Origin of the sequence: Alteromonas sp. W364 (assembly GCF_031846205.1) — a bacterium.
In the GTDB taxonomy this organism is placed as follows: Bacteria; Pseudomonadota; Gammaproteobacteria; order Enterobacterales; family Alteromonadaceae; genus Glaciecola; species Glaciecola blandensis.
On sequence record NZ_JAVRID010000002.1, the window covers coordinates 346,029 to 403,699 of the forward strand.

52 protein-coding genes and 1 other RNA gene (2 of these 53 cut by a window edge) are annotated in these 57,671 nt (G+C 43.3%); 33 read left to right on the forward strand and 20 right to left on the reverse strand.

Features of this window, described 5'->3' with window-relative positions:
* The 15 genes from murF to RM556_RS04390 form a co-directional block, all read left to right on the forward strand.
* Positions 1-324: the final stretch of a UDP-N-acetylmuramoyl-tripeptide--D-alanyl-D-alanine ligase gene (gene murF, locus RM556_RS04320; RefSeq protein ID WP_311362019.1), read on the forward strand. Its footprint begins 1,086 nt before the window's first position; the window shows 324 of its 1,410 coding nt (coding positions 1,087-1,410); the start codon falls outside the window, past its left edge; it ends in the stop codon at positions 322-324.
* A complete protein-coding gene (gene mraY, locus RM556_RS04325) occupies positions 318-1,406 on the forward strand; it encodes a phospho-N-acetylmuramoyl-pentapeptide-transferase (RefSeq protein WP_311362020.1) in 1,089 nt (362 codons plus the stop codon). The genes murF and mraY overlap by 7 nt, the downstream gene beginning before the upstream one ends.
* Positions 1,407-2,807 (forward strand): UDP-N-acetylmuramoyl-L-alanine--D-glutamate ligase, encoded by a 1,401-nt coding sequence (gene murD, locus RM556_RS04330; RefSeq protein WP_311373935.1) that lies wholly within the window; start codon positions 1,407-1,409, stop codon positions 2,805-2,807. It begins immediately after the preceding gene.
* Positions 2,800-4,095, forward strand: a complete 1,296-nt coding sequence (gene ftsW / locus RM556_RS04335) for a cell division protein FtsW (RefSeq protein WP_311362022.1) — start codon at positions 2,800-2,802, stop codon at positions 4,093-4,095. Before murD ends, ftsW begins: the two co-directional genes overlap by 8 nt.
* Positions 4,088-5,197 (forward strand): undecaprenyldiphospho-muramoylpentapeptide beta-N-acetylglucosaminyltransferase, encoded by a 1,110-nt coding sequence (gene murG, locus RM556_RS04340; RefSeq protein WP_311362023.1) that lies wholly within the window; start codon positions 4,088-4,090, stop codon positions 5,195-5,197. The genes ftsW and murG overlap by 8 nt, the downstream gene beginning before the upstream one ends.
* A 46-nt stretch (positions 5,198-5,243) precedes the next feature.
* Positions 5,244-6,686 (forward strand): UDP-N-acetylmuramate--L-alanine ligase, encoded by a 1,443-nt coding sequence (murC, locus tag RM556_RS04345; RefSeq protein WP_311374081.1) that lies wholly within the window; start codon positions 5,244-5,246, stop codon positions 6,684-6,686.
* The gene (locus RM556_RS04350; protein ID WP_311362024.1) at positions 6,683-7,666 is read left to right on the forward strand and encodes a D-alanine--D-alanine ligase; all 984 of its coding nucleotides are present in this window, start codon (positions 6,683-6,685) and stop codon (positions 7,664-7,666) included. The genes murC and RM556_RS04350 overlap by 4 nt, the downstream gene beginning before the upstream one ends.
* 112 nt (positions 7,667-7,778) lie before the next feature.
* Positions 7,779-8,522 (forward strand): cell division protein FtsQ/DivIB, encoded by a 744-nt coding sequence (locus RM556_RS04355; protein WP_311374082.1) that lies wholly within the window; start codon positions 7,779-7,781, stop codon positions 8,520-8,522.
* A 17-nt stretch (positions 8,523-8,539) separates the two neighbouring features.
* Positions 8,540-9,769 carry a cell division protein FtsA gene (gene ftsA, locus RM556_RS04360; protein ID WP_311362025.1) on the forward strand — a complete coding sequence of 410 codons (1,230 nt, stop codon included), beginning with the start codon at positions 8,540-8,542 and terminating at the stop codon, positions 9,767-9,769.
* 80 nt (positions 9,770-9,849) lie between these two features.
* The gene (gene ftsZ / locus RM556_RS04365) at positions 9,850-11,007 is read left to right on the forward strand and encodes a cell division protein FtsZ (protein WP_311373936.1); all 1,158 of its coding nucleotides are present in this window, start codon (positions 9,850-9,852) and stop codon (positions 11,005-11,007) included.
* Between the two features lie 152 nt (positions 11,008-11,159).
* Positions 11,160-12,074, forward strand: a complete 915-nt coding sequence (gene lpxC / locus RM556_RS04370; protein ID WP_311362027.1) for a UDP-3-O-acyl-N-acetylglucosamine deacetylase — start codon at positions 11,160-11,162, stop codon at positions 12,072-12,074.
* A gap of 250 nt (positions 12,075-12,324) precedes the next feature.
* Positions 12,325-13,197 (forward strand): M23 family metallopeptidase, encoded by an 873-nt coding sequence (locus RM556_RS04375; RefSeq protein ID WP_311373937.1) that lies wholly within the window; start codon positions 12,325-12,327, stop codon positions 13,195-13,197.
* A 199-nt stretch (positions 13,198-13,396) separates the two neighbouring features.
* A complete protein-coding gene (secA, locus tag RM556_RS04380; protein ID WP_311373938.1) occupies positions 13,397-16,093 on the forward strand; it encodes a preprotein translocase subunit SecA in 2,697 nt (898 codons plus the stop codon).
* A gap of 43 nt (positions 16,094-16,136) precedes the next feature.
* Complete coding sequence (gene mutT, locus RM556_RS04385) at positions 16,137-16,532, forward strand: 8-oxo-dGTP diphosphatase MutT (protein WP_311373939.1); 396 nt, start codon at positions 16,137-16,139, stop codon at positions 16,530-16,532.
* A gap of 38 nt (positions 16,533-16,570) precedes the next feature.
* Entirely contained in the window at positions 16,571-16,987 is a 417-nt protein-coding gene (locus RM556_RS04390; RefSeq protein WP_311373940.1) for a DUF3592 domain-containing protein, read from the forward strand.
* Here the strand turns inward: RM556_RS04390 and RM556_RS04395 are convergent.
* Entirely contained in the window at positions 16,940-20,032 is a 3,093-nt protein-coding gene (locus tag RM556_RS04395) for an efflux RND transporter permease subunit (protein WP_311373941.1), read from the reverse strand. The genes RM556_RS04390 and RM556_RS04395 overlap by 48 nt on opposite strands.
* An 11-nt stretch (positions 20,033-20,043) precedes the next feature.
* Positions 20,044-21,204 (reverse strand): efflux RND transporter periplasmic adaptor subunit, encoded by a 1,161-nt coding sequence (locus RM556_RS04400; RefSeq protein ID WP_311373942.1) that lies wholly within the window; start codon positions 21,202-21,204, stop codon positions 20,044-20,046.
* A 186-nt stretch (positions 21,205-21,390) separates the two neighbouring features.
* Between RM556_RS04400 and RM556_RS04405 the strand changes: the two genes are divergently transcribed.
* Positions 21,391-21,975, forward strand: a complete 585-nt coding sequence (locus RM556_RS04405) for a TetR/AcrR family transcriptional regulator (RefSeq protein WP_311362034.1) — start codon at positions 21,391-21,393, stop codon at positions 21,973-21,975.
* Between the two features lies 1 nt (position 21,976).
* Here RM556_RS04405 and RM556_RS04410 read toward each other — a convergent pair whose 3' ends face one another.
* From RM556_RS04410 to nadC, 8 genes are all read right to left on the reverse strand, one after another.
* Positions 21,977-22,885 carry an aspartoacylase gene (locus tag RM556_RS04410; RefSeq protein WP_311362035.1) on the reverse strand — a complete coding sequence of 303 codons (909 nt, stop codon included), beginning with the start codon at positions 22,883-22,885 and terminating at the stop codon, positions 21,977-21,979.
* Positions 22,886-22,903: 18 nt separating this feature from the next.
* Positions 22,904-23,137 (reverse strand): DNA gyrase inhibitor YacG, encoded by a 234-nt coding sequence (gene yacG / locus RM556_RS04415; RefSeq protein WP_311362036.1) that lies wholly within the window; start codon positions 23,135-23,137, stop codon positions 22,904-22,906.
* 72 nt (positions 23,138-23,209) lie between these two features.
* A complete protein-coding gene (zapD, locus tag RM556_RS04420; RefSeq protein WP_311362037.1) occupies positions 23,210-23,962 on the reverse strand; it encodes a cell division protein ZapD in 753 nt (250 codons plus the stop codon).
* A gap of 155 nt (positions 23,963-24,117) precedes the next feature.
* The gene (gene coaE / locus RM556_RS04425) at positions 24,118-24,717 is read right to left on the reverse strand and encodes a dephospho-CoA kinase (RefSeq protein ID WP_311362038.1); all 600 of its coding nucleotides are present in this window, start codon (positions 24,715-24,717) and stop codon (positions 24,118-24,120) included.
* A gap of 111 nt (positions 24,718-24,828) precedes the next feature.
* A complete protein-coding gene (locus tag RM556_RS04430; protein WP_311362039.1) occupies positions 24,829-25,707 on the reverse strand; it encodes an A24 family peptidase in 879 nt (292 codons plus the stop codon).
* Between the two features lie 182 nt (positions 25,708-25,889).
* Positions 25,890-27,098, reverse strand: coding sequence for a type II secretion system F family protein (locus tag RM556_RS04435; RefSeq protein ID WP_311362040.1), 1,209 nt, complete (start codon positions 27,096-27,098; stop codon positions 25,890-25,892).
* Positions 27,099-27,176: 78 nt separating this feature from the next.
* Positions 27,177-27,611, reverse strand: a complete 435-nt coding sequence (locus RM556_RS04440) for a prepilin-type N-terminal cleavage/methylation domain-containing protein (protein ID WP_311362041.1) — start codon at positions 27,609-27,611, stop codon at positions 27,177-27,179.
* Positions 27,612-27,818: 207 nt separating this feature from the next.
* Positions 27,819-28,676 (reverse strand): carboxylating nicotinate-nucleotide diphosphorylase, encoded by an 858-nt coding sequence (nadC, locus tag RM556_RS04445; RefSeq protein ID WP_311373943.1) that lies wholly within the window; start codon positions 28,674-28,676, stop codon positions 27,819-27,821.
* Positions 28,677-28,883: 207 nt separating this feature from the next.
* Between nadC and ampE the strand changes: the two genes are divergently transcribed.
* From ampE to RM556_RS04490, 9 genes are all read left to right on the forward strand, one after another.
* A complete protein-coding gene (ampE, locus tag RM556_RS04450) occupies positions 28,884-29,771 on the forward strand; it encodes a beta-lactamase regulator AmpE (protein WP_311362043.1) in 888 nt (295 codons plus the stop codon).
* Between the two features lie 295 nt (positions 29,772-30,066).
* Positions 30,067-30,825: a GntR family transcriptional regulator gene (locus RM556_RS04455; RefSeq protein WP_311362106.1), complete on the forward strand. Its 759-nt coding sequence runs from the start codon at positions 30,067-30,069 to the stop codon at positions 30,823-30,825.
* Positions 30,826-30,963: 138 nt separating this feature from the next.
* Positions 30,964-33,636, forward strand: a complete 2,673-nt coding sequence (gene aceE / locus RM556_RS04460) for a pyruvate dehydrogenase (acetyl-transferring), homodimeric type (RefSeq protein WP_311373944.1) — start codon at positions 30,964-30,966, stop codon at positions 33,634-33,636.
* 14 nt (positions 33,637-33,650) lie between these two features.
* Complete coding sequence (gene aceF / locus RM556_RS04465; RefSeq protein WP_311373945.1) at positions 33,651-35,654, forward strand: dihydrolipoyllysine-residue acetyltransferase; 2,004 nt, start codon at positions 33,651-33,653, stop codon at positions 35,652-35,654.
* 120 nt (positions 35,655-35,774) lie between these two features.
* Positions 35,775-37,193: a dihydrolipoyl dehydrogenase gene (gene lpdA / locus RM556_RS04470; RefSeq protein WP_311362046.1), complete on the forward strand. Its 1,419-nt coding sequence runs from the start codon at positions 35,775-35,777 to the stop codon at positions 37,191-37,193.
* Between the two features lie 300 nt (positions 37,194-37,493).
* Positions 37,494-37,736 (forward strand): DUF1289 domain-containing protein, encoded by a 243-nt coding sequence (locus RM556_RS04475; protein WP_409220053.1) that lies wholly within the window; start codon positions 37,494-37,496, stop codon positions 37,734-37,736.
* A gap of 96 nt (positions 37,737-37,832) precedes the next feature.
* Positions 37,833-38,660: an HDOD domain-containing protein gene (locus RM556_RS04480; RefSeq protein WP_311373946.1), complete on the forward strand. Its 828-nt coding sequence runs from the start codon at positions 37,833-37,835 to the stop codon at positions 38,658-38,660.
* 90 nt (positions 38,661-38,750) lie between these two features.
* Positions 38,751-39,563: a DUF481 domain-containing protein gene (locus tag RM556_RS04485; RefSeq protein ID WP_311373947.1), complete on the forward strand. Its 813-nt coding sequence runs from the start codon at positions 38,751-38,753 to the stop codon at positions 39,561-39,563.
* Between the two features lie 104 nt (positions 39,564-39,667).
* Positions 39,668-40,420: a DUF481 domain-containing protein gene (locus tag RM556_RS04490; RefSeq protein WP_311362050.1), complete on the forward strand. Its 753-nt coding sequence runs from the start codon at positions 39,668-39,670 to the stop codon at positions 40,418-40,420.
* A 69-nt stretch (positions 40,421-40,489) separates the two neighbouring features.
* Here the strand turns inward: RM556_RS04490 and RM556_RS04495 are convergent, their stop codons facing one another.
* Positions 40,490-41,233 carry a tryptophan 2,3-dioxygenase family protein gene (locus RM556_RS04495; RefSeq protein ID WP_311373948.1) on the reverse strand — a complete coding sequence of 248 codons (744 nt, stop codon included), beginning with the start codon at positions 41,231-41,233 and terminating at the stop codon, positions 40,490-40,492.
* A 137-nt stretch (positions 41,234-41,370) separates the two neighbouring features.
* On the opposite strand from RM556_RS04495, the gene RM556_RS04500 reads away from it, so the two are divergent.
* On the forward strand, positions 41,371-41,823 hold the full coding sequence (locus RM556_RS04500; RefSeq protein WP_311362052.1) for an Lrp/AsnC family transcriptional regulator: 453 nt from the start codon (positions 41,371-41,373) through the stop codon (positions 41,821-41,823).
* 91 nt (positions 41,824-41,914) lie between these two features.
* Here the strand turns inward: RM556_RS04500 and serA are convergent, their stop codons facing one another.
* From serA to ssrS, 6 genes are all read right to left on the reverse strand, one after another.
* Positions 41,915-43,144, reverse strand: a complete 1,230-nt coding sequence (serA, locus tag RM556_RS04505) for a phosphoglycerate dehydrogenase (RefSeq protein WP_311362053.1) — start codon at positions 43,142-43,144, stop codon at positions 41,915-41,917.
* Between the two features lie 222 nt (positions 43,145-43,366).
* Positions 43,367-44,020 carry a ribose-5-phosphate isomerase RpiA gene (gene rpiA, locus RM556_RS04510; protein WP_311373949.1) on the reverse strand — a complete coding sequence of 218 codons (654 nt, stop codon included), beginning with the start codon at positions 44,018-44,020 and terminating at the stop codon, positions 43,367-43,369.
* Between the two features lie 137 nt (positions 44,021-44,157).
* Positions 44,158-44,754 carry a 5-formyltetrahydrofolate cyclo-ligase gene (locus RM556_RS04515; protein WP_311362055.1) on the reverse strand — a complete coding sequence of 199 codons (597 nt, stop codon included), beginning with the start codon at positions 44,752-44,754 and terminating at the stop codon, positions 44,158-44,160.
* Between the two features lie 24 nt (positions 44,755-44,778).
* Entirely contained in the window at positions 44,779-45,720 is a 942-nt protein-coding gene (locus RM556_RS04520) for a nucleoside hydrolase (RefSeq protein WP_311362056.1), read from the reverse strand.
* A gap of 31 nt (positions 45,721-45,751) precedes the next feature.
* Entirely contained in the window at positions 45,752-46,648 is an 897-nt protein-coding gene (locus RM556_RS04525) for a ribokinase (RefSeq protein WP_311362057.1), read from the reverse strand.
* Between the two features lie 40 nt (positions 46,649-46,688).
* Positions 46,689-46,872, reverse strand: a non-coding RNA gene (ssrS, locus tag RM556_RS04530) — 6S RNA.
* A gap of 356 nt (positions 46,873-47,228) precedes the next feature.
* Here ssrS and RM556_RS04535 point away from each other — a divergent pair.
* From RM556_RS04535 to RM556_RS04555, 5 genes are all read left to right on the forward strand, one after another.
* A complete protein-coding gene (locus RM556_RS04535; RefSeq protein ID WP_311373950.1) occupies positions 47,229-48,200 on the forward strand; it encodes a PEP-CTERM sorting domain-containing protein in 972 nt (323 codons plus the stop codon).
* Positions 48,201-48,397: 197 nt separating this feature from the next.
* Positions 48,398-48,967, forward strand: coding sequence for a UPF0149 family protein (locus tag RM556_RS04540; protein ID WP_311362059.1), 570 nt, complete (start codon positions 48,398-48,400; stop codon positions 48,965-48,967).
* A 23-nt stretch (positions 48,968-48,990) separates the two neighbouring features.
* On the forward strand, positions 48,991-50,313 hold the full coding sequence (gene pepP / locus RM556_RS04545) for a Xaa-Pro aminopeptidase (protein ID WP_311373951.1): 1,323 nt from the start codon (positions 48,991-48,993) through the stop codon (positions 50,311-50,313).
* A gap of 14 nt (positions 50,314-50,327) precedes the next feature.
* Positions 50,328-51,641 (forward strand): FAD-dependent oxidoreductase, encoded by a 1,314-nt coding sequence (locus tag RM556_RS04550; RefSeq protein WP_311373952.1) that lies wholly within the window; start codon positions 50,328-50,330, stop codon positions 51,639-51,641.
* Positions 51,642-51,659: 18 nt separating this feature from the next.
* Complete coding sequence (locus tag RM556_RS04555) at positions 51,660-52,856, forward strand: FAD-dependent monooxygenase (protein ID WP_311373953.1); 1,197 nt, start codon at positions 51,660-51,662, stop codon at positions 52,854-52,856.
* 21 nt (positions 52,857-52,877) lie between these two features.
* Here RM556_RS04555 and RM556_RS04560 read toward each other — a convergent pair whose 3' ends face one another.
* Together RM556_RS04560 and RM556_RS04565 are read right to left on the reverse strand one after the other, a co-directional pair.
* Positions 52,878-53,777: a DMT family transporter gene (locus RM556_RS04560; protein ID WP_311362063.1), complete on the reverse strand. Its 900-nt coding sequence runs from the start codon at positions 53,775-53,777 to the stop codon at positions 52,878-52,880.
* Between the two features lie 5 nt (positions 53,778-53,782).
* Positions 53,783-55,375, reverse strand: coding sequence for an amidohydrolase family protein (locus tag RM556_RS04565; RefSeq protein ID WP_311373954.1), 1,593 nt, complete (start codon positions 55,373-55,375; stop codon positions 53,783-53,785).
* 247 nt (positions 55,376-55,622) lie between these two features.
* Between RM556_RS04565 and RM556_RS04570 the strand changes: the two genes are divergently transcribed.
* Together RM556_RS04570 and RM556_RS04575 are read left to right on the forward strand one after the other, a co-directional pair.
* Complete coding sequence (locus RM556_RS04570; protein WP_311373955.1) at positions 55,623-56,738, forward strand: alkaline phosphatase D family protein; 1,116 nt, start codon at positions 55,623-55,625, stop codon at positions 56,736-56,738.
* Between the two features lie 59 nt (positions 56,739-56,797).
* A complete protein-coding gene (locus RM556_RS04575) occupies positions 56,798-57,298 on the forward strand; it encodes a hypothetical protein (protein WP_311362066.1) in 501 nt (166 codons plus the stop codon).
* On the opposite strand, the gene RM556_RS04580 is transcribed toward RM556_RS04575, so the two are convergent.
* Positions 57,274-57,671: the 3' portion of a LysR family transcriptional regulator gene (locus RM556_RS04580; protein WP_311373956.1), read on the reverse strand. 448 nt of this gene lie beyond the right edge of the window; only the last 398 of its 846 coding nucleotides appear in the window; the start codon falls outside the window, past its right edge; it ends in the stop codon at positions 57,274-57,276. The two genes, RM556_RS04575 and RM556_RS04580, sit on opposite strands and share 25 nt — an antisense overlap.

A 57,671-nucleotide genomic window follows, 5' to 3' on the forward strand; every position in this document is an offset into this window, starting at 1 on the left:
GGGGATATGGCTGAGCTCGGAGACAAAGCCCGTTACTATCATGAACAAGTGGGAGAGTATGCTAAATCAAAGGGGATTACATCGATTTATTCTCTTGGTGTATTGAGCCAGTGCGCAAGCTCAGTCTATGACGAAAATGGCTTCCACTTCGATGACAAAGAAGCGTTAGTGAACATGCTTAATGAAAATTTATTCTACGAGCAACGTGATATCAGTATTTTAGTGAAGGGCTCAAGAAGTTCAAAAATGGAATTAGTCGTGAAAGCAATCGAGGAAAGCCCTGTGGGAAAGTTCGAAAGGCGTAGGGAGCGCATAGCATGTTAATTTGGCTAGCCGATTGGCTAATGCAATTTGATGCTAGTTTTGGTGTATTCAAATATCTCACCCTGCGCGCAATTCTCAGCACCTTAACCGCGCTATTGATCGCAATTCTGATTGGACCAAAGATGATTCGATGGCTCCAGAATATGCAGATTGGTCAAACGGTACGTGATGATGGTCCGCAAAGTCACCTTTCCAAAGCGGGTACACCTACCATGGGTGGCTTACTGATTTTGGCAGCAATAGTGACAAGCGTTATTCTATGGGCTGACTTAAGCAATAAGTATGTGTTGGTAACACTAGTTGTCATCGTTTCCTATGGTTTAGTTGGCTTTGTTGATGACTATCGAAAAGTTGTGCGTAAAGACCCGAAAGGTTTGATTGCGCGCTGGAAATACTTCTGGCAATCCGCTATTGCTATCTGTGTTGCCTTCTTTTTGTACTATACGGCTAATCCAGATATCCCAGCAGAGACATCATTGTTGGTGCCTTTTTTCAAAGATGTCATGCCACAGCTAGGTGTGTTTTACATCATTATTTCTTATTTTGCTTTGGTCGGTACAAGTAATGCAGTGAATTTAACCGATGGGTTGGATGGCTTGGCGATTGTGCCTGTTATTTTAGTCGCGGGGGCATTTGCTATCTTTGCTTACGTTACCGGCAATATTAATTTCTCTGCTTATTTGAATATTCCCTTTATCCCCATGACCAGTGAACTGGTGATTGTATCAACAGCCATTGTTGGTGCAGGTTTGGGTTTCCTATGGTTTAACACGTATCCAGCACAAGTTTTTATGGGTGATGTTGGCTCCTTATCTCTTGGTGCAACCTTAGGATTGTTGGCAATTTTAGTTAGGCAAGAAATTGTATTTATTATCATGGGCGGCGTTTTTGTGGTTGAGGCCTTGTCGGTGATACTGCAGGTGGGATCGTTCAAAATGCGTGGCAAACGTATTTTCAGAATGGCACCTATCCATCATCATTATGAATTGAAGGGATGGCCTGAACCAAGGGTGATAGTGCGCTTCTGGATCGTTTCATTAATTCTTGTCCTGATCGGACTGGCAACATTGAAGTTACGTTAAATGAATCCTCATCTTGCACATCAGTCTATCGCTGTTGTGGGCTATGGCATCACCGGACGCGCTTGCGTCCGTTTTTTGCTTTCTAAAACAGCAAATGTCACGGTGATTGATAAACGTGAAGATCTTGCCAATCAAATCTTGGCAGATATGCCGGATAGCGCTGGAAGCATTTCAATTCTTGGCTTCCGCGATGATATGGATTTATCTTCGTTTGATTGGGTGATCCTTAGCCCCGGTGTCAGTCCACATCAGATCTGTTTCGAACGCTACAAAAGCAAGCAAGGTCGACTGATTGGTGATATTGAGCTGTTTGCCTTATTTAACAAAACGCCATTAATCGGCATAACCGGTTCAAATGGAAAGACCACTGTTACCGATATGCTCGGTGAATGTTTACGCGCAGCTGGTTTGCATATTGAGTTAGCAGGGAATTATGGTAAATGTGCCCTCGATTTGCTACTTGATTACCCAAAAGAGAATGGCGATACACTCGACTTCATCGTTCTTGAGCTCTCTAGTTTTCAGTTGGAAGTCTGTCAAAGTTTGCGTTTAGAAGTGGCGACCATCTTAAATATTACCGAAGATCATATTGATCGTCATGGTAGTTTCGAAAACTACAAAGTAGCAAAACAAACGATCTTTGATATGACAGAAGCTATCGTGGTCAATCTTGGTGAAGATACCAGTATGCCTGCGAATCAAAAAAAGATTAGTGCTTCAGTGAGTCTTGATAATCCAGTGGCTAATTTTTACCTAGACCAAGAGACCGGTGCTGTCTTGCACCATTCCAATAGTGAGCAAGCGGCACAGGCTTTGTTGAACGTGAATAATATGAAGTTGGTGGGTGCTCACAACTACATTAACGCAATGACGGTGTTGGCAATTTGTCATCATCTCCACATTGATCTCTGCAAACCTATCGAAGCATTAAAAACATACGGAGGCCTTGCCCATCGTTTTGAGCTAGTCTCTCAAAATAGTAAAATCACGTGGATAAATGACTCCAAGGCTACCAACGTTGGCGCTTGTCTAGCGGCCTTGAAATGCTTTGAGAATACGCATGATGAACTTATTTTGGTGGCAGGTGGCGATGCCAAAGGGACTGATTTACATCCCTTGAAAGAAGCACTAAATAATCGAGTCAATCAGCTGATTGTATTTGGTAAAGACGCCAAACAGTTTATTCTTTTGTGCCCGTCAGCGATTGTAGTTAACACGCTAGAAGCTGCGGTATCTATAGCGGCAAGCCATGCCAGTCAGTCATCTGCAGAAAAGGTTACGGTGCTTTTGTCTCCCGCTTGTGCAAGCTTGGATATGTTTGCGAATTATCAGCAGCGTGGTGACGTTTTCAGAAAGGCGGTATTGGAGCAAGAAGCACAGAGGAATGTGGCAAATGGCTAATGCAGAATTTAAACAAGATAATCGCCTGTCAGCGTTGTTCGCCGCCAAGCATGATGAAACGACACAGATACGTCCCTACGATCTTACATTAGTACTGATTGCACTCACGCTTTTTGCTATTGGTTTTGTCATCGTGACTTCAGCATCAATGCCTATTGCGGAACGCCTGCACGATAATCCTTTTTATTTCGCGATTCGACATGCTATCTACATTGGCTTAGCAGTGATTGCCGCAATGATCGTACTGAACTTGCCTATGAATTTCTGGCGGGTTGCAAATCCTTACTTACTCCTGTTTGCCATTGGCCTGCTGATTGCGGTGCTGATTATTGGGCGCACCGTTAACGGCAGTACACGTTGGATTGTCATTGGACCAATTACTATCCAGGCTGCCGAACCTGCAAAATTATTTTTCTTCTGTTACTTGGCCGGTTATTTAGTGCGGCGCTATGAGGAAATAACGGAAAATTTCAAAGGTTTTATCAAGCCCTTGGCGGTGTTCTTTTTGCTTGCGCTTTTATTGTTAAATCAGCCTGACCTTGGCACGGTGATTGTGATGTTTGCTACCACAATTGGTCTGTTGTTTTTGGGCGGTGCAAAGTTATGGCAGTTTTTTGGTTTGGTATTCACTGGCGTGCTAGCGGTTGTGGCGCTTATCTTGTTTGAACCTTATCGAGTAAAGCGTGTTACGGCTTTTCTTGATCCATGGGCAGACCCGTTTGGATCTGGGTATCAGCTCACGCAATCTTTGATGGCTTACGGGCGCGGTTCGTGGTTTGGCCAAGGTTTGGGAAATAGTCTACAAAAACTCGAGTTTCTCCCAGAAGCACATACCGATTTTATCATGGCAATACTGGCTGAAGAAATGGGTTATGTTGGCGTGTTAGTGGTGCTAGCACTGATTTTAAGCTTGGTTGCCATTGCTTTAAAGATTGGCAACAAAGCGATGTCTCAAGATCGGCCTTTCGATGCGTTCTTAGCGTATGGTATTGGTATTTGGTTTAGTTTCCAAACCGCAGTGAACGTGGGGGCGAGCTCTGGAATATTGCCAACTAAAGGCTTAACACTGCCTTTGGTCAGCTATGGTGGTTCTTCACTGATAGTGATGTCTATAGCGGTTGCCATCTTATTGAGAATTGATTTTGAACTTCGTGTTGATGGTGTTCAAGCACTAAAGCGAGGAAACAAAGCAAAAGGCAGTAGTAAAGCCACACAACAAAAAGCGACCTTAAGTGATGGCAGTAAAACCAGAAAAACCCGAAGAACCAAGGTCGTCGACGATGAATAGGCCCTTACTCGTTATCATGGCCGGCGGTACAGGAGGACACGTCTTTCCGGGTTTAGCGCTTGCTCATGAAATGCAATCTCAAGGTTGGCAAGTTGCTTGGTTCGGCACAGCCGAGAAAATTGAAGCAACTCTGGTTCCTCAGCATGGCTTTCCAATTCATTTTATCGATGTAAAGGGCGTTCGTGGTAAAGGCTTAATAACCAAGTTAAGCGCGCCTTTCATGCTTTTATCTGCGGTGCTCCAAGCGCGTTCACATCTGCGTAAACTTCAACCCAGAGCCGTATTGGGCATGGGTGGCTTTGCCAGTGGTCCCGGTGGTATTGCCGCCTGGACACTAGGAATACCAGTGTTGGTGCACGAACAAAATGCGGTATTTGGCATGACCAACAGATGGTTAGCAAAAATTGCTAAGCGGGTGTTTTGTGGGTTTGATTTTAAATCAAAAGCACCCAACAACAGCGTGTTTGTTGGCAATCCGGTTCGCGCTGAATTTTTCGATATTAACAAGCAAAATGCAACGTCGCCGTTTCGTATTCTGATAGTGGGTGGCAGTCTAGGTGCCTTAGCTTTGAACCAAATTGTACCTGCAGTACTCGGCAATTTGGCGAATCGATATCCATTGCAAGTTATTCATCAAGCTGGCAAAGGCAAAGCTGAGCCAGTACGTATTGCTTATGATTCAATTCAACATAGCGCAGGCAATGAGAGCGAATTAACCGCATCTAGTTTTGAGGTGCAGGAATTCATTGATGATATTCCAAGCGCTTTTGCGAGTGCGGATATTATCATTTGCCGAGCGGGCGCATTAACCGTTGCAGAGGTTGCAGCGTCTGCTTCGTGTGCCATTTTTGTCCCTTTACCAATTGCTGTCGATGATCATCAAACTTACAATGCGAGATCTCTTAGTGACAATGACGCGGCCATTTTAATTCAACAGAAATCGCTCTCTACAAAACTTGAAGATAGCCTAGAGAATTTGCTATCGGATCCGAGCAAAATTGAAACGATAGGTCGCAACGCCAGACAGTTAAGTATACAAGATGCCACCCAACGGGTTGCGCAAGCTTGTATACAAGAAGGATTAAGGAAGAATAGTGAGTAATCGAGATAAGGCCTCGGCTAATAAAGCAAGTTTACGCCCGCATAAAATGAGGCGCGTACAGCGATTGCATTTTATTGGTATTGGTGGCGCTGGAATGGGCGGTATTGCCGAGGTCGTCTTAAATTTAGGGTATGAGGTGAGCGGTTCTGATGTGAAAAGCAGTGCGATGACCGGTCGCTTGGAATCCCTTGGGGCAAAAGTGTATTTAGGTCACGATGCCTCAAATATTCAGGATGTTGATGCGGTTGTCGTTTCAAGTGCAATTAACCCTGAGAACCCAGAGATAGCGCTAGCCACCGAAGAGCGTATTCCAATCATCAGAAGAGCTGAAATGCTCGCAGAATTAATGCGTTTTCGCTATGGCATTGCCGTCGCAGGAACGCACGGTAAAACAACAACAACTAGCTTGATTGCCACTATCTTTTCGCAAGCGAAACTAGACCCTACTTATGTTATCGGTGGCTTACTCAATAGCGCTGGCACCAATGCAAAACTGGGAGATAGTAAGTATTTGATTGCGGAAGCTGATGAAAGCGATGCGTCATTTTTACATTTGCAACCCACAGTGTCGGTAGTCACTAACATTGAAGCTGACCACCTAGAAGCGTATCAAGGCGATTTTTCAAAAATGAAATCGGCCTATATTGAATTTTTACATAATTTACCTTTCTACGGTTTGGCTATTGTTTGCGGAGATGATCCGGTCATCAATGAACTGCTTCCTAAACTCGGTCGCAAATACATTACCTACGGACAGCAAGCGCACAATGATTACCAAGCTGTGGATGTGCGCTTCGAACTCAATTACAGCTACTTCACCTTGAAACGCAAAGGACTTTGCGATTTGCCCGTTAAGCTGAGCTTGCCAGGTATTCACAATGTTTTGAATGCCAGCGCGGCGATTGCCACAGCCTGTGATGAAGGAATAAGTGATGCAGATATTCTGCTCGCCCTCGAGAGTTTCCAAGGTATTGGGCGACGCTTTCAAGTCTTGGGCGAATACCAGAATGACTATGGTGAAGCCATTTTGGTAGATGATTACGGGCATCACCCAACAGAGGTTGCGATGACAATTTCAGCAGCTCGAAACAATTGGCCAGATAAGCGTCTTGTCATGATTTATCAACCGCATCGTTACTCTCGAACGCGAGACTTGTATGAAGACTTTGTCGAAGTCTTATCACAAGTTGATACTTTATTATTGCTCGATATCTACGCAGCAAGTGAAGCGCCTATTGAAGGTATTGATAGTAAGTCACTTTGCCGTTCGATTCGTCAACGAGGCAACTTGGAACCTATCTATGTGAGTTCACAAGATAACTTGATGAAGATACTTGCTGATGTACTGAGTGACGGTGACGTAGTTTTTGCGCAAGGCGCGGGTAATATTGGCGATATTGCACAACGGCTTGCAAGCACTGGCTTAGACAAGATAAATTTACTTGCTTCGATGAAAGAAATACAGAGTGGTGAGGTAAGCGGCCAATGACGAACGCAAATCTAGGGTTTGACAATAAAACCATCCAGCCAAGTGATTTTGGTAAAGTTGCAGTCCTGTTTGGTGGCCATTCGGCGGAACGTGCAGTGAGTATGGCTTCAGGCTCATGTGTGTTAAGCGCTTTGCAAGAGGCGGGCGTGGATGCACACAAGTTTGACCCAGTCGAGTACCCCATTGGCGAGTTACTTACGCAGGGTTTTGATCGTGCATTCATTATTTTGCATGGCCGTGGTGGAGAAGATGGCAGTATGCAAGGTGCATTGCAGACTTTAGGTATGCCTTACACCGGCACCGGTGTCTTAGGTTCAGCCTTAGCCATGGATAAAGTTTACTCCAAGCAAGTTTGGTCGGCCTTGGGTTTACCCACGGCAAAATACCGCGTGGTGAGAAAGTCGGATATTGCTGGGGGCGCTGGTGTTGCAAGCTTAGATTACGATGAGATTCTCGCCTATTTAGGTGGCGTTGCTATGGTCAAGCCTGCACGCGAAGGTTCTAGCATTGGCATGGCTAAAGTGTCTGACCAAAACGAATTGTGCGCTGCGATTGCTGAAGCGTTGAAATACGACGACGATGTATTGGTAGAAAGCTATATCGATGGACCAGAATATACGGTTAGTATTCTTAATGGTCAGGCTCTTCCTTCCATTAGGATGTCTACACCCCACGTATTTTATGATTATGATGCAAAATATCGAGACTCAACAACCGAATACTACTGCCCAAGTGGCTTAGACGACAGCACAGAAAAAGCCTTGGGTGAATTGGCCCTTTCTGCCTTTTCCGCGCTGTCAGGAATTGGCTGGGGCAGAGTGGACGTCATGCGCACTTCGGATGGGAGTTTTATGCTACTGGAGTCAAATACAGTCCCGGGTATGACAGAAACCAGCTTGGTGCCGAAAGCAGCAAAACAAGCTGGGATGAGTTTCCAAGAACTCGTATTACGAATTCTAATGTCGAGTTTGGAGCGGTAACTTGGCAGAAAAACGGTCGCTTCAACGTACATCAAAACGGCAAGAGTTGCTTGCCGCTGATCCCGCGACCAGTAAACAAAATGAACTCGCTGCCTCGGATGCGCCAGATGAATTGGAAAGAGAGTCTGACGCTAACCGATTGAGTGGCTTTATCTTTTTCCTTTTAGTGATTGGTGGTTTAGTTTTTGGCGCGATAAAAGTGCAAGCATGGCTGCAAGATGAGCAGCAATTACCGGTTCAGCGGATTATCTTCAGTGGTGAGAGGAAAGTGCTAGAGGATGCTCAAATGGAAGCGTCGATTCGTGCGTCGCAAAAAGGCAGTTTCTTTGCTCTCGATGTTAACGAAGTTCACCTCTTGCTGGAAGATATGCCGTGGGTGTATCGGGCATCGGTGAGGAAGCGTTGGCCAAGTAGTTTGCATATTTACTTGATTGAGCAAGTCCCCGTCGCTTCTTGGAATGATGATTTGTTGCTGAATACCCAAGGTGAAGTGTTTGATGGTGGCAAAGTGTCGGCGGGTTTACCAAAGCTTTTTGGCCCTGGTGGAAGCGAAAAAACGGCGCTTGCGGGATTCAATGCCATGCAGTCATTGTTAAGTGAAACTGGTCTGTCGATTGATGAACTATTTTTGAGTGAACGCTTTGCTTGGAGAGTCAAATTAAACAACGGAATCAAGCTAAATATAGGTCGCCAACAGTTTATCGATAGGTTACAGAGTTTTATTGATATTTTTCCCTTATTAAAGGCACAAAATAAGGCGATTAATTACATTGATTTAAGGTATGATATAGGCCTTGCTGTAGGTTGGCAAAAAAATGATGAAAAAGTACAAGAAATTACTGATAATAATGATTAAAATGAGTGAAGAAAAACATGTCTAAGACAATGGATAGAGACTTAATTGTTGGTTTAGACATAGGCACCAGTGTGATTAAAGCCATTGTTGGCGAATTGCTAGATGATGACAGTATTAGTATCATCGGTGTAGGCACACATAAATCCCGTGGTATGGATAAGGGTGGTGTGAACGATTTGAACCTAGTGGTTCAGTCTGTTCGACAAGCGGTTAATGAGATGGAATTGATGGCCGACTGCAGCGTATCTTCAGTATTTATGTCAATTTCAGGGCGTCACGTACAGTGCCAGAATGAAAGTGGCATGGTGCCCATCAATAATCAAGAAGTCACCCAAGATGATGTCGACAACGTCATCCATGCCGCTCGCTCTGTGCCTATGGCTGCAGAACGTAAATTATTACATGTTTTGCCACAAGAATTTGTTATCGATGTACAAGAGGGAATTAAAAACCCCATTGGTATGTCTGGCGTAAGAATGGAAGCAGCCGCACACATCATTACGTGTGCCGACGATATGGCAAAGAACTTAGTGAAATGCGTCGAGAGTTGTGACTTGAGCGTCGACCAAACTATTTTCTCAGCATTGGCCTCAAGTTATGCCGTGTTGACAGATGACGAAAGAGAGCTAGGTGTTTGCGTCGTCGATATTGGCGGCGGCACAATGGATATCGTGATTTACACTGACGGCGCTATTCGACACACTGCCGTGATTCCATTAGCTGGTAATCAAATTACTAGCGATATTGCTAAAATATTCCGCACGCCAATGAGCAATGCGGAAGAGATAAAAACGAATTATGCCTGCGCACTGAAAGACATGGTGAGCATGGAAGAAAGTATTGAGGTACCCAGTGTTGGTGGTAGACCCGCAAGAGTCATGTCACGACATACCTTGGCTGAAGTGATTGAACCTCGATACCAAGAATTATTTGAACTTGCTTATGAACAAATTAAAGCAAGTGGCCTTGAAGAGCAGATCGCTGCTGGTTTAGTTATCACCGGTGGTACTGCTAAAATGGAAGGCGCTGTAGAGTTTGCTGAAGAGATTTTCCAAATGCCAGTAAGAGTAGGAAACCCTCATTCAGTGCGCGGATTAGCAGAATATGTAGACGATGCCTGTTTTGCTACAGCGGTAGGTCTGTTACAGTATGGCAAACAAAATATAAATAATAAAAGAACGTCTTCAAAGAAAGGCGAAGATAGCGTGTTAAAACGCATACAAAGCTGGTTTAAGGGCGAATTTTAGGGGGCCTTTAAGTAAGCGCTAAATCAATATGAAGCCGAAATAAAAAATATAATTAGGTTTCAGTACACCGGAGAAGCAGAATGTTCGAGCTAATGGACAGTCAAAGCGACGAAGCCGTCATTAAAGTTGTTGGCGTCGGAGGTGGCGGTGGTAACGCCGTCGAATATATGGTCAAGCAAGTGATTGAAGGCGTAGATTTTATCGCCATGAATACCGACGCCCAGGTATTGAAAACGTCATCTGCACATACAAAATTACAAATTGGTAATGAAGTCACCAAAGGGCTTGGTGCAGGTGCCGATCCAAATGTGGGTCGTGAAGCGGCACAAGAAGATCGTGAAAAGATCCGTCAAACTCTTGAGGGTGCTGACATGGTCTTTATCACTGCCGGAATGGGTGGTGGTACAGGTACTGGTGCTGCACCTGAAGTGGCTAAAATTGCCAAAGAAATGGGTATTCTAACGGTTGCTGTTGTTACCAAACCGTTTCCTTTCGAAGGTAAAAAGCGTTCAGATTTCGCAAACCAAGGCATTACTGAGTTATCAAAGCACGTTGATTCATTGATCACAATACCAAACGAAAAGCTACTTAAGGTAATGGGTAAAGGCACGCCTTTACTTCAAGCTTTCAGTGCAGCAAATGATGTACTTCGTGGTGCTGTTCAAGGTATTGCCGAGCTAATTACTCGCCCAGGTTTAATTAACGTCGATTTCGCCGATGTGAAGACTGTCATGTCTGAAATGGGTACGGCGATGATGGGAAGCGGTATCGCTTCTGGTGAAGATAGAGCTGAAGAAGCCGCTGAAGCAGCTATCGCATGTCCTCTTTTGGAAGACATCGACCTTTCTGGCGCTCGCGGTATTTTGGTTAATATCACTGCAGGCCTCGACTTCGCAATCGACGAGTACGAAGTGGTGGGTAACGCTGTAAAAGCCTTTGCTTCAGAAAACGCGACGGTTGTTGTGGGAACAGTTATTGACCCAGAATTAAGCGATGAAGTGCGTGTTACTGTTGTTGCAACAGGTATTGGCGCTGAAAGAAAACCAGACATCACCTTAGTGAATGACAACGCAAGAGTTAGTGCAACAGGTCGCGATTATGCTTCGAGCACAAACGAAGTAAGAGGTTCTGGCGGCACTGACGGCAACCAGGCCTTGAAAATAGATGATGAAGCGCAGCCAGGCAATGAGCTAGAGTATCTCGATATTCCAGCATTTTTGAGAAAACAAGCAGACTAGGGTGCCAAACCCTAGCGCTGTCGCTGTTTAGCGACAGTGGTCTGAACAGTTGGTTTTCTGTTAAAAAAAGCTTGAAATATTGTAACTCTTTGACATTAAAGGGGTGAGCAAGTATACTGCGTGCCGTTTTTCTGTTTGGTGAACAAAATTAAATGATAAAACAACGTACTATCAAAGAATCTGTTAAAGAAACAGGTATCGGATTGCACAAAGGACGCAAGGTAACCATGACCTTGAGACCCGCGCCTGCAAATACCGGTATTGTGTTTCGTCGCGTTGATTTACAACCTTATGCAGATATCCAAGCCAAAGCTGATTCAGTCGGCGATACTATGCTATGCACATGTATTACGAATGAAGATGGCCACTCCATACACACAGTTGAGCATTTAGCTTCTGCACTGTCTGGACTTGGTATAGATAATATTATTGTTGAAGTGGACAGCCACGAGCTTCCAATCATGGATGGCAGTGCGTCTCCGTTTATCTTCCTACTCCAAAGTGCCGGTGTGCAAGAGTTGGATGCCCCTAAAAAGTTCATCAAAATAACCAAAACAGTACGCGTTGAAGACGGTGATAAGTGGGCTGAATTTCGCCCGCATGATGGCTTTAAAGTGAATTTCGAAATTGACTTTGAACACCCAGCGATCGCTGCAAGCAGACAGAAAGTCCAACTCGACTTCTCCACAGACTCCTATGTCGACGAAGTTAGCCGAGCGAGAACCTTCGGTTTCATGAAAGATTTAGAACTCATGAACTCTATGAACCTCGCGTTAGGCGGTAGTATGGACAATGCCGTTGCGTTAGATGAATACAGAGTATTAAACCCTGAAGGTTTACGATATTCAGATGAATTTCTAAAACATAAGATACTAGACGCTGTTGGTGACCTTTATTTAGGCGGCCACAGTCTTATTGGCGAGCTTGTTGCATATAAAACAGGGCACGGTTTGAACAATAAGTTATTGAATGCAATACTCAATGATGCGAGTGCATGGGAATACGTTGAGTTTGAAAATGAAGAAAGTTTGCCCATTCGTTATATTGAACCTTCACTAGCTTTCTAGCAAAGGTCTTATAAAACAAAGGGTAGCGCTACATTTCGCTACTCTTTTTTATTGGGTATTATATAAGATAACTAGGTGTCTTATAGAAAATTCACTTGTGCCGATAACCTAGGTAGACTATAAGTCATAAAAGTCGCCATCAATCTTTTTGTTGGCGACACCAAAATGCCGACAATGGCTTTTTATAAAAACGAAGCGATAAGGTTTTATCCTTCAAAGTAAACATATTAAATAGGTCGACGAGAGTAAAATGAGTTTTACAATCCTATATAAAGGCAAGAATCGCCGATTTGCGAAGCGGATATCCGCTCGTAAGTTGTTGAGCCTTTCTGTGATGGCTTCTTTACTCTTCCTTATTTCTAGTCGCTCTACAGAATCAGTCTATGAAAACCATGTGAGAGTCAACGTGGTGAAGACGGGGCTTGAAGAACAAGCTAAGCTGGTTCAACAACTACATACAAATACTGAGCAACAGTTAGGTGGCATTGTCAATCAGTTGGCTACCTTGCAAAATCGCATCAATCAGATGGAGACGCTCACTGCTACGATGGCAGAGAATGCCGGATTAAACGCAGAAGACTTTACCCTTGGCGAAGAAATGAAAGCACTTGACCTCAATGAGGTGTCGCTAACAAATCAGATTGCGAAGATGTCTGATACTCTAGATTTTAAAATTCAACAACTCACAGCCCTTGAATCTTTGATGATGGGCCTCAATATAGAACAAGAGAGTGAGTTAGGCGGACGTCCTGTAGGTAAAGGATGGCTGTCATCTTATTATGGCGTGCGAAAAGACCCGTTTACAGGTCGACCAGCAATGCACAAAGGCATCGATTTCGCAGGCAAAGCCGGAGACGATGTCATTTCTACAGGTGCTGGCGTAGTAACTTGGTCCGGCGATAGATATGGATATGGCAAATTAGTAGAAATTGATCATGGTAATGGTCTTAGAACAAGATACGGACACAACGCCGACTTAACTGTTGAAGTAGGCGATGTAGTAACAAAAGGTCAAACGATTGCAGTCGTTGGTAACACAGGTCGCTCTACAGGTGCACATGTGCATTACGAAGTCTTGAAGAACGGCCAGCAAATCGACCCACTTCCGTACGTTTACCGCTAACAATCCCCCTATCGAACATTATTGTTCAAATGCTGGTCAACTACATACAAGCTCACCAACTTGCGCTTAGCTAAGTGGCATAGAACGCAGAAAAAGCGCTCTTTTGTTATGGATAGCCTAGGTTTTATAGTTTATTCGTCTCATAATTGTTATTATGTCGGCGTTTTTTATTTTAGTCATTTTTGGAAAATCAAATAGCATGTTTGCAAGCATTTTTAAGAAAGTATTTGGCAGTCACAACGACCGGTTACTCAAAAAATTAAAAAAGACAGTTGTGGTGATAAATGGTTATGAGCAAGCATTTGAAGCCCTATCTGATAACGAAATACAAGCTAAAACCACTGAATTCAAAGAGCGCCTAGAAAAGGGTGAATCTCTTGAAAAGATTGCACCAGAGGCCTTTGCTATCGTTCGAGAAGCGAGTAAGCGTGTATTCAATATGCGCCATTTTGATGTTCAAATGAAAGGTGGTTTAGTTCTACATCAAGGCAAGATTGCTGAAATGAGAACGGGTGAAGGTAAAACCTTAACGTCTACCTTACCAACGTACTTAAATGCGATTACCAATAAAGGTGTTCACGTAATTACCGTGAATGATTACCTAGCTAAACGTGATGCTGATTGGAGCAGACCGTTATTTGAATTCTTAGGTTTAAGCGTTGGCTGTAATATTCCGGGTATGAATCCAGCTGAAAAACGTGAAGCCTATCAATGTGATATCACCTACGGTACTAATAACGAATTTGGTTTCGATTACTTAAGAGACAATATGGCGTTCAGTCCACAAGATCGTGTACAACGTCCGCTGCACTATGCGGTGATCGATGAAGTAGATAGTATCTTAATCGATGAGGCGAGAACGCCGCTAATTATCTCTGGTGCAGCTGAAGATAGTTCAGAATTGTATCGAGAAATTAATAAAATTATTCCTGAGCTTCAGCAACAGGAAAAAGAAGACGAAGAAGACAATATTGGCGATGGTCACTACACCATTGATGAAAAAGGGAAGGACATACACCTGACCGAAACGGGTCAAATCTATGTAGAAGAGTTGCTCAAGAAACACAAAATGCTGGAAGAGCATGAGTCTTTGTTTGCAGCAGCCAATATCTCCCTGTTGCACCATATTAATGCCGCATTGCGCGCCCACAAGCTGTTCTCAAAAGATGTTGATTACATCGTGAAAGGCGACGAAATAGTCATTGTCGATGAGCATACTGGTCGTACGATGGAAGGTCGTCGTTGGTCGCAAGGTTTGCATCAGGCAGTTGAAGCAAAGGAAGGCGTTAACATTCAAAATGAAAACCAAACGCTTGCCTCTATTACATTCCAAAACTATTTCCGCTTGTATGAAAAGTTAGCTGGTATGACAGGTACCGCCGATACAGAAGCGTTCGAATTTCGTCACATTTACGGTCTAGAGACGGTCGTTATTCCAACTAACAAGCCGATGATCCGTGATGACCGCGCAGATAAGATCTATTTAACGGCAGCTGAAAAATATGACGCCATTGTGCAAGATATTTTGTCATGCGTTGAACGTGGACAACCGACGCTTGTAGGTACCGTATCAATTGAGAACTCTGAGTTACTCTCTTCAGTGTTAAAGAAAGCGAAGATTGAGCACAAGGTACTCAATGCAAAATTCCACGAACAAGAAGCGGATATTGTAGCAAACGCGGGTTTACCCGGCGCGGTGACAATTGCAACCAACATGGCCGGCCGTGGTACTGATATTGTGTTAGGTGGTAACTTACAAGCTGAAATTGATAAGCTGAAAAAGCCTACCGAACAACAACTCGAGCATGTCAAAGCCGAGTGGAAAAAACGTCACGATGCTGTTTTGGCTTCCGGTGGTTTGCATATCATCGGTACAGAGCGACATGAGTCGCGTCGTATCGATAACCAATTAAGAGGACGTTCAGGTCGTCAAGGTGACGCAGGTTCATCACGTTTCTATCTTTCTCTCGACGATGCTCTTATGCGTATCTTTGCCTCTGAAAAAATGGGCAACATGATGAAGCGCTTGGGTATGGAGAAAGGTGAGTCGATTGAACATCCTTGGGTATCTCGCGCTATCGAGAATGCACAGCGCAAAGTAGAAGGACGTAACTTTGATATACGGAAGTCTTTGCTTGAGTATGATGATGTTGCTAATGATCAGCGTAAAGTTATCTATGAACAACGTAACGAACTGCTTGATGAAGGTGATATTGGAGCGACCATTGCTAACATTCGCAAAGATGTTGTCTCTGACGTCATCGACCAATACATTCCGCCACAATCCTTAGACGAAATGTGGGACATCAGCGGTTTGGAAGAACGCTTAAGAAGTGATTTTTCAATCGATTTGCCAATCCAACAATGGCTTGATGAAGACGATAAATTGTTTGAAGAGAAGCTGCGTGAGCGTATCGCTGAAGACGTAGACAAGGCCTACGCCGAGAAAGAAGAAGCGGTAGGTGCCGATGTTATACGTCAATTCGAAAAAGCGGTAATGCTGCAAAGCTTAGATAGTTTGTGGAAAGAGCATTTGGCCGCCATGGACCATTTGCGTCAAGGCATTCATTTGCGTGGTTACGCGCAAAAGAACCCGAAACAAGAATACAAGCGTGAGTCTTTTGAGTTGTTTTCTCAAATGCTTGATACCTTGAAGCTTGAGGTGATCAGTATTCTTAGCCGCGTGCAAGTTCAACAGAAATCAGATGTAGAAGCGGTTGAAGAGCAACGCCGTGCAGCTGACGTTGAGAAAAAGTTCGAGCATGAGTCAGCAAGCGCGACCGAAGAGAAACCGCAAGCTGCAGTGCAGCGCTCTGGACCTAAAGTAGGGCGTAATGATCCATGTCCTTGTGGTTCGGGGAAAAAATATAAACAGTGCCATGGTAAGTTGTCGTAAGACTCTTGCCTAAGTATCTTTTGACTACGTTAAGAGAGCAGAAGTGAAACAAATTCATGTAGCAGTAGGTGTCGTTTGTAGAAACGACACCTTTTTTGTTTGTAAGCGCTCGGTGGAACAACATCAGGGCGGTAAGTGGGAATTTCCTGGTGGTAAGGTTGAAGCTCATGAAAGCGTCGAAGAGGCACTCACGCGTGAGCTAATGGAGGAAATTGGTATTAAGCTAATCTCGTCCGAAAACCTCATCGAGATAGCGCATGACTATGGTGACAAGCGAGTATTGTTATCTGTGCTTATAGTGGATGCGTTTACAGGCGAACCCTATGGAAAAGAAGGCCAAGACAGTCAATGGGTAGATTTATCGGGTTTGGCAAGCCTAGATTTCCCTGAGGCGAACCAGGCAATTATTCAAGCGCTTGTTAAGAGAGCCCAATCGTAAACTCAATTTTAATATTCAAACACTGAGTGGAGTCTGTCATGGTAAAGAGGAATGCGGCTATCGCGTCGCTCATCGTTGGTTTATTGCTAAGTGCCCTAGCTTACTTGTTTTACGCTAACTCTCAAACCTACTTATCTACCGCGAAACAGGCCACTGGGTTTGTTACTGAAGTGCAAGCATTCACTGAAAAAGACGAGTTGTCTTATAAGGTCTATGTTACGTTTGACTCAGAAACGAGAAAAGACGTGCGCTTCGTTTTCGACATTGTGAAAGACAAAGACGCATTTACGGTAGGTCAGAGTATCGACTTAGTCTATAGCCCACATGTTAACGAAACCGCCGTCGAGACCTCATTTTTCGACTTGTGGGGTTTCGCTATCTTGTTCGCTAGCATTGGCTTTGTCAGCTTACTCGCTGGCCTCTTTCTGTTGTTTTCCAGGCATTCTGAACAGTAAGCTATAAAGCACGGGCACCACGCCCAGCGTTAGCAACGAGCCAATACCAAGTCCAAAAGCTAAGGCAGAGGCCATGCCAAAAAACAGCGCATCTTGGCTAATAATTAACGGTAACAAACCTAATATGGTGGTGACTGTCGACATGACGATCGGGCGTAGTCTGCGCATACATGCCTCTACTAAGGCTTCATACTGATCGTCCTGCTCTTTCCTTTCTATATCAATGCGATCTATCAAAACGATGGCATTATTCACAATAATACCAGCCAAAGCATATAAACCTAGGATGACCATAAAGCCAAAGTTAGCTTGCACCGTCAGCAAACCAAGCACTGCGCCAATGAGGATAAGGGGAACAGTTAAGATCACGATGCCAGCCCGGCGTAAGGAGTTGAACTGTGCTATTAATACCAGCATAACAACAGCCAAGCATAAGGGTAGGTTAGCATTTAGTGAGGCTTGAGATTCTTTTGAATCTTTTACTACACCATCAAATTCAAGGCGATGAGCTGGAGGAAGCTTGGCTCTAATTTCGTCAAACTGTGGTTCAAGTAGCGGAACCATATCTTCTGCGGTCATGTACAAGTTTTTAGCTTCGATAGTCACGGTTCTGAATAGATTCTCTCGAGCAATGCGCGCATATTGCGGGGTAAAACGAATATCGGCTACTTGCTCTAAAGGCACGTTAATATTGCGTTGTGCAGAATACACATTAATGTCATAAATACGACTCAAATCGAAACGGTCTTGTGCTTCACCACGGATCAGGATCGGGATAAGATCGTCACCTTCTCTAAACTCAGAAATAACACGACCAGAAAAGAAAGTTTCTAATGATCTCGCGATATCGGCTGAAGTGAGACCTGCTCTTTTTGCTCTAGCTTGGTCAATTTGCACATCAAGCTGAATCACCTTATTTTCCCAGTCATTCTTAATTTCAACAGTACCGTCTAGCTGTCTAAATATCTCCTGAATTTCAAGTGCAGTTTTATAGATGAAGTCTTTGTCTGGGCCGATTACCTGCACATCAATTTTGTTGGAATCGCTCGGACCTAAGAACATCTTGGTCACGCGCGCATTCACTTGAGGAAAGTGTTCAGCGAAGTCTTCACGAAGTTTCGCAATGGTTTCATCTTGGTAACGCCTATCACTTAGGTTCAGCATGATGAAAGACTTACTGGCTTCGGGTGTGATTGGCGTAAGCGATAAAACAAAACGAGGCCCGCCAAAACCACCGTAGGCGGCATAATTATCTACATGAGAATAACGCTCTTTATTATCCAATTTCGTGAACACATCATTTAATACGGCTTCCGTTTCTCGCATCGATGAACCTGCAGGAAGATCAATATACGCGAGTACTTGTGCTCGGTCTGAGTCAGGGAAGAACTTAACGGGAACGGTGCTCATCGCCGCCCCGGCACCAATAAAGAGCAGCACGGATAATATGATGGTGAATGCCCGATACTTCAGGACAAAATGCAGAATACTTTTATACGCGGGATTAAGTAAATCAAAGAAACTAGCGACTTTGGCTTGCAAAACATTTGGCTTTTTAGTCCCTTTGTCCCTGATGAATAAATAACACAGAAAAGGAGTGACCATTAAGGATAATAACCAAGATGTGAACAAGGAATAGATAATGACAATAGACACCGAACGCGTGTATTCGCCTGAGTCACTTTCAGCTAACATTAGTGGGAGAAATACCAACATGGTTGTTGCCGAAGAGGTTAATAAAGGTATCGCTAAGGAACTGCCGATATTCGACACAATGTCTCTGCGCTTTTCACCATTCTCCAAACGCTTCTTGAAGTCTTCTGCAACGACTATCCCATTATCGACGAGTAAACCCAATGATATGATTAAGGTTGCTAAACTCATGCGTTCTAGGGCCATACCGCTGAAGTTCAATATGGCCAGCACAATTAATACGACGGCAGGAACGATAGCACCAACGATAATCCCAATACGAAACCCTAAAAACAAGATAACCACCCCAAGGACGATTGCGAGGGTTTGAATCACGTTCATGGATACACCATCGACAGCAGCATTCACCTGGTCTGCTTGCCGGGTGATCACATTTAAGTAGATACCGGCTGGCATCTGCTGTTCAAGCTCCTTAATCATGGCTTCAAGCCGAGGACTGAATTCAGTGACGCTGTAAGTGTTATTCTTTGCTACCGCAAGCACAATTGCTCTCTTGCCATTAAAATAAGCGGTTTGAAAAGCTGGGTCTTGAGTTGTTCGGTATACTTTTGCAATATCTTCAAGGTGAATGGTACTGGTTGAGTTGGGTAGGGTGAAAATGACTTCACGCAAAGATTGGATATTAGAGAAGTCACCGCTAGGCACTACATTAAAACTCTTTCCACTCAAGTTGATGGTGCCGCCAGAACGCAGCACATTCTGCTGTTGTAATGTATCTATCAACTGATTTGGTGACAGCCCTAGTTGCGCCGCTTTCACATCAGATACTTCAATCACGATGTTTTCTTGTTGCGCGCCCAGAATATCGACTGATTGCGTGCCCTCTACGGTATACATCATGTCCCGAGCATGTTGCGCCATGTCAAACATATCGCCCATGGAAATACCATCATCGGCCTGCAAGGCTACCGTCAAAATAGCAACGTCACCAAAATTATCATTGATGATATGATCTTGCGTGCCGTCAGGAAGTTGATTTTGAACTTTATCTAATTCATTTCTTACCTTGTCCCATATTTGGTCTAGGTCAAAAAAGCGGTCATATAAGTCAACATAGACAACGGAAGTTCCCTGCATCGAAATAGACCGAATCTCTTCAACTTCATCAACATTACGCACGCCTTCTTCCACCGTCTTGGTGACAAGCAGTTCTATCTTTTCAGCGGGCATACCGGGGAAGTTAGTCGTAATCACCGCTTCACGGATTTTTATTGAAGGGTCTTCCTGCGCAGGCAAGGTAAAATAAGAAATACCACCAAAAATCATCAGTGATAAGACTAGAGTCATAATAAGTCGGTTGTATTTCAAACCAATGTCGGAGAGATTTAACATACAGCTATCCCTTATTGGTTATATATACGGGTTTCGGTCTCAACTACGGAAACGCGTTGTTTGTCGCGTAGGAAGTCTAAACCAGTGCGTACAATGCGTTGTTCTGCTCGCAAGGACGCTTGATCCTGGATACGGATCACTGCGCTATCTGACTTTAATTCCATAATATCGATAAGTGTTTTATGCACTTTTAAGTCATTGGCTTGGTTCTCTGTCGGCTCAATGAGATAAATAAACGATTCTTTCCCATCGGTACTAAAAGCACTGAGCGGAATGTCAAAAAGCGCTTCATTGTCATAATCAGATTTTACTTGCAGTATCAGTTCAGCCGACATGCCGGGATAAAACCCTTGATGATTTTCATCAAAGGTAACCGTGATAGGAAACGCATTGGCTACAGATGCTTGTGCGCCAATTTCGCTCAATGTTGCAGGGAAGCTTTGCTTAGTATCGATTGATGGTACCACAACGCGCACTTTATCAAATAAACTCACTTTACCAATTAGGCCTTCTGGGATGGCGGCACTGACTTCAAGCTTCGCATTGCCTTGAATACTTAATACAGATGAGCCAGCTACAATTTGTTGCGATGGTTCAACCATTCTCGCAGAGACTCTGCCCGCATAAGGAGCATGCAGTTTTGTATCTGAGAGGTTTTCCTTGGATAGCGCTAAAGCACTGCGTGCTACTTCTACTCGTTGCTGTGCAATGTCGTAGCTGGCTTTTGCATTATCTAAAGCGGCCTGGGCCACTAAACCTTGCTTTCTTAGCGTATTATTTCTCTCGAAGGTTTGTTTAGCATCAGTGAGCGCCGCTTCAGCCTCACCTAAGTTGCTTTCATTTTGTTTAACCGCTAGCACATAGACAGCAGTGTCCAACTCAGCTAATAACTGACCCTGTTCAAATGATTGGCCTAGATCGACATGCATTTTGGCAACAACCCCAGTAACCTCAAATGATATTGATACAGCATCGGCGGCCTGAATCGTTCCGGTTAAGTGTCTTTTACGTCCCTCAGAGGCGGGCACTAAAACAGTTGACCATACTTTTTTTCCAGCAGGCACACCTTCACCAGCCGATGTCGACTCGCTAGCGTCGGTCTCAGATTTGCTACATGCCGATAACACCATCACCAGAATGACCACTACACCGAAACCCATTTTAATTTGCATGACTACGCCTTTTATCATCTCCAAGCAGGAAAATAGAGCCTTCTTGGACAAATTTATAAACCAACATTTGCACTTTCTAAAAGTGTACTGTACTGTACAGTACCATCTATTTTGATGAATGTCATGAGAATCAAAAATTTTAATCACAAGCTCCTATTGGGGTTCTTAAAAGAGGAAGAAGCGTGAATGAGCAGTAGAACAGCGCAAAGTAGAATTTTAGAGACCGCACGCACACTATTTCTTCAGCATGGGGTTGCTGCGGTCACTACTGATATGCTGGCTAAAGCCGCTAAAACTTCAAAGATGACACTGTATAAGTATTTTCCGAATAAAGATGAGTTGCTTGAGGCTGTGGTCGAAAAGGAAGTGGCTAGAATTTATGAGCCTACAAGGGTCGAAATTAATAATCGTCAAGATTTTAAAAAGGTTTTACACTCTTTCTGCACTAATCTCTTAGATATTATCTTTGACCCGCAAATTGTGCGTTTTGACCAGTTAATGATCAGTCAGGCGCTAAGCAATCAAGAGATGTCGAAAGCACACTACAACCGCTGTTATTTACCTACAATAAAAGAGCTTGTTCGTTTAATAAGCGTTGGAAAGAAGCAGGGTTATATTACGAAAAAACAATCATCGAATGTGCTAGCAGACATTGTTATTTCGTCAATTTCTGGCTTAACTTACACCCGAGGCTTGATGGGATTTCAAATCGATAACGAAGATGTTGGTGTGAAAGTCAAACAGGTATTGGATACGCTGTTCGACATTTAGATTAAATCCGAGTGAGCTTGGCTAAAGCGAACGCGATATTAAGGTGATAGTAAGCTGCCTCTCCAATAAAATGTGGGTATACAGCATCTTCACCCTCCCATAATATTTCTTGATGTTCAAAGCTCAGAAACGCAGGTGAGCCGTTACTCAGTTTATGAAAGTCTTTCCAATGGAGATCCGGGTGAATCATCGCCGTTTTGTTGTTTTCATCGTCAAGTGGAAACATCACTTCTTCGCTTAAGCGAAAAGCGTCAACTTCAGGATTCTCAACATTACCGGCCTGAGTGTTCCATGTTTCACAAAATGCCAAGATAAGACGTGTCATTTCTTCTGTTTGCAAATAAGCGTCTGGGCATAGTACCCCTTGAGCTTGTGGTCCCACTTCAATCATCAGGCCGCGTTTGCCCACCGTGCACAAATAGGCATGCTGTTTCATTGGACATTGGTCCTCAATGAGGATTATCGCTTCAGGCATATTGATTTTAACAAAGCGAGCCAACTGAGTATGGAAAGCATCGCTTTCTAATATAATGAGCGTTGGGCCCATATTGCTTGTCGTGTTATGAATATCAATGATTAAATCAATGCTGGATTCGTGTTTTGGGCCGTACTTAGTATTAAACTCAATTGCCAATTGATGCTCTAAACTCTCACCGGCGAGCCAAGATAACTTCTCTTGACTGAATTGACGGTTGAGGTCTTCTTCAACATAACGCGTGCGTTTGGCCACTGCCATTTTGTTCACTATTAAGGTGTCTATACTCAATGTTGTCGGGTTTGCAAAAACCTTCTCAGCAATTGACGGCTGTCGCTTGATATTGTTTAGCAGTTCAATGCCGGACAATTCATTGCCATGCGTACCAGCGGTAATGAGTACTTTTGAGATCGGTTCAAAAGGAGATGAGTTCATAGTGATGATGGGCTGCTCTTAATTATTGAAAAAGTCTTTTTCTTGTTTAGCGATCATAGCTTCGATATCTTCAATATCGATTTCTGGTACCGGAGCTTCAGCATCTTTATTGGCTCCGCTTGGAATTGCATTTTCTTCGTTTGCCCATTGACCTAAATCGATCAATTGGCATCTTTTCGAACAGAAGGGACGGAACTGGTTGTCGCTTACCCATTCGACGGTTTTCTTACAAGTGGGGCAATTTACGTTCATGCTTACTCTTTTTTATTGCTACTGATGGTTGGTTAACAGCGGACGTTATTTTTATAATAATAGTTTTTATCACTAACAACACGCAATTTCAAAATTGATATTATCGCTTACGCTACCCGAAGAACCTTCTTCCGGAACTAAGTGCATAAATCGAATGCCGTAGCGATATTTATTGCCGCTCAGTACAGGGTAATAGCCCTCGCTATTGGCACATCTAAGGCGAATTAAATCAATTTTATCGGTTACCACGCCTTGATAAAAGCCGTTGTTTGCAACGACCTGTTCGTATTGATTCCGCTCTCTCAAAAATTGCATGAGTAAGGTGATATTTTGGCGAACTAGACCGAGTTGCTGCACCCACATGTGAATATCTTTCTCGCGGACTGCTTTGGCTTGTTTCAACCAGCAAAATAAGTGAGGCAAATCAAAGCTCATGGCGCCACCAGGAATTGAGAAACGCTGGCGTATACTTGCTAAAAAACGGTCATCTTTTAAGCTTGAGCCGAGCTTATTAGTGCGCTTTAACTCGGATAGCAATTGGTGCAGTTTTTTTAGCGTCTGTTCTAAGGCTGCGCTGTCGATGTTGGGATGCTTTGACCAATGGACAAGGTTTTTTTCATGCACATCAATATCGCGAATGAAATCAGTTCGGATATCGAGTCTTTCAAGAAGGTCGAGCAAGGTAAAAAGCACGTCAAAAAAATAAAGGCTTTCATATTCACTATCGAATTCAGAGGTGTGATCGAGTTGCTTAAAAAGCTGTTCTAATCGCAAATAATTTCTCACCTTTTCACAAAGTGGGAATTCGTAAATTGCGATTGGCATTCAGGTCTCCTTTAAGCTCGATGTCCGTTTAGACAGAGTTTACAGGTTTTTGTTCATAATGTTTAGACAATGTTGCTCGAGAAAGAATGTATTTTGCATTGTCTATTATGCAATTGGACAATGCCGAGATACTCAGTATGACCTTTGCAAGCGTGTTAATAGGCCAGTTGCAGATAGTATTCGTGCAACTGTTTGACTTGTTCCTCTAAACGATAGATATCTTTGTCATTATAGATAATGTCATGGGCGACTTTGAGTCGTTGTTCACGAGTCGCTTGGGATTGCATAATGCCCTCGATGACAGACTTACTGCTGTTGTCACGAGCCATGGCTCGCATCAACTGTAATTGTTCGTCAATATCGACTACTAAGGTTCTATCAACAATTTCATCCAACTTATTTTCAATCAATAAGGGGACGCTTAAAATACAGTAGCGTGATTTTGCTTGTGCAGTTTGTGCCAGCATTTGCTCACGGATCATTGGATGTAGGAGGGCATTCAACCAAGCTTTGTCTTCTGGCTGAGAAAATACGATTTCGCGCAAAGCTGGTCGGTTAAGTTCGCCGTTTTTCAGCAGTATTTTGTCGCCAAATCTGGCAGCGATTGCTTGTAACCCTTTTGACCCTAGCGCAACAACGTCACGTGCAATCACATCGGCATCGATAATATCAATCCCCAGATCTGCAAACATATTACTGACGGTGGTTTTACCTGAGGCGATGCCGCCAGTTAATCCGATAATTAGCGAACTCATATTTAGTCTGTCCCTGTTAGCCTAAATTCTACTTACGTAGACTATATTACCGTGTGCCCTAATTACCTAGCAATGATTCTCTTGTTGCTGCCTTAGTTTTGGCCTTGCGAATTATACAAAACTCGATAAGTACCAATCTGCAATCGCATCACCATATAGCATGGTTAACCATCCTGCGGCAGCGAGATAAGGGCCAAAAGGAATTGCAAGATTGCCATCTTTGCGTTTGATGAACATTAAGCTAATGCCCACAATCGCACCGACAACAGAGGATAGTAGAATGACGATAGGCAAGTGTTGCCAACCAACAAAAGCACCGATGGCGGCGAGTAATTTAAAATCGCCGTATCCCATGCCTTCTTTACCGGTGAGTAATTTAAAACCCCAATACACTGACCATAAACTCAAATAACCGACCATTGCGCCTATGATTGCATCTACGGGGCTGATGGTTGATTCAAAACAACTAATGCCTAAAGCTACCCACAACATCAATAGAGTGAGTGAGTCAGGTAAGAGCATTTTATCTAAGTCGATAAAAGTCATTGCCACTAATAACCATGTAGCAAAGATAAAGGCAAATGCGGTTAAGCCCCAGCCCAGTTGAAATGCAACTAAAGCGGAAAGGACTGCGGTTAGCAGTTCTACAGCCGGATACCTCGCTGATATTGGCGTTTTGCATCCACTACACTTTCGGCCAAGTGCAAGCCAACTAATTACCGGGATATTTTCCCAAGCGCGGATTTTGTGCTTGCAGTTCGGGCAAGTTGAATCTGGTTTGATAAGGTTGAAAGTGGCTTGTTGACTAGGCTCTTTATCTGGGTTTTGCGTGAGTTCTATATCGCGTTGCCATTCTCGCTCCATCATAATAGGGAGGCGATAAATAACGACGTTCAGGAAACTGCCAACCAGTAGGCTCACAATAAAGGTGCACACAATGAATGCTGTAGGTGAGTCGGCAATCAATTGAATGATAGCAATATTTTCCATGAATAAATTCCAGATAGTAAATGATTTGTGCCAGTTTTAGGTAGTTGCTCTGACGGGCTTCTAAACAGTATATCGCCTGTGCAGTGCACTTACATTAAGGATTTTTATATTGTGAGTGTAATGGTTTGGTCGAAAATAAAAAACCAGCACAAGTGCTGGTTTTTAGATTCCAAATTTGTGACTTATACCACGTTACCCATTTCGAATATGGGCAAGTACATTGCCACAATCAGACCACCGATGACCACGCCAAGTACCGCCATGATCATAGGCTCAAGTAGGCTGGTTAAGCCGTCGACCATATCGTCAACTTCCGCTTCATAAATGGTAGCAATTTTATCTAGCATGCTGTCAACCGAACCAGATTCTTCACCGATGGCTATCATTTGCGTCACCATATCGGGGAAGATATTTGTTGCTCGCATCGCGACGTTCATTTGTAAACCGCCCGCTACTTCTTTTTTCACGAATAAAATCGCATCACGAAAAACTGCATTACCCGACGCGCCAGCAGCAGAGTCAAGTGCACCAATTAAAGGAACACCTGCAGCAAAAGTAGTTGACAGTGTACGTGTGAATCTAGCAACCGCTGCTTTTCTCAAAATCTCACCAATGACAGGGATCTTCAGAATCATTTTGTCGACTTTATCTCTTAGGTCAATTGACTTCGAGTGGGCTTTCTTAAAGAGTACTGCGCCAATAACAACCGCGACTCCGACGAAGGGGCCATAGTCTCGCATCATGCCCGATAGACCAATTACCATCTGGGTAAATGCAGGTAATTCAGCGCCAAAACCATTAAAAATTTCTTCAAACTGCGGTACCACAAATATCAATAGAATGGTGGTTACGATAAATGCCACGACCAAAACGGCGATAGGATAAAACATCGCTTTTTTGATTTTCGATTTCAGCGCTTCTGCTTTTTCTTTGTATAGTGCTATTCGATCATAAATCGTTTCTAGTGCACCGGATTGTTCGCCGGTCTCAACCAGGTCACAGTATAAATCATCAAATTTGTCAGGATGCTTACGTAAAGCGGAAGATAAGGGGTTACCTGATTTAACCTCATTGCCAATACTGTTCAGCAATTCACGCATAGAAGGATTGGCATGGCCTTGGGCAATCATGTCAATACTTTGAATAAGGGTAACACCTGCGCCAAGCATGGTCGCTAGCTGACGGGATAATACAGCAATGTCTTGTGCGGTGATTTTTTGCTTGCCACCAAACAAAGGTTTGGCAACTTTTTTTACTTTTGTGGCTGAGACACCTTGTCTACGAAGTAAGTTTTTTGCTTCATGAAGCGAGCCTGCGGTAATTTCACCTTTACCAGACTTTCCGCCCTTGGTAGTGCCAACCCAAGTGAATGTTTCTGCTGTTTTCGCCATGGTAATCTCTACTTGTGGAGTGTTGAGACAAAAAAGCCCAGTTAAACTGGGCTTTGAAACTTAGTTACTAGCCTTTGATTAGCAAAGAGTAGTTGGGTTACAGGTTGATACCCAAGTCACTTTACCGTTCGCATATGTTGCGTCTAGTAAGAATGTAGCTGGAGTTGAACCGTCTGCTTGGTAAATTTTAGAATTTACAGAAGCCGTCGCAGTGATGTCACCGTCAGTAGTTGTCATTAGTACACTGTCATTTGTCACGCCAGCACCGCCAGAAACGATGTTAGCAGGGATGCCTTCAGCACCACCGTCACAATCTGTGATTGCGCCATTGATTTGAGCACATACTTCAACAGCTGATTTTGCTGCTGCAGTTGCATTCGTTACTTCAGTGAACTTCGCTTTCTCTGTGTAACCTTGGTAAGCTGGTAACGCGATAGCTGCAAGAATACCGATGATTGCTACAACGATCATTAGTTCGATTAGTGTAAAGCCTTTTTGAGCTGAATTTTTCATGTTAAATCTCCGAGCGTGGTCAACGCGTTTTAAATATTTGTTTATGATTAGTTAAAAAGGTAAGTGCGGTAATTGCTTACCTCCTTAACCTCGAGACCAAGTATAAGAGGAGAGATTCATATGTGAAGTATGCAGGGGCATACTCAAGTCTTTGTTCCTACACATCCAAATATACCTAACAGTGACATGAGGGTATTTTGAGGAGCCTTAACTATAGGTGATTAACGATAAATCTATCGCGTTAACGTGCTTAGTTAATGCCCCTGAAGATATATAATCCACGCCTGTTGCAGCCAATTCTTGTAGTCTTTCAATCGTAATGTTGCCAGACACTTCTAGCTTACATCTTTGTGCATTAATAAGAACTGCTTCTTCGATCAGTTTTGTTGAAAAATTATCTAACATGATGGTGTTGACACCCGAATTTATCGCTTGACGAAGTTCATCAAGATTTTCAACTTCCACTTCAATTGGTAGGCCCGGGTACATCGATTTTGCTTTGGAGACCGCATTCTCTATACCTTTGCATGCATCAATATGGTTTTCTTTAATGAGGAATGCGTCGTAAAGACCCATTCGATGATTGACACCGCCTGCGCATGCAACCGCATACTTTTGTGCTTGACGCATTCCTGGTAGGGTCTTACGAGTATCTAAGAGCTTGGTTTTACTGTGTTTTATTGCGTCAACATATAAAGCTGTTGTGGTTGCAGTTGCGCTTAAGGTCTGCAAAAAATTCAAAGCGCTGCGCTCAGCTGTCAAGATGCTTCTTGCGTTTCCAAGAATGTTAACTAAGGTTTGGTCGCATTCTACGCGCTCACCATCTTTGCATAGCCACTCTAATTGCACAGAGGGGTTAACTTGTCTGAATACTTCATTTGCCCATTCTATACCACATATTACAGCTGGCTCACGGGTGATGATTTTTGCTTGCATCTGTGTGTCTGCATCAATCAACATTGCAGTAATATCGCTTTGAGCATCAATTTTCCCGCCTAAATCTTCTAGCAGAGCATCGGTAACTTGGCGTGGAATATCGATTTGAAATTGTTTAATCAGTGACATATGGCTTCTTTTATTCTTTTTTTGGATGCGTTAAGCGGGTTATTGACGTAAATAATCAGACTACAATGTGGAATATTACTTGTTTCATCTTTATAAAGGAATATAAGTGCGCACTTTCTTGTTAAACATCTTGGCACTTATTTACTTGGCTCATATACTTACTTTAGTTCTGCTGATAATAGTTGTCCAATAACGCAAGGATATCCAATGACACTGATTTCACTTTTGATTGTAATGGCACTCGAAAGGGTGACTTCTAAAGCACCCGAATGGCACGTTCATGCTCTAGTTGGCCACTATATTCAGTTCTTGCAATCGCGCTCATGGTTTAGTCAAACTGCTTCCTTATTAAATGTATTGCTAATAATAGCGGCTCCCGCGGTGCTATTAATACTGATCGATCACTTAATCAATAATGGTTTCTTCACTTTTTTGCTACAGCTACTCACCTTGTGGGTTTGTCTAGGCTGTCCTATTACCCGTAAAAATTACAAGCGCTATTTACAAGCGGCGACAAGAAAAGATTTTGAGGCTTGTTCCTTACACAGTATTTCATTGGGAAATGAAGACGGCGATCTCACCAAAGTAGGTCGGCAACTCGTATTTATTAATTATCGCCAGTACGCTGCAGTTATCATTGCCTTTGTCATTTTCGGCGTGCCTGGTGTCGTGTTTTATTCAATTGCAAAAGAACTCCAAATATTCATGCATAAAATGAGTTCGTGTAACCCAGATAACATGCTTGAAGAAATTGACGACGAAGTGTTGGGCGAATGCAAAAAGGATAACGCTGAACTCGCAATCGATAAAGTGATGCATGTGATTGATTGGGTACCCGTTCGCTTAACAGGTTTAGGTTTCTTAATTGTGGGTCACTTCTCACGCGCACTTTCATTATGGCTTCCTTTATTGGTAGATACTAAAACCACATCTAAAGATGTTTTGGTGAGCGTTGCTGTTGCCGCTGAAGAAGTGGAACCTGATACACAAAACTGTATTGATGAACCGTGTATTTTAGTGAGGCTGGTAAAGCGAAATGTGATGTTTATGTTGGTGGGAGTATCCTTGCTCACAATGGTCGGAGCAGTCGCATAAACAGCATTTTGTTTCTATCATTGTAGAATTATATAAAAGCAAAAGTTCATGAATAACAATGACTTTTGCTTTTTTTTTTGCCTGCAAGTTACACATTTAAAAAGCGTTAGCGTAAATAAAAATAGGCACTCAACAGTCTATTAGTTGCGACAGTACTTGTTCAAATGCAAAAAGTTGCTTACACTAGTTTGGTTAATTGGTATTACCATTGAGTGTTTAGTAACATTTTTATTTACATATCAATTCAACAAAACACGACTAAATTTGGCCACGAGGCGAACACTTGCACACAAGCATTAAACAACAAAAGCTGTCTGATGTTATTACCGAACGTTTAGAAACGATGATTCTAGACGGTACATTGGTGGCGGGTGAAAAGTTATTGCCAGAGCGTTTGCTCGCTGAAAAATTTCAAGTTTCTCGCCCTTCTTTGCGAGAAGCTATTCAAAATCTCCAAGCTAAAGGTCTTATCGAACGCAAACAAGGTGGCGGTACTTTTATCACTCAAAACCTGAGTGCGAAAATGACTGATCCCTTATTAGCACTCGTTGGCAGTAGACCAGAAACGCAATTTGACCTACTTGAATTTAGACACGCACTGGAAGGCATGGCTGCCTACTATGCTGCACTGCGTGGTCAGCCAGAAGATTATCAAGCATTGAACAATGCCTTGAATAGCTTACCGAATACATCAACAGACAGTAAGCAAGAAGCCATAGCGCTAGTTGAGTTCTACTTAACCATGGCAAAGGCTGCCCACAACATGGTGTTATTACATGTGATGCGCAGTATGCAAGGTATGCTGGTGGAGAACATTCAACGTAACTTAGAAATGTTGCGAGGTGGTGCCGATGTCGAAGCTCAAATAAGAGAGCAACGTCATGCCATCGTAAAAGCCATTAGTGCTCAAGATCCTGAAGCCGCAAGAAAGGCGAGTAATCAGCACTTAGGATTCGTAGAGAGTACTCTTTTGGGTATAAACCAACGAGATATCAAATTACAACGCGCTATGCGCAGAATTGCAGTAAAAGAGAGCGGTGACATCGCGTCATAAATCTCTGATGAATATAAGTTCCGGTCGATTGGTTATTTGCGACTAAATAACCGACGCTCGGATTTTTTATAGGTAGTTAAACGGGAAGTGGCTCAAACGAGTTACTTTCAAAGTTAAAACATAGAATAGGAAAGCACCATGACCGATGTGATGCATCCAGATGTGGATCCAACAGAAACGCAAGAATGGTTAGACGCACTAGAAGCGGTTTTAGAAGAAGAGGGCGTTGATCGTGCTCATTACTTACTTGAATCGTTGATTGAAAAAGCCAGACGCAGCGGAGCGCACTTGCCTTACGATGCGACAACGGCATACATAAATACCATTCCAGCTGGCCAAGAGCCTACCATGCCTGGTGACCAGACTATCGAGACTAAGATACGAAATGCTATTCGTTGGAATGCAATGATGATGGTATTGCGTGGCTCAAAAAAAGATCTTGAGCTTGGTGGACATATCTCTAGTTTCGCCTCTTCAGCGATGTTATACGATGTTGGCTTCAACCACTTTTTCCGTGCACCAAATGACAAAGACGGCGGCGACTATCTATTTGTTCAAGGCCACGTTTCTCCGGGTATTTATTCTCGTGCATTTATCGAAGGTCGTTTGTCTGAAGGTCAATTAGACGGTTTCAGACAAGAGGTTGATGGTGAAGGTTTGTCTTCATACCCGCATCCGAAACTCATGCCTGACTTTTGGCAGTTCCCAACCGTATCGATGGGCCTGGGCCCAATGCAAGCGATTTACCTTGCGCGTTTCTTGAAGTATCTCACAAACCGTGGTTTGAAAGATTGTTCCGACCAGCGTGTTTGGTGCTTTATGGGTGACGGTGAAGTCGATGAGCCAGAATCATTGGGCGCTATCGGTTTAGCATCACGTGAAGGCTTGGATAACTTGACCTTTGTTATCAACTGTAACCTCCAACGTTTAGATGGTCCTGTACGTGGTAATGGTAAAATTATCCAAGAATTAGAGGGAACATTCCGTGGCGCAGGCTGGGAAGTATTTAAGGTAATTTGGGGTCGTTATTGGGATCCATTACTTGCTCGTGATACTTCAGGCAAGTTGTTAGATGTCATGAATGAAACCGTTGATGGTGAATACCAAAACTATAAATCAAAGGGTGGCGCTTACACGCGTGACAACTTCTTTGGTAAATATCCTGAATTAAAAGATATGGTTGCCAATATGTCAGACGATGATATTTGGCGTCTGAACCGTGGTGGCCATGACCCAGTTAAAGTCTATGCAGCTTATAAACGTGCAACAGAAACCGTTGGTCGTCCACAAGTGATTCTAGCTAAAACCGTAAAAGGTTACGGCATGGGTGAAGCGGGTGAAGGTAAAAACATTGCGCACAACGTGAAGAAAATGGACGTTGAAGCGGTCAAGCATTATCGTAATCGTTTCAATATTCCTGTATCGGACGAGACCATCGGCGACTTGCCGTACTACCGTTTTGACGAAGATAGCCCTGAAATGAAATATTTGCGCGAGAAGCGTGAAGCACTTCATGGTTATATGCCGGTGCGTTTGAACAAGAGCAATCACGATCTTCCAGCACCGCCATTGAAGTCTTTTGAAGCCATTACCAAAGGCTCGGGTGACCGTGAAATTTCAACCACGATGGCCTTTGTTCGAGTACTCACGGTGTTGCTGAAAGACAAGCAAATGGGTAAGAACGTTGTGCCTATTATTCCTGATGAAGCACGTACGTTTGGTATGGAAGGCTTGTTCCGCCAAGTTGGTATTTACTCAAATTCAGGTCAAAAGTATATCCCTCAAGATAAAGACCAAGTCGCGTACTATCGCGAAGATAAAAAAGGTCAAGTATTGCAAGAGGGTATTAATGAATTAGGCGCTATGTCGTCATTTGTTGCTGCGGGTACTTCATACTCAACTAATGACTTGCCGATGCTGCCTGTTTACATCTACTACTCAATGTTTGGTTTCCAACGTGTTGGTGACATGGCTTGGGCGGCAGGTGATAGCCAATGCCGTGGTTTCCTTGTTGGTGGTACAGCGGGTAGAACAACGCTGAATGGCGAAGGCTTACAGCATCAAGATGGCCACTCTCACGTTCAGGCTGGTTTAATTCCTAACTGCATCAGCTATGACCCAACTTATGGTTATGAAGTAGCAGTCATTACTCAAGACGGTACTCGCCGAATGTTAGAAGAACAAGAGAACGTGTTCTATTACCTAACTGTAATGAATGAGAACTACGTACAACCTGAAATGCCAAAAGGCTGTGAAGAAGGCATTATTAAAGGTATTTATAAATTGGATACCGTCGGCGACAAGAAAGCGAAATTAAAAGCGAAACTCTTGGGCTCTGGCACGATCCTAGTGCAAGTGCGTGAAGCCGCGAAGATACTCGCCGAAAAATACGACGTTGAATCAGAGGTCTACAGTGTCACTTCGTTTAACGAATTGACTCGCGACGGTATTGATTGCGAGCGTTGGAATATGCGTAATATCGAGAAAAAGGCGCGTGTACCTTACATTACCCAAGTGCTTGAAGACGGTAATGACGGCCCAACAATCGCGGCAACAGACTACATTAAGGCGTACAGTGACCAAGCGCGTTCATTTGTTCCTGGTAGTTATCGTGTCTTGGGTACTGATGGTTTTGGTCGTTCAGATTCTCGTGAAAATCTACGTCGTCACTTTGAGGTTGATGCAAACAGCGTGGTTTATGCCACTTTGTATGAGCTTTATTTGGCCGGTGATTTTGAGAAGAAAGCATTGCTTAGTGCAATGAAAGATCTCGATATTGACCCAGATAAAATCAACCCGCTATACGCGTAATAGGGAGAATTAATATGGCAAATCTAATTGATATAGTTGTTCCTGACGTTGGCGACGATGAAGTTGAAGTGATTGAAATCTGCGTGAGTGAAGGTGAAGAGGTAGAAGCTGAAGCCTCCATCGTCACGGTAGAAAGTGACAAAGCAAGTATGGATATTCCTTGTACTGATGCTGGCACAATCAAATCATTGAGCGTGAAAGTCGGTGATAAAATTAAACAAGGTGATGTGCTTGGACAGCTTGAGTCTGGAGCCGACGCGAGTGAGTCTTCTTCTGATGATGCTGCAGTAGAGCCAAAAGAAGAACCGAAAGCTGAAGCCGCACCTGAAAAGAAAGCTGAGCCAGCAAAATCAAGTACTTCCACAGGCGGCAGCAAAACAATTGAAGTGACTGTCCCAGATATTGGCGATGCAACGGACGTTGAAATTATCGAGTTGTTAGTTGCTGAAGGCGACAGTGTCGAACCAGAAGACGGTTTGATTACACTCGAAACAGATAAAGCAACAATGGATGTTCCTGCGCCTGAAGCCGGTAAAATAGTTAGCTTGGCTGTAAACGTAGGCGATAAAGTATCAGAAGGTTCGCTCGTATTGACGCTTGAAGTTGCCGGTGGCGAAGAATCTGAGGCTTCAGCGCCTTCTGAAAGTCGTTCTGAACCTGAATCGTCTTCTTCACAAAGCAACGAGGCGTCAGGTGAAAGCAAAACAATTGAAGTCATGGTGCCGGATATCGGTGATGCTACTGATGTTGATATCATTGAAGTTTTGGTTGCGGAAGGTGACACGGTTGAACCAGAAGACGGTTTAATTACCTTGGAAACTGACAAAGCGACCATGGACGTGCCTGCACCTGAGGGCGGTAAAGTCCTGAGCTTAGCGGTGAAAGTGGGTGATAAAGTGTCGGAAGGATCTTTAGTTCTGACACTCGAAGTGGCAGGTAGCAGCGAATCTCCTACTCCAAAAGCTGAGTCAGCTCCGAAAGCACCAGCCAAATCTGAAGCACCTGCAGCGAGCAGGCCTGTTGCAGATACACCAAAAGCGCCGCCTGTTCCTCATCATCCATCTGCGGGTGATAAAGGGAAAACAGGTAAGATTCATGCGTCTCCATCGGTAAGACGATTGGCACGAGAGTTTGGTGTCGATCTTTCTCAAGTAAAAGGTTCTGGTCGCAAAAACCGTATTCAGAAAGAAGACGTTCAATCGTACGTTAAATATGAGTTGTCTCGTCCGAAAATGAATCCGGGCAGTTCTGCTGGCACCGGCACCGGTGGTGGCTTGCAAGTGTTAGCGCAACCAAAAGTTGATTTTGCCAAGTTTGGTGAAGTTGAAGAGGTGCCATTAACACGTATTCAAAAACTATCAGGTCCGAATTTGCACCGTAACTGGGTAACCATTCCACATGTTACGCAGTTTGACGAAGCTGACATCACTGAGTTAGAAGAGTTTAGAAAAGAACAAAATGCAATTGCTGAGAAGCGTAAGCTCGGGGTGAAAATTACACCTCTGGTGTTTATGATGAAAGCCGTTGCTGATGCACTCAAAGCTTATCCTGCATTCAATAGCAGTCTATCAAGCTCGGGTGAATCATTGGTCATGAAAAAGTATTATCACATCGGCATAGCAGTGGATACGCCAAATGGTCTAGTTGTGCCAGTGGTGCGTGATGTTGATAAAAAAGGCATTATGGATATATCCAAGGAATTGATGGACATCAGCGTTAAAGCACGAGATGGAAAACTCAAATCTGCCGATATGCAGGGCAGTTGTTTTACTATTTCAAGTCTTGGTGGGATAGGTGGTACGGCGTTCACGCCTATCGTTAACGCACCAGATGTTGCTATTTTGGGGGTTTCTAAGTCAGAAATAAAACCAAAGTGGAATGGTAAAGACTTTGAGCCTCGTTTAATGTTGCCATTATCACTGTCCTATGATCACAGAGTCATCGACGGTGCTCTTGCAGCGCGATTTGCTGTCCATGTCAGTGGTGCATTATCAGATCTACGACGCATATTACTGTAATAGAAAACGAGGGCGCACTAGCGCCCTTAAAAACAAGTTAGCGAAAACTTTGCAGCTTGGCGCTGGAATCGGTAAGATCCGCGCATTGCATGCACTTAACCATAAATTTTTGAGGTCAGAATGAGCGAGATTAAAACTCAGTTGGTCGTACTAGGCGCAGGTCCTGGTGGATATTCAGCGGCATTCCGCGCAGCCGATTTAGGCATAGATACAGTAATCGTTGACGTACGTGAAACCCTTGGTGGCGTATGTTTGAACGTGGGTTGTATCCCTTCAAAGGCACTTCTTCACGTTGCTAAAGTGATTCAAGAAGCAAAGCATCTTTCATCTCACGGTGTGACTTTCGGTGAGCCGACCTTTGATTTGGACAAAATTCGTGGTTGGAAAGATAGTGTTGTAAGCCAACTGACTAAAGGCTTAGCCGGTATGTCGAAAATGCGCAAAGTAAAACATGTGCAAGGCTATGGCAAATTTACAGGTCCAAATACGCTAGAAGTAGAAGGGAACGATGGTAAAACCACAATCACTTTCGACAATGCGATCATTGCTGCTGGCTCTGAGCCAGTAAACTTACCGTTTATTCCAGATGACGAGCGTGTTATAGACTCCACTGGCGCATTAGAAATGCGTGACATCCCAGAGAAAATGTTGGTACTAGGTGGTGGTATTATCGGTCTTGAAATGGGTACCGTTTATCATGCGCTAGGCTCTAAGATTGATGTTGTTGAGTTCCTTGATCAACTTATGCCGGCAGCGGATAAAGACATCGTCAAGATGTACATGAAAACAATCAAAAACAAATTCAACACGATGCTTGAAACTAAAGTGACCGGTGTTGAAGCAAAAGATGATGGCTTGTACGTAACCTTCGAAGGCAAACAAGCACCATCTGAGCCAGTTCGTTACGATCGTGTTTTAGTGGCAGTAGGTCGTAAGCCAAATGGTTCTCTAGTGGCGGCAGAAAAAGCTGGCGTAACCGTTACAGACCGAGGCTTCATTGACGTTGATAAGCAAATGCGTACTAACGTTGATAACATTTTTGCAATTGGTGACCTAGTGGGTCAGCCGATGCTTGCTCACAAAGCTGTGCATGAAGGCCATGTTGCTGCTGAAGTGATTGCCGGCAAGAAGCACTACTTCGATCCTAAATGTATTCCTTCAGTTGCTTATACTGAGCCAGAAGTCGCTTGGGTTGGTTTAACCGAGAAAGAAGCGAAGGAACAAGGTATTAATTATGAAGCAGCTACTTTCCCTTGGGCTGCATCTGGCCGTGCTATCGCATCAGCTGCTACTGACGGTATGACTAAGATGATTTTTGAAAAAGATTCTGGTCGTGTTATTGGTGGTGCCATTATCGGTACTAATGCTGGTGAAATGTTAGGTGAAATTGGCTTAGCGATTGAAATGGGTGCTGATGCAGAAGATGTTGCATTAACTATCCACGCTCACCCAACGCTAAACGAGTCAATTGGTCTTGCTGCTGAGATTTTCGAAGGTAGCATCACGGATATGCCAAATCCGAAAGCGAAGAAAAAATAAAGTCGCTACTTAAGACGCAGCTGAATTTCAGCAAAAGAGTCTAATAGAATGAAGCTTAAAAGCCGATACTTCTCATGTATCGGCTTTTTTTATGCGAGCTTAGGTCCTATAAGTCGCTTGAAATTCGCATATAAACAGTCGAAATGTTGGTTTTTTAAGATTTCAAGGATAGCCGCTTGCTAAACGCTATTCTGAAATCATATGATAGCAGTCCAATAGGCGAGCAGTTTCGTATATGAAGAGACAACAAAGCAAGCTATCTTGTTTTTGAAATTGAGGCACACAACCACGATGAGCGACATGCAACAACTCGAATTCTTTGCAATTCCCAGTCCGTGCATTGGTGTGTGCCAGTCTGGGCCTAGGGGTTATTGTAAAGGCTGTTTTAGAAGTCGAGAAGAGCGTTTACATTGGTTAAAAATTGACGATCAAACAAAACGTATAATTGTGAAAGCATGTAATCGTCGCAAACAATCTTGGTTGAAAAAACAGTCAGCTAGCAAACTTGTTGGCGCTAGCCCGGAGCAACAAGACCTTTTCTAAGGTATGGATAGGCTTCAATAGGTATTATCCTCACAACCTTATCGATAACTTTATTTTGTATAATCACTTCAATCCCATTTTAGAAGATGAAAACCCATGTCAATAAAGCCGCTCGTTAAATTTGCCTCCAAGTCATTTACGCTTCCCGACACCTGTGTGAATTTAAGAGCTGCCCTAGATGACCCTAAAAAAGACTTAAGTGACATCGCTCAACTTATCTCTGTTGACCCGTCATTAAGTGCTAAGATTTTAAAGCTTGCCAACAGTGCTTTATTTCGTTTCCCCAGTCAAATTGAAACGGTCACCAAAGCCTTAAATGTTATTGGTGGTGAAGCGGCCTACAATATTTCCATTGCCGAAACCGCAAATATTGCTTTTAAAACGTTTAACACGCCGGTGATAAATTTTGCCGAGTATTGGCACAAAGCGGTGATGTGCGGTGTTATCGCAAAAAGTATAGCGCAACAGAAGCAGTCACGTGGTAGTGAGCGATTCTTTGTTCTTGGTATTCTGCAAGGCTTAAGTGAGTTGATTGTGGCGAGTAAACATACCGAAAGCTACACCAAATATATCAACGACCAGAGTTTTGTTGCGCCACTCGCGAAGCAACAACGGCATTTTGGTCTTACTTTTCCTGAGTGCAGTGGGCATATCATTCAAGAATGGAAATTACCGGATTCTTTAGTGCTACCGCTACAAAAGCTCTTGCACCCTGCGTCACAAAAAATGAGCTTAGAAGAGAGTATTCTATATGTTGCAATGAGCATGGTGGCTTGTGAAAGCATTGAAGGTGAACTGGAAGATATGGCTAGTTTCAACCAACAAGCCCTAGAGACTGTTGGATTGAGCGATGAAGATTATGATATGATTCTAAGTTATTCGCGACTTGAAACATCAAAGATAGCGAATGTAATTAATTCGTAAGTTCAAGCGACGCTTTTGGCCATTAGATAAACCGCTGGGCGAGTCACGAACCTAACAACAAAAATATTAGCCTAGTTAGAAAATTTACTCATGTTACCAATAAAAACAACCGTCACTTTTATTGTATTTTGCTCTCTTTTCTTCGCTCCTCCGTCTGTATCGGCGTCCAATGATTTGCTGAAAATGCTTTATCTCAAAGAGAAGAAAAAGAAAGAGAAGGATGAAGGAATCAATCTTAGTGGCGAATTTGGCGTCCTAGCTGCCAACGGTAACACCAACACCACAACATTCAAAGCAGCCTTGCGCTCCGAGCACGAAACCACCCATTGGAGCAACAACTATGGTGGTGAAATCACTTATAAGCAAAACGAAGTTGAGAACGACATCATTGTCAGTGCACAACGTTTATTTTTGAACGCTCAGTTAGATTACAAACTACCCGCAAAAAATAAGCGTCTGTTTGTCTATGCTGAGTATGAAGACGATCGCTTCAATGGCTTTCGTTATCAGTCTGCTTTAGCAACAGGCTGGAGCGCCCACGCTTGGAAAGAAGAAAACAGTCAGTTGCGCTATAGCATTGGTCCTGGATATAGCTACTCCGAGAGAGAAGTTGTTGATGCAGAAAATCACAAGTCATATGACATACTCAAAGAAGTTATCGTAAGAGCTTCTCTTGATTATCGTTTTTCTTTCAATAAAAACGCAAAGTTCAGGCAGTTCTTAAGTACAGAAGCCGGGCAAGAAAGTAATCGTTCACGCTCAGAAACGAGTATCTCTGCCAATTTGGTTGAGACATTGGCCATGAAACTATCCTTCGTGATGTCGTATAACGACGGGACCTTGCAACAGAATGAAGATCTAAGCACAGAAACCAGTATTTCTCTGGTTTACCAGTTTTTTTAGTTTGTCATTTTATAATTTCGCGATACCATATGTAAGCGCTAACTGAGGGTTATGCATTTCGCTGTTTCTAACCTTCATCATTTTTAAATTTTATGGGATAAATTATGAGACTTTCAACTATATCTGCGCTTGTCGCTTTAGGCTTGTTTGCGTCTGCTTCACAAGCTGAAGAAGAGCAAGGATTTACAATGGACGGCGAGTTTGGTTTTATCGTTACCTCCGGTAACACAGAAACGACCTCTGCCAATGGCGCGTTGAACGCCAAGCATGAGCTTGAAATGTGGAGTAACGAATACACATTTAAAGCTTTATACAAAAAGGATGAAGTGGATGGTGTTGAAACTACTTCAGCAGATAAAAAGTTTGCTTCTGCTCAAGCTAACTACAAGCTAGATAATCCAGATCATCGTCTGTTTGGTTTTGCCTCGTATGAAAATGACCGTTTTGGTGCGTTTGATTACCAAGCGACTATCGCAGCGGGTTGGAACCAAAAAGTGTGGAAAGATACTACAAGCAGCTTTGAATACAGTATCGGTCCTGGTTATACCTTCGCTGACCGTTTTGAAGTAGATGAAAATGACAATATCATTACTGTTGAAGAAAACAGTGCAATTCTTCGTGGTGCATTTAACTACGCTTACACGATTTCAGAAACAGCTAAGTTTACGCAGACCTTTTCGACTGAAATTGGTTCTGACAACACAAAATCTCGTGCTGAAAGCGCAGTGAGTGCAAAAATCGCTGGCGGTTTGTCATTAAAGGTCGCGTTGAAGTTTGACCATAACTCAGATGTTGCTGATGGTCGTGAAAACTTAGACACAGAAACTTCTGTGAGCGTTGTTTATACTTTCTTCTAAACAGAGCTGAAGTAGAAGCCAGTTACGGTAAAGATAACTGGCCATGAAGAGCTGAGTCGACTGTGTCGCTCAGCTTTTTTGTTTGCGGAGGGAATCCCTGACTTTACCGTTTTCTTGTCCCCAGCGGTCGCTCATTGCCCCTCTGACGTCCCATAACTCAGGAAAGAACTGCTGGCGAGCGCCAGTTTGCAGTATTTCGACAGGTCTGCCTTTCAAAGAGTTAGCGTCAATACCTATTGAACGTCTTATTAAGAAAATATGATTCCAACGGAATTTTTGCATTAATTCGTCAAACTCAATCAAGCTTTCAGCAATCGCGTAAGCATCACAATGTGCAAAGGCTTGGTCATAAATATCATTGACGGTCTGCTCTCTTGCCACTAAATAGTGCTTCTCAAACAAGTGCCAAATATCTTTAGGCATCTTAAGCAGTGTGACGAAACCTGGAGACTCTTGACCGCTACCATTACCCAGTTGCAAGCGAATTTCTTGGTACTCTTTAGGTGACATTGTTTCGAGTAAATCGAGTTGCTGGATCATCAGGCGCTGGATCATATGAACCCGCTTCATTTGAGATAAGACAGCGATAGACTTGCCTACGCTGAGCTTTTCCATCACATCAATCAGCGTGAAGATAATTTGCTTCATCCATAATTCTTCCACCTGATGCACTAATTGAAACTGTAGCTCATCGTGGGTAGCCAATTCATCTAGAGGTTTTTGACAAGATAGTAATTTATCGCACTGCAAGTAAATGCCGTAATCAAGCATTTGCGGATTGTTTAACTCATCAATGTACTTTTTTGTAAACATACGTTCTACGCACCTTATTTCTTGATTATTTGATGGTGTAGTTATCGTGATTGGTCAATAATGGTATTCTGTTTTTTGAAAAACATTGTTCTTTATGTTTTTATTATCTTTTCATTAAGTGAACAAATGGCGAAAATATGTCAAATAATCAGAATATTGTTTTAAGTGATGTTGATATTCAAATCATGGCGTTACTCGTGCAAGACGCCCGTCAATCCTTCGCCGTTCTTGGGGAGAAAGTAGGCCTAAGCAAAACACCTTGCTGGAACCGAGTGAAGCGCCTCCAAGAAGCCGGCGTGATCCAAGGCTATAGCGCAAAGATAGATCAGGCTAAATTAGGCTTAGAAATAAGAGCGTTGGTGCATGTTGTTGTCGAGTTTTCAGAATACAAAGCGTTTGAAGCCGCTGTTCAGGCGCACAACAGTATTCATTGGTGCCATGCTATTACGGGTGAGTTTGATTATGTAATGGAGGTGCTGTCGTCAAATATCACAGAGTTTGATCACTTACTCAGAGCTGAGTTGAGCGGTTTACCGGGTGTACATCGCTTTACCACCTCAATATCAACAAGAGTTATAAAAGCGGCGTAAAAGCGGCGTATTGGTATACGCCGCTTTCTGTTCTCATCTCAAACCATTTATTCTATTGGGCGCGGTTGAGACTAGTTTGGAACAATTTGACTTAGTGCAACAAACGGGTCTTAATCGTGCCTTCAATTGCCTCTAATTGTGCAAAAGCATCGTCCGCGCGATCAGCTTCGACATCAACGACCACGTAACCAATCTCTTCACTGGTCTGAAGGTATTGCGCAGCAATATTGATATTTTGATCAGCAAACGCTTGGTTAATTTGTGTTAAGACGCCAGGGCGGTTGACATGTATGTGCAACAAGCGTGAACGGTCAATATGTGAGGGAAGTGATACTTCAGGGAAGTTAACTGCTGACAAAGTTGAGCCGTTGTCACTGTATTTTGCTAACTTTCCAGCAACTTCGATACCGATGTTTTCTTGGGCTTCTTGAGTACTCCCACCAACGTGAGGTGTTAAAATGACATTATCAAAAGCACGTAGAGGCGATTCAAACTCTTCTGAATTCGATTTTGGTTCCACTGGGAAAACATCGATTGCTGCGCCATTCAACTTGCCAGACTCAAGCGCGCTGACTAGTGCATCAATATCGATGACTGTGCCACGCGCGGCGTTGATCAAAATAGCACCGTCTTTCATTTGCGATAGTTCTTTTTGACCAATCATATTTTGCGTATGAGTTGTTTCAGGCACGTGCAAAGAGACCACGTCGGAGGTATTCAACAATTGCTTTAATGACTTCACTTGCATTGAGTTGCCCAACACCAGCTTGTCTTCAATATCATAGAACTGGACTCGCATACCTAGGTGCTCAGCAAGAATACTCAATTGAGTACCAATATGGCCGTAACCAATAATACCCAATGTTTTGCCTCGCGCTTCATATGAACCGATGGCAGATTTATCCCATTCGCCGCGATGCGCTTTTGCATTTTTAGCTGGAATACCACGCAATAAAATGATGATTTGTCCTAAGACCAACTCAGCCACTGAACGGGTATTAGAAAAAGGGGCATTAAAAACAGGAATACCGCGAACCAAAGTCGCTTTTAAATCGACTTGGTTAGTACCAATGCAGAAACAGCCTACAGCAACAAGCTTCTGGGCGGCATCGATGACACGCTCGTTCAGTTGAGTTCGTGAGCGGATCCCAACAAAATGAACGTCTTTGATTTTTTCGATCAACTCGTCTTCTGGAAGTGACGTTTTTAAGGTTTCTATATTGGTATACCCATTGGCTTGTAGGGTTTCAACCGAACTAGGATGGAGGCCTTCAAGTAATAGAATTTTAATTTTTTCTTTCGGAAGTGACACTTTAGTCATGTAGCTGAACCTTAAAACAACAAATTTATTTCACGTGCCTTCTATGTCAGCAACAGAGCTTCCTCATAGAAGATTGATTTACAATGGGTTTTAGATAGCCTGATGATACTGTCTATTAGCGTAATGCAAATAATTTACCATCAGACATCTAGACGTCCAATTCAAGTATCGAAATATATCAGAATAAAAACCCAGTGCCTAGCGTCAGATTGCGTTTAGCAATTAATTTTTTACCACGCCGTTTTCTGTTCCGGTCAACACAATGTCGGCGCCTCTGGCAGCGAAAAGCCCGTTTGTGACAACTCCTACGATATTGTTAAGCTTATCTTCCAGTTCAACTGGATTGAGAATGTTGAGATTGTGAACGTCTAAAATTACGTTGCCATTGTCAGTAATAACGCCAGAGCGGTAAGCGGGGTCGCCTCCCAGTTTCACAATTTCTCTAGCCACATATGAACGCGCCATTGGGATAACTTCTACTGGTAGTGGAAACTTTCCTAATACCGGAACATGCTTTGTATCGTCGATAATACAAATAAATGTTTTGGCCACGGCGGCAACGATTTTTTCACGAGTAAGCGCAGCGCCACCCCCTTTAATCATATGCTTGTGTTCCGTAATCTCATCTGCACCGTCCACATAAATATCAAGTGCATCGACAGAGTTCAGATCGAAGACTTCGATACCAAGCTTTTTTAAGCGCTCGGTAGAGGCATCAGAACTAGAAACAGCACCGATGATGTCATTTTTCTTTGCTGCTAAAGCATCGATAAAATAGTTAACAGTGGAGCCGGTGCCAACACCGACGATGGTATCAGCTTTTACATAGGCTAGTGCTGCATCAGCGGCTGCTTTTTTCTTTTGATTTTGGTCCATGACAGAGTTCCTTAAAGCTTGGATAAAATTAGGTTTTGAGATTTGGCGCTGTTGTTTCAGATAATGGTGACAGTATCGCAGATAAAGAAGGACTATGACGGTAATATTTTTAAATATTTTTTAAGGTTTGTTTTAAATCAAAATTCATACAAACGCGAGGGGGTTAATACCGCCGGCAAGGGAATATCCCATGCCTCAACCGGCAAAGTCTCTGATAACTGTAAATTGTGGGCAAGGCCGACTATGCGAGTTTTCGAAGAATCATTCTGAAGTAAAAGGGAGAGGGTTCGATCATAAAAGCCTCCGCCCATACCTAGCCGATTTCCCAGCTTATCAAAAGCAACAAGAGGAGTGAATAAGATGTCTAATTGATTGCAAGGGAGTGTTGCAGTGACATCTAGCTTGGGTTCATTAATCCCATATTTGTTTCGAATCATTTGAGTTTTGTCAGTATATCTTTGAAAAAGTAAATGACCGGAACTAAAAGGGTGCAACACAGGAATGTAGACTTCAACGCCTTTATGCCAGCAACTTTGTATTAGAATGTTGGTATCAAGTTCGCCGTCGAAGCTAAGATAGAGTCCAATCTTCTTGGTGTCCGCTTGAAATACAGTTGAGTGGGCTTGTTCTGTTATTTCTTTTGCAAACTGCGTTTGTTGTTCAGTCGACAGGGAGAGTCGCTTGCGTCGAAACGACTCTCGAAGTGCTTGCCGAAGTGTTGATGTACGCATCATCAATTTTTATTTTGAATGCAGCAGTTATAGTGCGTAGGTATCAATAAACATTTGCGTTAAACGTGGATGGTCAACTTTCGTTGCTACATTAATGCTCGCTGCATTTGTCCAGTCTGGACTGGCTGTTGAACCATAAGGGGCAAAGATAGTTTGCCCTTTGTTTAAACTGTCTGTCGACACCCGAACATTTCCTTCGGTAAGTTCAAATAGCGAGGGATCAACAATATAAGCAATCGGAAATGCATCGTGGAAGAAGCACTGTCGAGTCTCCTTTCCTTCAGAATAAAAATCTGTATAAAACTCTGAAGATCGCTCAACAAAGCCACCTAATGTTGGGTTCTTTTCAGCTAACACTTGAGTAAAGTTAGGTGGGAACGGTAAATCGTAAGTTACGTCTAAGCCAAACATATTCAGTTTCCAATCTGCAGCAAATACAATCTCTGCCGCGTAAGCATCATTCCATATATTCGCTTCGGCTACCGGCGTAACGTTACCAGGAACAAAAGCGGCTCCACCCATAAGATTGACAGCTTTTAAAAGCTTAGGAAGTTCAGGTTCTAAGCGTAGTGCCAACGCTAAGTTGCCTAGCGGCCCAACAGCGACTAAGGTAATCTCACCAGGATACTTGCGTGCCATCTCAACGATAAATTCAGCTGAACTTCTCGGATCCAACTGGCCCTTTGGGGCAGGATGATTAATGTTGCCAAACCCATCGTCACCATGCACAAAGTGCGCATAAGTGGACTCTGGACCAACCCAAGGCATGGCCACACCTTTACATACAGGAATATCCATATTTGCTAATTCACATAGAGAAAGCGCATTTTGTGCGGCCATTGTTACAGGAACATTGCCATACACTGTGGTTAGACCGAGCACTTCAATGTCCGGAGACTGAAAGGCAAAGAAAATAGCCATAGCATCATCGATGCCCGGATCGGTGTCTAAAATTATCTTATGAGTCATGTGTTTCTCTATGTTTAATTGATTTTATTAATTATTTCTGTGATATCAAGAAGTCGTGTACTTCTTTTGCACTGGGTATTGATGGGGCTGCCCCCGCTTTTGTAACCGCTAAGGCTGAGGCTGCACTCGCATAACGTAAGGCTTCTTCAGCACTTTCTTGACGTTGGAAGGCAGCCAGAAAGAAGCCAATAAATGTATCGCCAGCTGCGGTTGTATCTACCGCTTTGACCTTAAACGCCTCGCAAAACGCTGAGGTTTCTTGGTTTATATACCAAGCGCCTTGTTTACCCAAAGTAACTACAAAATTGGTCGATGGATAGGCCGCTAACAATGCCTGTTTCATTTTTTCAATGTCATTGAAACCGGTCAATTGCTCAGCCTCAATTTCGTTCACGACAAGTAAACTCAATTTTTGTAATGGGAGACTTTTCACCGACTCCGTCATTGGGGCAGGATTGAAAGCGATATTTAAGCCAAGTTCATGTGCTTTATCTATGATGTCTGCAATGGCATTCGTTTCATTCTGCAATAATACCCAGTCACCCTGTTTGGCCGTTGCCAAAGCAGTTGCTATGTGGTCATGGCTTAAGGTTTGATTTGCACCGCCGAACAAAATAATGCTGTTTTCAGCGTCCGGTGTCACTTGAATTATCGCATGGCCCGAAGCAACGTCACTCATTTCTCTAATATGCGCACAATTGACGCCTGCACTTTTCATTTGGGTGATGAACGCGGCATCAGAGCTGCCAATTGCGCCAACATGAAATACGTCATTCTCTGCTTTTGCTAGCGCTACTGACTGATTTGCTCCTTTACCACCTAGAATAGATTGGTAATCTTTGGATGAGAGCGTTTCGCCAGGTTGAACAAAATGAGGAACAGAGTAAACGTGATCAATATTGATCGAACCGAAGTTGAACACTGCCATGATATTTCCCTGCAGATCTACTGTTTGAAGGATTTATTTGGTGCTTCCCAAAATGCCGCTATACATTTTTCGTCCGTGTGCCGACAAGGACACGGTGGAGGTATCTACATTGCCTCAGGTTTCTCGATACGGGTCGAGCATACACAATAGCAATAGTGTCAACTTCCTAAGTTTTAAGCATCGGCCAGGAACATGAAATGCACGTGCAAACATTCCAGGAAGCGCAGAACCTAATGATATTTTCATCAGGGGGAAGCGATATTACATGAATCTGGACTCGCATTGAAGTGTTATTAGGAACAGTTGTTTTGAAAATCGATTGAAAAATAGATCACAACTATACGAATTATTGTCAGATTTTTTTACATGCACAGGAATTTGAATAGTCAATATATCTATAAGTGTTTGATATTATTTGCATATATTCTTTTGGTGTAATAATTGCTTTGTTATGGGGATTGATACGAAAGTATTTCGTGTCATAACAAAGCGCCTGTTTGGTACGTGATTAGATCAAACATGCACTTGATAGAGACCACATAAATTGAATGATTCAATTGTTTTATATGGAATATGTACTATGAAGAACTTCGCAAAAACCAGCATTGCTCTGGCCCTGCTCAGCACGGTTTCACTGCACTCCAAAGCAGAACTCATAACTTATAGCGTAACTGCCACGAGTGAGACAAAGAGTTACTTTTTAAGTGTGTCAGATGGTCCAGTCACCGAAACCAATCAAGCGGGTCAAACGACAGCTAGCGCGTCAACATCGGTTGGGTCGTTTATTCCCGGAGATAGCGACGAACTAAGCCAAGGTATGCAGAGTATCTTGCCAGTTGATGCTAGATCGGATGCGATCGCAGGTGGAGACAACGGTTTTGTTCTCAGTTCGGTGGGCTTCGGTGATTATTATACAGAAGCGAACGTCACTCAAACGTATACGATTGAAACGGGCAATACTGGAAACAGTTTTTTATTCGACTTCTTAATTGACCAAGGCTCACTTTCAGCGTTTTGTTCTCCACTTGAAGAAGTTGTTTTGGTCGAACAAGAAGGCCCATTTGATAATGCTGGTTGCATCACACAAAACGATGCTTCGGCCTCTGCTGAATATCAAATCGATATTACATTCGGTGGCATGAGTATTTTCTCGAGTTTTGCTAGGTTTGAGACGCTTGGCCAAAATAACTTCCAACAACTTGTGCCAAATCAACTGACCAAAACGGGAGTGTCGTTGAGTGATGATGATGCATCCGATGGCCTTTATTCATGGTCTGAATTAAGCGTTGAAGATTTTAACCTTGGCTTTATCGGTGCTAATGAAACCGTAGAGCTTGTGTACAGTGCAACGGTAAAAAGTGAAGGCTTTTTTGGCTTTAGTCCAGATGGCCCTAGCTTAACTCTGGCTAACTCTGCTGCTCGATTCGGCGATCCTAGTAATATCCGCGGCATTTCTAATGTGCGAGCTGTCGTTGAAGCCTCAGCACCTGGAAGTATTCTTTTCCTTGGCATTGGAGCACTTGCTCTTGCCTTCAGAAGAAAGCGCGGGTAAAAGTAAAAACAATAATCAACGCGCTGATGTAAAAACAAGACGCTGAATGACAAAGATACAAACCATGTTGAGCAAAAGCCACTTTCTTCGATTGTGGCTTTTTTTTATGGTCACTTTTTGATTTCAATACCTCTGGCTTATTTCCCTTTGCTTGCTGCTTTGGTAGGATTGCAGCAATTGAATTGTGGGATGGATCTGTGTCTAAAAACGAAATAAGTTATGAAACCTTCAGTGCGATGCTCTCGCAAAATAATATCATTGTCGATGCGTCAGAGGTGCATGGAATATTGTGCGGTATGCTGGCGGGTGGAATGTCAGCGAACGACCAGTCTTGGTTAGAGGCATTGAGTGATGTTATTAATCAAGGCGATGGCTTTACAGGCACTGCCAAAACTGACATCACCGATCTGTTTAATGAGATCTGTCAGCAATACCTTGACGCTGATTTCGCTCTCCAACTCTGTTTACCTGATGATGCCGCACCAATCAATGAACGCGGCGCCGCATTGCTCGTATGGGTACAAGGGTTTCTGCTAGGCTTTGGCCTACATCAAGCGGACCTTACAGCTTGCTCAGCAGATGTGAAGGAAGCCTTGGAAGACTTCAGCGAAATAGCTCGCATGGATGAAGAAATGAATGATGATGAGGAATCAGAGCAAGCTTTATTTGAGGTGATGGAGTATGTGCGCATTACCGCAATGCTTTGCTTCAATGAGTTAGGAAAACCGCTCATTGATGACAACACCAGTTCTACCTCTGTGCACTAAATCTAAAAAAAGGACATCTATTCATGGCGATTAGCGCTGCTGAATTTTCTGAACGAAGACGAGCATTACTCTCTCAATGTGAACCCAATAGTTTGTGCATCGTGGCAGCCAACAGCTTGGTGACTCGTAGCAATGATACTGAGTATCCGTTTCGGCAGAATAGCGATTTTTGGTACCTGACCGGTTTCAACGAGCCTGAAGCCTATTTGCTATTATCGAACAAAGGTACCTCGGACAAACAAGCTGAAACTTCATATATGTTTGTTCAACCCACTGATGCATTTGCTGAGGTTTGGCACGGAAGGCGACTCGGTGTTGAAGCGGCTAAAAAAGCTCTTCAAGTCAGTCACGCTTTTGATGTTGAAGAAATTGATGAGTATCTTGCAGACATTATCGATGGACATCAGCATTTATATTATTCCTTTGACGATAGACCTGCGGTTGAGTCGACTATTTCGTTAGCATTGGCTGAATGCCGCAATGCCCCTAAACAAACGAAACTCGCACCAAATCATGTACACGATATCCAACCTTTGATTCATGGTATGCGGCTAATCAAGTCAGACGCAGAAATCACTGTCATGCAAGAGGCTGCTAGCATTTCTTGCCAAGCTCATCGCCGTGCAATGCAATTTAGCGCACCGGGTAAGTTTGAATATCACTTAGAAGCTGAATTGCATCATGAGTTTGCCATGAACGGCGCACGCTATCCGGCTTATGGAACTATTGTGGGAAGCGGTGATAACGCCTGTATTCTGCATTACACTGAAAATTGCAGTGAGTTGCATGATGGCGATCTAGTATTGATTGACGCCGGTTGCGAGCTACACGGGTATGCTGCGGATATCACGCGTACCTTTCCGGTGAATGGTAAATTTAACAATACACAAAAAAAACTCTATCAATTAGTGTTGGACAGCCAAAAAGCAGCGCTTGATGTACTTATTCCAGGTAAAACAATATCTGAAGCGATGCAAGCCTGTGTCAGAGTGATAGTTGAGGGTCTACTAGAGCTGGGTATTTTGAGCGGCACACTCGAGTCAAATATAGAAAATGAAACGTGGCGAGCTTTCTTTATGCATGGACTAGGTCACTGGCTGGGCTTAGATGTGCACGATGTGGGTATTTATAAAATTAACGGTGAAGATCGTCCCTTGGAAGCGGGCATGGTGATGACAGTTGAACCAGGATTATATATTCCAGAGTCGGCCGACGTTGAACAGAAGTTCAAGGGGATAGGTATTCGTATAGAAGATAATATCGTGCTGACTGAAACAGGCCACAGAAATTTAACGGAAAATGCGCCCAAAGAAATTGATGACATTGAAGCGCTGATGGCGAAATAAGTGACGAAAACTTAATGACAAAGCAAAGCTATGACATTGTAATTGCAGGTGGCGGCATCGTCGGGTGCGCCGCCGCTTTGGCTTTGAGCAATCATACTGGCTACTCAATCGCTGTCGTGGAAGCATTCGCTCAAGACACGCAAGCAAAACCACTAGAAGTATCAAGCAACAGTAAGGTTGAAACAAGCTCAACTGGAAATCAAACTCACCCCAGTTTTGATACTCGAGTCGTTGCTTTAGCACAAGAGTCATACCAACAGCTGTTAGCGTTCGGCATAGATATGGACACAATCACAAGCTGTCCAATAAAGCATATTCACGTCTCAGATCGTGGACATCTTGGACAGGTTCAGTTAAAAGCTCAAAATGCTATTGGCGCTTTGAATAATGATGAGGCGAGTATGGGGCATGTTGTCTCACTGGCTGATATGGGCACGCATCTTTTGAAGCTAATTGAATCAAGTCGAGTTGATTATTTAAGCCCATTTAAAATTACTGAGTTAGAAAGAGGCGAATCGTCGACCAGCTTGACCTTAATTAACAGCTCGTTTGAAGACTTTGATAATACACCAGAGCAAAAGGCGAGTAAGCAGACACTGCTGCTAGAAGCGAAGCTAGTGATTGTTGCTGAAGGTGCTCAATCGCCAACACGGGGCTTGTTTAAACTTTCTCATGAGGTTGACGCCTATCAGCAAAGTGCCATTATAGCCAACGTGCTTTGTCAACGTTCTCATCATAACCGTGCGTTCGAGCGTTTTACCTCGCAGGGTCCTATCGCACTGTTACCGATGCAAACGGAAGGCGGCAATCAAATGTCCTTAGTTTGGACTGCTCAAACAGAGAATGCCAAGCAAATCACGGCGTTGAGTGATAAGGCGTTCTTGCTAGAATTACAAGGACTCTTCGGTGACAAGCTAGGTAAAATAGTAGCAACATCACCTCGACATTCTTATCCTCTCATGCTCGTAAAAACACCGATATTCGCCTCCCACCGCGTAATTTGCATGGGCAACGCAGCACAGAGCTTGCACCCCATCGCGGGACAGGGCTTCAACTTGGGGGTAAGAGATATTGATGGTTATTTACAGTGCATCCAAAAACAAGATGCAATACCGCCTGACCCGGGTACGTTTGAAATAACACATTCGTACAAGCAACTGCGAGAGAAAGACAAAAGTAGTGTTATTCAGGCAACCGATGGCTTAGTTCGTATTTTTTCAAATCAGCATTTCCCCTTCGTTGTGGGGAGAAACATCAGTTTGTTTGCGTTGAATCATGCGCCGGTGTTCAAAGATAAGTTAGCCTCCTTTGCAATGGGTAAGCGCTAGAATGAGGTTAATATAAAAATGTTGAGTGTAGATGTTGCTATTGTTGGCGCAGGTATCGCAGGTCAAACACTGGCTTTAGGATTGGTTCAAGCTGATTTTAATGTAGCAGTGATTGATGCAGCGAAGCTTGAGTCAGTGCCTGAAGACGCTTTTTCTCCACGAGTCAGCGCAATCAGCAAAGCAAGTGAGCGTATTTTTCGAAATCTCGGCGCTTGGGAGCACATACAACGCATGCAAGCGTATTCAGCTATGCATGTGTGGGAAGACCAAAGCTTTGGTGAGATACATTTCTCAGCAAGTGAAAATCAGATCGATAACTTGGGTCACATCATCGAAAACACTGTGATCACGCAAGCTTTGTTTGAAGCGGGTAAATTACTACCTAATTTAACGGTATTAGAAGAACAAAAAATCCAATCTTTGAACCAAGGAGATGGGCAGCAGCTTATTCAACTCGAAAGTGGCGAGATGGTGATGTGTAAATTGCTGGTGGGCGCTGACGGGGGAAATTCCTTCGTACGCAAACAGGCAAAATTTGCGGTGACCTCATGGGATTATGACCATATCGCGATTGTTGCAAATGTGAAAACTCAAGAAGCACATCAACTGGTGGCTAGACAAGCATTCACACCCCATGGACCTCTGGCATTTTTGCCTCTCAGCGACCCAAACACCTGTTCTATCGTTTGGTCACAAGATACTGACGTTGCAGAAGATTTGCTCGCGCTAAATGAAGAGGCTTTTTGTCAATCCCTACAAGTAGCCCTAGATAACCACTTGGGTAAATGTGAACTCATTACCCCTCGTTTTCACTATCCGTTGAAAATGCAATACGCGCAACAATGGGTGAGCGACGGTATTGTTTTAGTTGGAGACGCCGCCCATACCATTCACCCACTGGCGGGGCAGGGGGCGAATCTTGGATTACTTGATGTTGCGTCATTGGTTCAGGAACTGACCCGTTTAAAGGCTGAGAATAAGCCTTTTCATACACTGAAGTCTTTGCGAGCTTATGAGCGCTGGCGAAAAGCAGAAGCAATGAAGGTGATCGCGACGATGGAAGGCTTTAAGCGCATGTTCAGCGGTACGTTTGCTCCGCTTAAATTAGCCAGAGGACTCGGTCTTGCTGGTGCAAACTCTATTCAGCCGATTAAACACTTCTTTATTCAGCAAGCAACGGGCAGCGCGGGTAAACTGCCAGACTTAGCAAAGTAGGACAAATACACGCGGGGCCAACTATATGCCAACTTCAGTACGTTTAAACATAGCGACTTTACCCATCGCAACGGCATTCCCAAAAAGAACAATGAGCACACCAATAGCCGATAGAAGCGTCCATTGATAGCCCTCAAATAGCGTCGAAATAGCCAAGGCGACAATGGGGTAAACTAAAACTACATACGCAGCCTTATCGGAACCTATTTGCTGCAGAAGCTTCATGTAAGCTCCAAACGCAAGTACCGAGCCAAACATGGCTAAATAAAGCAAGGCATAGTAATAACTTGGCGTAGTGGGCAATGTGAAATCGGCGCCACTAAATAAAGCGAAACCGAAGGTAAAACTTAAACTGTAGCTCATTGCATAGAAGTTCATTTGGATGACGGGGGTTCCGGCGTCGAGGATCTTTTCCGAAACTACATTGCCAATACCCGCACTCAAAAATGAGGCGGCAGCAAACAATAAACCTATCATTAAGCCTTGGTTTACACTCAAGGCTTCAAACTCTGGAATAAATATCATAAAGATACCGGATAAACCAAAAGTTGCGCCCACCACGACTTCTAATCGCATAGGTTTTCCAAGTAGCAAGCGTCTTAATACTACATTGATATAAATAACGCTAGAACTTAGCAGGGCGAGTAAGGCGCTAATAATGTGTTGTTGAGCAGCGTAGAGAAAAGAGTAGTCGAGGGTGTAAAATAAGACGCCCACTAATATAAGTTTCTTGTGGGTTTGCCAAGAAAGGCGCATGGGGAGTTTTTTTAACCAGCACCACGCACCTAAAATACAAGCAGCAATCGTAAATCTAAAAGCCACCGATACCGCTGGATCGATGACATTAATTTGATAGTTAATTGCTATCCAAGTCGAACCCCATATTAAACAGGTTGCAACAAATAATAAGGGGTTGGACATTCTCTTTATTGACTCTCTTGTGTTGAGTTTTCACTTGCCTTCGCCGCTTCTACCATCGCTCTTACATCGGCAAGCAATGCTTTGGCGTCATAGACAATGCCGTCTTTGATTGTGTAATCGACCCCACCTGAACGAACTGGTTGATTATCTTCATTCAAACGATAGTGCCCAGTGCCGTACAACACTTTAAAGTTGCGCAAAGGGTTTTCTTTGATGATCAGCATATCGGCTTTCTTACCAATATTGATTGAACCAATTTCATCTGCCATGCCCAAGGCTTCTGCGCCATTCAGTGTGGCGGCTTGAATAACTTCAAAAGGGTTAAATCCAGCTTCACGTAAAAGTTCTAGTTCGCTGATGTACCCAAAGCCATAAATCTTGTAAATGTAACCCGAGTCAGAACCCGTTGTAACGCGACCACCGTGATTTTTGAAATCATTTAGAAACTGCATCCAAAGACGGAAGTTTTCTTTCCATTCAATCTCTTCATCAGTTGTCCAATCAAACCAGTATGAACCGTGCGCATACCGACTTGGCTTAAAGAATTCCCATAAAGTCGGTAGCGTATAATCTTTATGCCAGTCAGCATTTCGTTCACGCATTAAGTCACGGCTGGCTTGATAAATTGTCATGGTTGGATTGATCGTGAAATTAAGATCAATGAGTTCATCACGAACCGCATTCCACTTTTCTGAACCATAAGGCGCAGCTTGTTTCCAAAGCTTTCCAGCTTCAGCAAAGCGGTCTTGTTCGTTATTGTAATTATAGGTTGCTGGATAATTCTGTATGGTTTGCGCTTCAAATAATGCCTCAGGCAATCCATACCAATGTTCCATTGTGGTTAAGCCTAAGCGAGCGCTGTCTAATACATTCATGCTCATCACGTTCAGTTGCGCGTGGTGCATCATAGTACCAATATTCTGTTTTTTAGCTTCGTCGAGTGCGGCGGTCATCACTTTTGGTGTCGCACCAAAGAACTTAAGACCTTTTGCCCCTTGCTTTGCTGCATTCTTTACCCAATCACGCGCTTGTTTTGCAGTGAAAATAGGCTCTTTGCTACCCATACCAAAGCCAAGGTAAGGAACAATGCGTGGTGCAACGATTTGGTTTTTCTCACTGCGCTTAGCATGATCAAGTACCCAGTCTAAACCGTTAAAGCTGCCTGGTTCTCGAACAGTGGTAATACCGTGCCCTAGCCATAATTTAAAGACATATTCAGCAGGGATATTGTCGGCCGAACCACCGATATGGCCATGCATATCAATAAAGCCGGGTAACACATAATAGCCTTCCAACTCTAAGACTTTGTCACCTTCTTGAATTTTAGGGCGTTTATTCGCCTTAATAGGCACGCCAGGGTGACCGACACTGACAATGTTAGTGATACGATTACCTTCAACCACAATATCAACAGGGCCCATAGGTGGCGCACCTTCACCATTGACCACGGTCACACCACGCAGGATAAGGCGCTCATAAGGTCCTTCTCCTTCGTCGCTAGTCTTGTTTGGCGCTTTGGCGCCGGGAGCTGCATGAGCAACCGAAATAATCGATATGGTAATGAATAAAAATAGGTACTTGCTTAGGAGTTTCAACATGTTTCCGCCATTCTTGTTTTTATAGCAGTATACGATGAAATATTGAGATCTTCACCGCTTTGGCAAGATTAGTAGACAATTGTATGAAATATCACCACTGTGTATTGATTTGAATGACATGAAATCCTCGACATGTCACAAAATCCTACTATCATTTATGTACTATCACGCCATAGGGGTTTCATTGTATTTATGGCGCTCAATTCTTTTTATTAATAGTTTTCATGGAATTAAAGGATTTTTAAGGATGAAAAAGCATCTTGTCGCTGCCTTGAGTTTTTTGTGCCTGTCTGTTGCATGCAGTTCCGGTACAGCCCCATCATCTGACGATCAAAGCGAAGTTAGTGTATTTACGCTAGCATTTGCATCCTGTGCAAATCAGTATGAGCCTCAAGCCGTTTGGACCGAAATAGCAAAGACTCAGCCCGATGTATTCTTGTTTATTGGTGATAATGTTTATGCTGATATCTATATGGTCGATGGCAAACGCAAAAAAAATCCAGCGCAATCAAAAGAACGCTTCGAAGAGGCTTATGCTTTAGCTAACGCGATACCTGAATTCGCTGCTTTCCGTAAACAAGTACCATTGATGTTGGGCACTTGGGATGATCACGATTATGGTGCCAACGACGCAGGAAAAGAGTTTCCACTGAAGAAAGAATCACAAGAAGCGTTTCTCGATTTCTTTGAATTTGCCGAAGACGATCCTATCCGACAGCAAGCTGGCATTTACCACTCTCGCATGCTTGAGGATGCAGGGAATCGCATTCAAATCATTGTATTAGATACTCGATATCACCGCGACCCACTTAACATGAATCCGCAAGGTAGACCGCAGAACAAGGGGCCCTATTTACCGGTTACGGACAAAAGCAAAACAATTTTAGGACTAGAGCAATGGGCTTGGCTAGAGCAGGAGTTGCTTAAGCCTGCCGACGTTCGTTTTATTGTCAGTAGTATTCAATTTGTTGCTTACGAGCATTCATGGGAAGGCTGGGGGATCTTTCCTCATGAGCGTGAAAGAATGTATCGCTTGATTGGCGAAACTAAAGCTAACGGCGTTGTATTTTTGAGCGGTGACCGACATTTAATGGAAATTTCCAAAGATAGCGGTGAATTGGGATCAGAAGTGCCATATCCAATCTGGGATTTTACCTCTAGTGACATTACGCGACAGTTTACCCCCGTGAATGAAGGCAATACATTCAGGCAAGGTTCTGTGGTTAGAGACACTAATTTTGGTGAAGTGAATGTTGAGTGGGCTGATGCGCTTTTGCAGTCCAAAATTATACTCACAGCAAGAGACAGAGAGGGTGGCATCTTGAATCAGCAGAAAATACAGCTGAGTGAACTTCAGCATTAATGAATGAGTGAGAACATCCTAGTATCAAATAAATGTGTTTAGTCGTCATGGAAAATAGATTGTCCGATATTAATATAAAAGTACCTTACAACAGTCAACCAATACTCATCAAAGCATTACTAACGACACTGTTATGCGCCTTGTTTGGTGTGTTAGCTTGGTTCGACTATGAGGCCATTAAGTTAAGCTTTCGTTTTGTTCTGTTGGCAATCAGTTGTTCTGTATTTTTCGCTATTTGCTGCGTTTACTGGTTGAAACTTCTATTCACTCGACGTAATTCGCTCAGTATTGACGCTGAAAGGATCACGTGGGTGAATGATTACAAAAAAGCCAGTGTGAAATGGTCTTTTATTCGAGAGGTGAATATTGTTGAACTAGCGAAAGCTGGACGTTCTAAGGCGACAGTCTATGACTTTACACTAGATGCTCGTGAATCTAGCCTGCCTAGCCCAGTTTCGCTTTACGCCATCGATTATCACATCTCTCATCCGCAGTTATTAGAAGTGATAGAGCAAGCAGGCAAGGAGTACAATTTTCAAGTGATTCTTGACCGAATGTAGTCCGCCAAAGTCAGGCTGACTTGCGGGTGTTGTGTGTCTTGGTTGAACAAACAAATCTTGATCTTGCCTAAGGGCGGAAGCCGTTTATTTTTGATGATATCTAGCTCTGGCGGCACACTGCTTTTTGCCAATGCAGTCACACCTAAACCTTGTTTAATAGCCGCGATCAAGCCGTACAAGTCAGCATTGGTGTAAGAAATTTTCCATGCTTTGGTTTGTTGTTTTAACTGTTGAATGACTCTCGAACGATACACGCAGCCGTCGGGCGCCAACACCAGTGACAGGTTATTCGTGTTCATCGCTTGTTTGTTATCACCCACCCAGACCAGTTCATCCTCAATCAATAGTTCTCCTTCCATAGGTTCGTCTGGGT

What these genes read in the sequence shown, in the direction of transcription:
- ftsA (WP_311362025.1), top strand. Translation starts at nt 8,540, where the DNA reads ATGTCTAAGACAATGGATAGAGACTTAATTGTTGGTTTAGACATAGGC.
- aceE (WP_311373944.1), top strand. Translation starts at nt 30,964, where the DNA reads ATGACCGATGTGATGCATCCAGATGTGGATCCAACAGAAACGCAAGAA.
- RM556_RS04495 (WP_311373948.1), bottom strand. Translation starts at nt 41,233, where the DNA reads ATGTTTACAAAAAAGTACATTGATGAGTTAAACAATCCGCAAATGCTT.
- RM556_RS04570 (WP_311373955.1), top strand. Translation starts at nt 55,623, where the DNA reads ATGAAAAAGCATCTTGTCGCTGCCTTGAGTTTTTTGTGCCTGTCTGTT.
- secA (WP_311373938.1), top strand. Translation starts at nt 13,397, where the DNA reads ATGTTTGCAAGCATTTTTAAGAAAGTATTTGGCAGTCACAACGACCGG.
- RM556_RS04490 (WP_311362050.1), top strand. Translation starts at nt 39,668, where the DNA reads ATGAGACTTTCAACTATATCTGCGCTTGTCGCTTTAGGCTTGTTTGCG.
- RM556_RS04520 (WP_311362056.1), bottom strand. Translation starts at nt 45,720, where the DNA reads ATGACTCATAAGATAATTTTAGACACCGATCCGGGCATCGATGATGCT.
- aceF (WP_311373945.1), top strand. Translation starts at nt 33,651, where the DNA reads ATGGCAAATCTAATTGATATAGTTGTTCCTGACGTTGGCGACGATGAA.
- RM556_RS04475 (WP_409220053.1), top strand. Translation starts at nt 37,494, where the DNA reads ATGCAACAACTCGAATTCTTTGCAATTCCCAGTCCGTGCATTGGTGTG.
- RM556_RS04480 (WP_311373946.1), top strand. Translation starts at nt 37,833, where the DNA reads ATGTCAATAAAGCCGCTCGTTAAATTTGCCTCCAAGTCATTTACGCTT.
- lpdA (WP_311362046.1), top strand. Translation starts at nt 35,775, where the DNA reads ATGAGCGAGATTAAAACTCAGTTGGTCGTACTAGGCGCAGGTCCTGGT.
- ftsW (WP_311362022.1), top strand. Translation starts at nt 2,800, where the DNA reads ATGGCTAATGCAGAATTTAAACAAGATAATCGCCTGTCAGCGTTGTTC.
- RM556_RS04405 (WP_311362034.1), top strand. Translation starts at nt 21,391, where the DNA reads ATGAGCAGTAGAACAGCGCAAAGTAGAATTTTAGAGACCGCACGCACA.
- RM556_RS04395 (WP_311373941.1), bottom strand. Translation starts at nt 20,032, where the DNA reads ATGTTAAATCTCTCCGACATTGGTTTGAAATACAACCGACTTATTATG.
- ftsZ (WP_311373936.1), top strand. Translation starts at nt 9,850, where the DNA reads ATGTTCGAGCTAATGGACAGTCAAAGCGACGAAGCCGTCATTAAAGTT.
- lpxC (WP_311362027.1), top strand. Translation starts at nt 11,160, where the DNA reads ATGATAAAACAACGTACTATCAAAGAATCTGTTAAAGAAACAGGTATC.
- nadC (WP_311373943.1), bottom strand. Translation starts at nt 28,676, where the DNA reads ATGTCACTGATTAAACAATTTCAAATCGATATTCCACGCCAAGTTACC.
- murC (WP_311374081.1), top strand. Translation starts at nt 5,244, where the DNA reads ATGAGGCGCGTACAGCGATTGCATTTTATTGGTATTGGTGGCGCTGGA.
- mraY (WP_311362020.1), top strand. Translation starts at nt 318, where the DNA reads ATGTTAATTTGGCTAGCCGATTGGCTAATGCAATTTGATGCTAGTTTT.
- RM556_RS04485 (WP_311373947.1), top strand. Translation starts at nt 38,751, where the DNA reads ATGTTACCAATAAAAACAACCGTCACTTTTATTGTATTTTGCTCTCTT.
- RM556_RS04525 (WP_311362057.1), bottom strand. Translation starts at nt 46,648, where the DNA reads ATGGCAGTGTTCAACTTCGGTTCGATCAATATTGATCACGTTTACTCT.
- RM556_RS04350 (WP_311362024.1), top strand. Translation starts at nt 6,683, where the DNA reads ATGACGAACGCAAATCTAGGGTTTGACAATAAAACCATCCAGCCAAGT.
- murG (WP_311362023.1), top strand. Translation starts at nt 4,088, where the DNA reads ATGAATAGGCCCTTACTCGTTATCATGGCCGGCGGTACAGGAGGACAC.
- RM556_RS04400 (WP_311373942.1), bottom strand. Translation starts at nt 21,204, where the DNA reads ATGCAAATTAAAATGGGTTTCGGTGTAGTGGTCATTCTGGTGATGGTG.
- RM556_RS04515 (WP_311362055.1), bottom strand. Translation starts at nt 44,754, where the DNA reads ATGATGCGTACATCAACACTTCGGCAAGCACTTCGAGAGTCGTTTCGA.
- coaE (WP_311362038.1), bottom strand. Translation starts at nt 24,717, where the DNA reads ATGAGTTCGCTAATTATCGGATTAACTGGCGGCATCGCCTCAGGTAAA.
- RM556_RS04550 (WP_311373952.1), top strand. Translation starts at nt 50,328, where the DNA reads ATGACAAAGCAAAGCTATGACATTGTAATTGCAGGTGGCGGCATCGTC.
- ampE (WP_311362043.1), top strand. Translation starts at nt 28,884, where the DNA reads ATGACACTGATTTCACTTTTGATTGTAATGGCACTCGAAAGGGTGACT.
- RM556_RS04560 (WP_311362063.1), bottom strand. Translation starts at nt 53,777, where the DNA reads ATGTCCAACCCCTTATTATTTGTTGCAACCTGTTTAATATGGGGTTCG.
- RM556_RS04390 (WP_311373940.1), top strand. Translation starts at nt 16,571, where the DNA reads ATGGTAAAGAGGAATGCGGCTATCGCGTCGCTCATCGTTGGTTTATTG.
- RM556_RS04555 (WP_311373953.1), top strand. Translation starts at nt 51,660, where the DNA reads ATGTTGAGTGTAGATGTTGCTATTGTTGGCGCAGGTATCGCAGGTCAA.
- serA (WP_311362053.1), bottom strand. Translation starts at nt 43,144, where the DNA reads ATGACTAAAGTGTCACTTCCGAAAGAAAAAATTAAAATTCTATTACTT.
- RM556_RS04410 (WP_311362035.1), bottom strand. Translation starts at nt 22,885, where the DNA reads ATGAACTCATCTCCTTTTGAACCGATCTCAAAAGTACTCATTACCGCT.
- RM556_RS04430 (WP_311362039.1), bottom strand. Translation starts at nt 25,707, where the DNA reads ATGGAAAATATTGCTATCATTCAATTGATTGCCGACTCACCTACAGCA.
- RM556_RS04435 (WP_311362040.1), bottom strand. Translation starts at nt 27,098, where the DNA reads ATGGCGAAAACAGCAGAAACATTCACTTGGGTTGGCACTACCAAGGGC.
- yacG (WP_311362036.1), bottom strand. Translation starts at nt 23,137, where the DNA reads ATGAACGTAAATTGCCCCACTTGTAAGAAAACCGTCGAATGGGTAAGC.
- zapD (WP_311362037.1), bottom strand. Translation starts at nt 23,962, where the DNA reads ATGCCAATCGCAATTTACGAATTCCCACTTTGTGAAAAGGTGAGAAAT.
- RM556_RS04375 (WP_311373937.1), top strand. Translation starts at nt 12,325, where the DNA reads ATGAGTTTTACAATCCTATATAAAGGCAAGAATCGCCGATTTGCGAAG.
- RM556_RS04440 (WP_311362041.1), bottom strand. Translation starts at nt 27,611, where the DNA reads ATGAAAAATTCAGCTCAAAAAGGCTTTACACTAATCGAACTAATGATC.
- murD (WP_311373935.1), top strand. Translation starts at nt 1,407, where the DNA reads ATGAATCCTCATCTTGCACATCAGTCTATCGCTGTTGTGGGCTATGGC.
- RM556_RS04500 (WP_311362052.1), top strand. Translation starts at nt 41,371, where the DNA reads ATGTCAAATAATCAGAATATTGTTTTAAGTGATGTTGATATTCAAATC.
- RM556_RS04535 (WP_311373950.1), top strand. Translation starts at nt 47,229, where the DNA reads ATGAAGAACTTCGCAAAAACCAGCATTGCTCTGGCCCTGCTCAGCACG.
- rpiA (WP_311373949.1), bottom strand. Translation starts at nt 44,020, where the DNA reads ATGGACCAAAATCAAAAGAAAAAAGCAGCCGCTGATGCAGCACTAGCC.
- pepP (WP_311373951.1), top strand. Translation starts at nt 48,991, where the DNA reads ATGGCGATTAGCGCTGCTGAATTTTCTGAACGAAGACGAGCATTACTC.
- RM556_RS04565 (WP_311373954.1), bottom strand. Translation starts at nt 55,375, where the DNA reads ATGTTGAAACTCCTAAGCAAGTACCTATTTTTATTCATTACCATATCG.